This is a genomic window from Mycobacterium sp. NTMscope_MAC_12, assembly GCF_976985675.1.
The window spans coordinates 1205318-1262988 of record NZ_CDRJYY010000001.1 but is presented as its reverse complement, the minus strand read 5'-3'; the positions used below and the strand labels follow the sequence as shown (position 1 = coordinate 1262988).

At 67.7% G+C, this 57671-nt stretch carries 41 protein-coding genes (2 of these 41 running past the window's edge); 14 read left to right on the top strand and 27 right to left on the bottom strand.

Annotated elements, in window-relative coordinates; translation table 11 throughout:
• Positions 1 to 732, bottom strand: partial view of a ComEA family DNA-binding protein gene (locus AC0KS4_RS05920; protein ID WP_225327139.1) — the 5' portion only. 120 nt of this gene lie to the left of the window's left edge; 732 of the gene's 852 nt are visible here — the first part of the coding sequence; its start codon is at positions 730 to 732; its stop codon lies beyond the left edge, outside the window.
• Positions 733 to 933: 201 nt separating this feature from the next.
• Here AC0KS4_RS05920 and AC0KS4_RS05915 point away from each other — a divergent pair, with 201 nt between their 5' ends.
• From AC0KS4_RS05915 to AC0KS4_RS05905, 3 genes are read left to right on the top strand one after another with little or no spacing between them, the layout of a single operon-like run.
• Positions 934 to 2094 (top strand): acyl-CoA dehydrogenase family protein, encoded by a 1161-nt coding sequence (locus AC0KS4_RS05915; protein ID WP_225327138.1) that lies wholly within the window; start codon positions 934 to 936, stop codon positions 2092 to 2094.
• Positions 2095 to 2101: 7 nt separating this feature from the next.
• On the top strand, positions 2102 to 3208 hold the full coding sequence (locus AC0KS4_RS05910) for an acyl-CoA dehydrogenase family protein (protein WP_238957545.1): 1107 nt from the start codon (positions 2102 to 2104) through the stop codon (positions 3206 to 3208).
• 2 nt (positions 3209 to 3210) lie between these two features.
• Positions 3211 to 3633 carry a PPOX class F420-dependent oxidoreductase gene (locus tag AC0KS4_RS05905; RefSeq protein ID WP_225327136.1) on the top strand — a complete coding sequence of 141 codons (423 nt, stop codon included), beginning with the start codon at positions 3211 to 3213 and terminating at the stop codon, positions 3631 to 3633.
• A 91-nt stretch (positions 3634 to 3724) separates the two neighbouring features.
• Here the strand turns inward: AC0KS4_RS05905 and AC0KS4_RS05900 are convergent, their stop codons facing one another.
• Positions 3725 to 14749 carry a type I polyketide synthase gene (locus tag AC0KS4_RS05900; protein ID WP_238957544.1) on the bottom strand — a complete coding sequence of 3675 codons (11025 nt, stop codon included), beginning with the start codon at positions 14747 to 14749 and terminating at the stop codon, positions 3725 to 3727.
• 317 nt (positions 14750 to 15066) lie between these two features.
• Here AC0KS4_RS05900 and AC0KS4_RS05895 point away from each other — a divergent pair, with 317 nt between their 5' ends.
• The 7 genes from AC0KS4_RS05895 (at position 15067) to AC0KS4_RS05865 (ending at position 27209) form a co-directional block, all read left to right on the top strand.
• A complete protein-coding gene (locus AC0KS4_RS05895) occupies positions 15067 to 16488 on the top strand; it encodes a condensation domain-containing protein (RefSeq protein WP_238958007.1) in 1422 nt (473 codons plus the stop codon).
• Between the two features lie 97 nt (positions 16489 to 16585).
• Positions 16586 to 19594, top strand: a complete 3009-nt coding sequence (locus tag AC0KS4_RS05890; protein WP_238957543.1) for an MMPL/RND family transporter — start codon at positions 16586 to 16588, stop codon at positions 19592 to 19594.
• Positions 19595 to 19651: 57 nt separating this feature from the next.
• Complete coding sequence (pe, locus tag AC0KS4_RS05885; protein ID WP_225327133.1) at positions 19652 to 20779, top strand: acyltransferase PE; 1128 nt, start codon at positions 19652 to 19654, stop codon at positions 20777 to 20779.
• Positions 20780 to 20789: 10 nt separating this feature from the next.
• The gene (locus AC0KS4_RS05880) at positions 20790 to 22529 is read left to right on the top strand and encodes an AMP-binding protein (RefSeq protein ID WP_238957542.1); all 1740 of its coding nucleotides are present in this window, start codon (positions 20790 to 20792) and stop codon (positions 22527 to 22529) included.
• Positions 22530 to 22611: 82 nt separating this feature from the next.
• Positions 22612 to 23670 (top strand): NAD(P)H-dependent amine dehydrogenase family protein, encoded by a 1059-nt coding sequence (locus AC0KS4_RS05875; RefSeq protein WP_238957541.1) that lies wholly within the window; start codon positions 22612 to 22614, stop codon positions 23668 to 23670.
• Positions 23671 to 23835: 165 nt separating this feature from the next.
• Positions 23836 to 24300, top strand: coding sequence for an MmpS family transport accessory protein (locus AC0KS4_RS05870; RefSeq protein WP_225327130.1), 465 nt, complete (start codon positions 23836 to 23838; stop codon positions 24298 to 24300).
• Positions 24297 to 27209, top strand: a complete 2913-nt coding sequence (locus AC0KS4_RS05865) for an MMPL/RND family transporter (protein ID WP_225327129.1) — start codon at positions 24297 to 24299, stop codon at positions 27207 to 27209. Before AC0KS4_RS05870 ends, AC0KS4_RS05865 begins: the two co-directional genes overlap by 4 nt.
• Before the next feature lie 51 nt (positions 27210 to 27260).
• On the opposite strand, the gene AC0KS4_RS05860 is transcribed toward AC0KS4_RS05865, so the two are convergent.
• Genes AC0KS4_RS05860 through AC0KS4_RS05825 form a run of 8 tightly spaced genes read right to left on the bottom strand, consistent with a single transcriptional unit; the run spans position 27261 to position 34348 of the window.
• Positions 27261 to 28094 (bottom strand): DegV family protein, encoded by an 834-nt coding sequence (locus tag AC0KS4_RS05860; protein ID WP_238957539.1) that lies wholly within the window; start codon positions 28092 to 28094, stop codon positions 27261 to 27263.
• A gap of 5 nt (positions 28095 to 28099) precedes the next feature.
• Entirely contained in the window at positions 28100 to 28957 is an 858-nt protein-coding gene (gene octT, locus AC0KS4_RS05855; RefSeq protein ID WP_238957538.1) for a diglucosylglycerate octanoyltransferase, read from the bottom strand.
• Entirely contained in the window at positions 28947 to 29621 is a 675-nt protein-coding gene (gpgP, locus tag AC0KS4_RS05850) for a glucosyl-3-phosphoglycerate phosphatase (RefSeq protein ID WP_238957537.1), read from the bottom strand. Before gpgP ends, octT begins: the two co-directional genes overlap by 11 nt.
• Positions 29618 to 30013: a ribosome silencing factor gene (gene rsfS, locus AC0KS4_RS05845; RefSeq protein ID WP_238957536.1), complete on the bottom strand. Its 396-nt coding sequence runs from the start codon at positions 30011 to 30013 to the stop codon at positions 29618 to 29620. The genes gpgP and rsfS overlap by 4 nt, the downstream gene beginning before the upstream one ends.
• Complete coding sequence (nadD, locus tag AC0KS4_RS05840; protein WP_225327124.1) at positions 30010 to 30642, bottom strand: nicotinate-nucleotide adenylyltransferase; 633 nt, start codon at positions 30640 to 30642, stop codon at positions 30010 to 30012. The genes rsfS and nadD overlap by 4 nt, the downstream gene beginning before the upstream one ends.
• A 52-nt stretch (positions 30643 to 30694) precedes the next feature.
• The gene (locus tag AC0KS4_RS05835; protein WP_238957534.1) at positions 30695 to 32143 is read right to left on the bottom strand and encodes a vWA domain-containing protein; all 1449 of its coding nucleotides are present in this window, start codon (positions 32141 to 32143) and stop codon (positions 30695 to 30697) included.
• 10 nt (positions 32144 to 32153) lie between these two features.
• Entirely contained in the window at positions 32154 to 33029 is an 876-nt protein-coding gene (locus AC0KS4_RS05830) for an AAA family ATPase (protein WP_225327122.1), read from the bottom strand.
• A 35-nt stretch (positions 33030 to 33064) separates the two neighbouring features.
• Positions 33065 to 34348 (bottom strand): glutamate-5-semialdehyde dehydrogenase, encoded by a 1284-nt coding sequence (locus AC0KS4_RS05825; RefSeq protein WP_238957533.1) that lies wholly within the window; start codon positions 34346 to 34348, stop codon positions 33065 to 33067.
• A gap of 83 nt (positions 34349 to 34431) precedes the next feature.
• On the opposite strand from AC0KS4_RS05825, the gene AC0KS4_RS05820 reads away from it, so the two are divergent.
• On the top strand, positions 34432 to 35310 hold the full coding sequence (locus AC0KS4_RS05820) for a ribokinase (RefSeq protein ID WP_238957531.1): 879 nt from the start codon (positions 34432 to 34434) through the stop codon (positions 35308 to 35310).
• Positions 35311 to 35337: 27 nt separating this feature from the next.
• On the opposite strand, the gene AC0KS4_RS05815 is transcribed toward AC0KS4_RS05820, so the two are convergent.
• Positions 35338 to 37380: an NAD(+) synthase gene (locus AC0KS4_RS05815; RefSeq protein WP_225327112.1), complete on the bottom strand. Its 2043-nt coding sequence runs from the start codon at positions 37378 to 37380 to the stop codon at positions 35338 to 35340.
• A 59-nt stretch (positions 37381 to 37439) separates the two neighbouring features.
• Between AC0KS4_RS05815 and AC0KS4_RS05810 the strand changes: the two genes are divergently transcribed.
• Positions 37440 to 37985 carry a cysteine hydrolase family protein gene (locus AC0KS4_RS05810; RefSeq protein WP_225327111.1) on the top strand — a complete coding sequence of 182 codons (546 nt, stop codon included), beginning with the start codon at positions 37440 to 37442 and terminating at the stop codon, positions 37983 to 37985.
• A 16-nt stretch (positions 37986 to 38001) separates the two neighbouring features.
• Positions 38002 to 38850 carry an NAD-dependent protein deacetylase gene (locus AC0KS4_RS05805; protein ID WP_238957530.1) on the top strand — a complete coding sequence of 283 codons (849 nt, stop codon included), beginning with the start codon at positions 38002 to 38004 and terminating at the stop codon, positions 38848 to 38850.
• Here AC0KS4_RS05805 and AC0KS4_RS05800 read toward each other — a convergent pair.
• Positions 38847 to 40124, bottom strand: coding sequence for a cytochrome P450 (locus AC0KS4_RS05800; protein WP_238957529.1), 1278 nt, complete (start codon positions 40122 to 40124; stop codon positions 38847 to 38849). The two genes, AC0KS4_RS05805 and AC0KS4_RS05800, sit on opposite strands and share 4 nt — an antisense overlap.
• Positions 40125 to 40229: 105 nt before the next feature.
• Here AC0KS4_RS05800 and AC0KS4_RS05795 point away from each other — a divergent pair, with 105 nt between their 5' ends.
• A complete protein-coding gene (locus AC0KS4_RS05795) occupies positions 40230 to 40880 on the top strand; it encodes a TetR/AcrR family transcriptional regulator (protein WP_238957528.1) in 651 nt (216 codons plus the stop codon).
• 130 nt (positions 40881 to 41010) lie between these two features.
• Here the strand turns inward: AC0KS4_RS05795 and proB are convergent, their stop codons facing one another.
• From proB to AC0KS4_RS05720, 15 genes are all read right to left on the bottom strand, one after another.
• The gene (gene proB / locus AC0KS4_RS05790) at positions 41011 to 42114 is read right to left on the bottom strand and encodes a glutamate 5-kinase (RefSeq protein ID WP_238957527.1); all 1104 of its coding nucleotides are present in this window, start codon (positions 42112 to 42114) and stop codon (positions 41011 to 41013) included.
• Between the two features lie 146 nt (positions 42115 to 42260).
• Complete coding sequence (gene obgE / locus AC0KS4_RS05785; protein WP_238957526.1) at positions 42261 to 43736, bottom strand: GTPase ObgE; 1476 nt, start codon at positions 43734 to 43736, stop codon at positions 42261 to 42263.
• Between the two features lie 90 nt (positions 43737 to 43826).
• Positions 43827 to 44093 (bottom strand): 50S ribosomal protein L27, encoded by a 267-nt coding sequence (gene rpmA / locus AC0KS4_RS05780; RefSeq protein ID WP_225327105.1) that lies wholly within the window; start codon positions 44091 to 44093, stop codon positions 43827 to 43829.
• Between the two features lie 13 nt (positions 44094 to 44106).
• Positions 44107 to 44418 (bottom strand): 50S ribosomal protein L21, encoded by a 312-nt coding sequence (rplU, locus tag AC0KS4_RS05775; protein WP_225327104.1) that lies wholly within the window; start codon positions 44416 to 44418, stop codon positions 44107 to 44109.
• A 214-nt stretch (positions 44419 to 44632) separates the two neighbouring features.
• Positions 44633 to 47452 (bottom strand): ribonuclease E, encoded by a 2820-nt coding sequence (gene rne, locus AC0KS4_RS05770; RefSeq protein ID WP_238957525.1) that lies wholly within the window; start codon positions 47450 to 47452, stop codon positions 44633 to 44635.
• 344 nt (positions 47453 to 47796) lie between these two features.
• The gene (gene ndk / locus AC0KS4_RS05765) at positions 47797 to 48207 is read right to left on the bottom strand and encodes a nucleoside-diphosphate kinase (RefSeq protein ID WP_225327102.1); all 411 of its coding nucleotides are present in this window, start codon (positions 48205 to 48207) and stop codon (positions 47797 to 47799) included.
• A gap of 62 nt (positions 48208 to 48269) precedes the next feature.
• The gene (locus AC0KS4_RS05760; protein WP_225327171.1) at positions 48270 to 48572 is read right to left on the bottom strand and encodes a DUF4233 domain-containing protein; all 303 of its coding nucleotides are present in this window, start codon (positions 48570 to 48572) and stop codon (positions 48270 to 48272) included.
• Between the two features lie 80 nt (positions 48573 to 48652).
• The gene (folC, locus tag AC0KS4_RS05755) at positions 48653 to 50110 is read right to left on the bottom strand and encodes a bifunctional tetrahydrofolate synthase/dihydrofolate synthase (protein WP_238957524.1); all 1458 of its coding nucleotides are present in this window, start codon (positions 50108 to 50110) and stop codon (positions 48653 to 48655) included.
• Positions 50107 to 52755: a valine--tRNA ligase gene (locus AC0KS4_RS05750; protein ID WP_238957523.1), complete on the bottom strand. Its 2649-nt coding sequence runs from the start codon at positions 52753 to 52755 to the stop codon at positions 50107 to 50109. The genes folC and AC0KS4_RS05750 overlap by 4 nt, the downstream gene beginning before the upstream one ends.
• A gap of 91 nt (positions 52756 to 52846) precedes the next feature.
• On the bottom strand, positions 52847 to 53446 hold the full coding sequence (locus tag AC0KS4_RS05745) for a LysM peptidoglycan-binding domain-containing protein (RefSeq protein ID WP_238957522.1): 600 nt from the start codon (positions 53444 to 53446) through the stop codon (positions 52847 to 52849).
• Between the two features lie 162 nt (positions 53447 to 53608).
• The gene (locus tag AC0KS4_RS05740) at positions 53609 to 54187 is read right to left on the bottom strand and encodes a DUF937 domain-containing protein (RefSeq protein WP_238957521.1); all 579 of its coding nucleotides are present in this window, start codon (positions 54185 to 54187) and stop codon (positions 53609 to 53611) included.
• Between the two features lie 151 nt (positions 54188 to 54338).
• A complete protein-coding gene (locus tag AC0KS4_RS05735; protein ID WP_238957520.1) occupies positions 54339 to 55595 on the bottom strand; it encodes a saccharopine dehydrogenase family protein in 1257 nt (418 codons plus the stop codon).
• A 102-nt stretch (positions 55596 to 55697) separates the two neighbouring features.
• The gene (locus AC0KS4_RS05730; protein WP_238957519.1) at positions 55698 to 56237 is read right to left on the bottom strand and encodes a transglycosylase family protein; all 540 of its coding nucleotides are present in this window, start codon (positions 56235 to 56237) and stop codon (positions 55698 to 55700) included.
• A gap of 809 nt (positions 56238 to 57046) precedes the next feature.
• Complete coding sequence (mobA, locus tag AC0KS4_RS05725) at positions 57047 to 57655, bottom strand: molybdenum cofactor guanylyltransferase (protein ID WP_238957518.1); 609 nt, start codon at positions 57653 to 57655, stop codon at positions 57047 to 57049.
• 1 nt (position 57656) lies between these two features.
• A protein-coding gene (locus AC0KS4_RS05720) for a 2-oxoacid:ferredoxin oxidoreductase subunit beta (protein WP_014379675.1) crosses the window boundary here: on the bottom strand, positions 57657 to 57671 show its end. 1086 nt of this gene lie beyond the right edge of the window; the window shows 15 of its 1101 coding nt (coding positions 1087–1101); the start codon falls outside the window, past its right edge; the stop codon is at positions 57657 to 57659.

Below are 57671 nucleotides of genomic sequence, written 5' to 3'. Positions count from 1 at the left end.
GGCGGTGACCGGCCCGACCCCGGGCAACGCGTCGAGTTCCTGCACCGTCGCGGTGTTGAGGTTGACCGCCTCGCCCGGTTTCGGCTTGACCGTCCCCGACCGCGGTGGCGGCGCCTTCGACGTGGATGTCGATCCGGAGGCCACCGAACTGCCCAGGGCCGTCGGCTGTCCCGAGACGGGCGCGAGGCCGACCACGATCTGCTCACCGTCGCCGAGCGGTCGGGCCATGTTGAGTCCGATGGTGTCGGCGCCGTTGACCGCGCCGCCGGCGGCCTGCAGCGCGTCGGCGACGCGGGCGCCGGGTGCGAGCGTCACCAGGCCGGGCGTGTGTACCAGGCCGACCACGCTGACGACCACCGGCTGATCGGGTCCGGGCGTCGGGCTCGCCGAGGAGCGTGGGCTCGCCGTCGACACCTTCTCCACCGGCGGCAGCTTGGCCGACATCACCGGCGCCGGCCGGTCGCGCACCAACGTGAAAACCGTGACCAGCACCGCCAGCGCCGCCACGATCGCCAATCCGATGGCGCCCGCGCGTCCCGGGTCGGCGCGCACCTTCGCCACCCAGCCCCGGTCCTGGGACGAGTCGGGCAGCCACCGCGGCAGCAGCGAATTCTGGTCGTCGTTCGGGGCGTCCCCGTCCGGGTCCGCCCCGGAGTCCTCGCCGTGCGGGTCGGTATCCGGTTCGGCGCGCAGCCGTCGCTGCAGGCGCTCGGCCGGAAGTTCTGTTCGCATGGGCCGACCGTAAATCCGCCCACCGCCGCAACCGCCCCGGCGAAGGGCGCCTCCGACCCGTTCTGTGGATTAACCCGAGGCTGTGCACAGGCCCCGCACGGGATGAGCCAAGATGGAGGTTGAGCGAACGACCAGCATCGCCAGAAACCAGCTCTGGGCGATGGGCCGCCACGCTCACCGGAGCAACGACAGGAGGCTGCCATGCAACTGGCGCTCACACCCGAGGAAGCCGCGTTCCGCGACGAACTCCGCAGCGTCTACACGACCAAGATTCCCCAGGAGTTGCGCGACCGGGTGCGCCAGGGCTCGGCGGAAGTGAACCGCGACGACATCGTCACCAGCCACAAGATCTTGCACGAACACGGTTTGGCGGTACCGAACTGGCCGGTCGAGTGGGGCGGCAAGGACTGGACGCCGACCCAGCACCAGATCTGGGCCGACGAAATGCAGCTGGCGTGCGTCCCGGAGCCGCTGAACTTCAACACCAAGATGGTGGGCCCGGTGATCGCCGAATTCGGTTCGGAGGACGTCAAACAACGCTTCCTGCCCCCGACGGCCAGCCTCGACATCTGGTGGTGCCAGGGGTTCTCCGAGCCGGAGGCCGGGTCCGACCTGGCGTCGCTGCGCACCACCGCGGTCCGCGACGGCGACAGCTACGTCGTCAACGGGCAGAAGACCTGGACCACCCTCGGCCAATACGCGGACTGGATCTTCTGCCTGGTCCGCACCGACCCGCAGGCGCCCAAGCGTCAGGCCGGCATCTCGTTCCTGCTCTTCGACATGAACACGCCGGGCATCACGCTGCGGCCCATCAAGACGATCGACGGCGGCCACGAGATCAACGAGGTCTTTTTCGAAGACGTCCGCGTGCCGGCCAATCAGCTTGTGGGAGAAGAGAACAAGGGCTGGACGTACGCGAAATTCCTGTTGGGTAACGAGCGCACCGGCATCGCCGGCGTGGGCCGGACCAAGGTGCGCCTCGCCGAGGTGAAGAAGCACGCCGCGGCCACCGGGGTGCTCGAGGATCCGTTGTTCGCGGCGCGGCTGGCCGAGGCCGAAAACGAGCTGCTCGCACTGGAACTCACGCAGTCACGGGTGGTCACCGACTCCGCTAACGGACAGCCCAACCCGGCCTCGTCGGTGCTCAAGCTGCGCGGCAGCCAGTTGCAACAGATCGCCACCGAACTGCTCGTCGAGGTCGCCGGGCCGGATGCGTTGCCGGCCAACGGCGAAGACATCTCGTCGCCGTCCTGGGCGCAGCACAGCGCGCCGCACTACCTCAACTACCGCAAGACGTCGATCTACGGCGGCAGCAGCGAAGTGCAACGCAACATCATCGCGTCCACCATTCTGGGATTGTGAGGCAGCCATGGACTTTCAGTTGAGCGACGAGCAGTCCCTGCTCCGCGACACCACACGCGACCTGCTGGCGCGCACCTATGACCCGGAAAGCCGCAACAAGGTCATCGGCTCCGAACTGGGCTGGAGCCGCGAGGTCTGGAGCCAGCTCGCCGACACCGGGATCCTCGGGCTGGGATTCGAGCCCGACGAGTCCGGCCAGATCGAGATCGCGGTGGTGCTCACCGAGATCGGGCGGCGGCTGGCCCCGGAACCGGTCCTGCACGCCGCGCTGGGACCCGGTGCGCTGATCGCCGAGCTGGGCAGCCAGGAGCAGAGGCAGCTGCTCGACGAGGTCGCGTCAGGGCAACGGCTGTTGGCCTTCGCCGACCTCGAACCGGGCCAGCGCAAACCGTCGGCCGAGGTGACCACCAAGGCTGCGCGGCAAGGTGATTCGTGGACCGTGAGCGGCCGGAAGAACCCGGTGCTCGCCGGGGACTGCGCCGACACGTTGGTGGTCAGCGCCGCCCTGCCCGACGGCGGCACCGGCCTGTTCCTGGTCGACGCGGGCGCCGCCATTCGGCACCCGTACCGGACCTTCGATGGGCAACGCGGCGCCCAGGTCGATCTCGATTCCGCCCCCGCCGAACCCCTGGGTGAGGCGGCCGACGCGTCGGGCGCCATCCGCAACGCCGTCATCCGTATCCAGTCGGCGCTGTGCGCCGAAGCGCTCGGGGCGATGGAGGAATCGCTGCGCCTGACGACCGATTACCTCAAGACCCGCAAGCAGTTCGGTGTCACGCTGAACAAATTCCAGGCGCTGACACAGCGCGCCGCCGACATGTACGTGTCGCTGGAACTGGCCCGCAGCATGAGCCTGTACGCCGCGATGTCGATCGCCGACGGCAACCTCGACCCGGTGATCGCCTCGCGGGCCAAGCTGCAGATCGGACGCTCGGGCCGGCACATCGCGCAGGAGTCGATCCAGATGCACGGCGGCATCGGTGTGACCGCGGAGTACCCGATCAGCCACTACGCCGCCCGGCTCACCGCGATCGAACACACGCTGGGCACCTCGGGTGAGCACCTGCACAACCTGATCGACCACCTCGGCGACTACGACCTGGCCCGCCTCTAAGGATGGCCGAGCTCTCCGAAAGGGTCGTCTCATTCCTCTCAGCCGGCACCCGTACGGGGATGCTCGGGTACGTCGCCGCCGACGGCCGGCCGCTGGTCACCCCGGTGTGGTTCGTCGTCGATGAGGGTCAGCTGGCCTTCAACACCGGGCGTGACACGTCGAAAGGGCGTGCGATAGCGCGTGATTCGCGTGTCGTGATCTGCGTCGACGATCCCCATCCGCCGTATTCCTTTGTCCAAGTCCAAGGTCTGGCGACGGTCAGCGAGGACCCCGCGGACGTGCTCGACATCGCCACCCGCACCGGCGCCCGGTACATGGGCGCCGAACGCGCCGAGGAGTTCGGCCGCCGCAACGCCGTTCCCGGCGAGTTGGTGGTGCGGGTGCGACCGACCAAGATCAACGCGGGGTTCGACATCAGCGACTGAGCGCTTAACGGGTCGAGCGTCGACTTGTTGGGCCGACACCGGTTTTCCGCGCCACAAGTCCACGTTCGTGCGGGCGCGCACGCGCCGGACGTTACGACGCCTCCTCGACCGGTTCCGGTTCCGCGTCGGGCAGCTGGGCCACCAGATATTCGGCGAGCCCCCCAATGGTCGGATAGTCGAAGACCGCCGTCGCGTTGATCGTGAACTTGCCGCCGAACTGGCTGTGCAGCCGGTTGCGGAGCTCGATCGCCATCAGCGAGTCCGTACCCAGGTCCAAGAACCGACTGCTCGCGGCGGGCGGCGACGCGAGCCGCAGGAAGTTCTGCACCTCCCGCTGCAGGAATTCGGTCACGAAGCCGGCGCGCTGGGGCACCGGAACCTCCATCAGCTGCTTGAGCAACTCACTGTCGCCGGTCACCTCTCCTGCGGCACTGGGCAACACCAGATCGAGGATCGGCGGACGCGAACTGCCCAGCACCTTCGCGGCACGCTGCCAGTTGGCCTTGAGGACGGTGGCCTGCCCGGTTCCATTCGCGACGACCTCGGCGAGCGCGCCGAGCGCGGCCGACGGCTCCAGCGGAATCAGGCCCTGCGCACTGATATTGGCGGTCGCGGCGTCCGAAGAGGCCATGCCCCCTTGGGCCCAGGGGCCGAAGTTGACACCGGTGGCCGGCAGGCCTTGCGCCCTGCGCTGCGCGACCAGGCCGTCGAGCAGCGCGTTGGCGGTCGCGTAGTTGGACTGGCCGGGCGAACCGAACAAGCTCGACACCGACGACGACACGATGAAGAAGTCCAGCTCGTCGGCCTTCGTCAGCCTGTCCAAGTGGTAGGCGCCGATCGCCTTGGGCGCCACCGTCGTTCGGAATCGCTCCACGGTCTGCTGAGACAGGAGCGCATCGTCGAGCACGCCCGCCAGATGCACCACACCGGCCAGCGGCGGCAACTCGGTGCGGATGCGCTCCAGCAGCCCCGCCACCTCGGACTCGTCGCCGACATCGGCGGCGAAGACATGGATGCGGCACTTGTAGCGCTCGGTGATCTCCTCGATCAGCCGTTGCGCGTCCGCACCGGGCTCGCGCCGGCTGGTCAGCACGATGTCACCGGCACCGAGTTGGGCCAGATGCGACGCCGTGTGCAGTCCGATCGCGCCGAGCCCGCCGGTGATCAGGTAGCTCCGATCATCGCGCGGCTGCAGCGGATTCGGCATCTGGACCACGATCTTCCCGATGTGCCGCGCCTGTTGCATGCGGCGGAACGCGGCCCTCGCCTCGGTGAGCGGATAGATCTCGGCGGGCAGCGGCGTCCACTCACCACCGGCCAAACCTTGCGAAACCTCGGTGAGCAAGTCGCGAATGCGATCGGGTTCGGTGAACATCACCGTGTCCAATGCCACGATCTCGTAGGCGATATCGGGACGCGCCTCGGCCATCTGCTCGGGTGTCCAGATGTCGCGCTTGGCGATCTCGGCGAAGCGGCCGTTCTTGGCGGTGGCCTTCAGCGTCGCCTCGATGAACCCTTCGCTGGTCAGGGAGTTGAGGACCACGTCCACGCCGGCACCGTCGGTGTCCGCCAGGATCTGATCGGCGAAATCCGTTGTACGCGAGTCGTAGACGTGCTTCACACCCAGCTTGCGCAGCGTCGCGCGCTTGAAGGTGCTGGCCGTGGCGAACACTTCGGCACCGCACCGCTGGGCCATCTGGACCGCCGCCAGACCCACACCGCCGCTGGCGGCGTGGATGAGAACCTTGTCACCAGGCTTCAGCTGCGCCCAGTCGAAGGACAGCCGCACCGTCAGCGCCGCGGCGGGAATCGTGGCCGCCTCGACCGCGCTCACCCCGTCCGGGATCGGCGCCAGGAACTGGGCGGGCACGTTGAACCGGCTGGAGAACGCCCCCTGCATCGAGCCGTAGACGCGTTGCCCCACTTCGACTCCGGTGACGCCGTCGCCCAATTGGGTGACGACGCCGGCGAAGTCGCCGCCGATCGGTCCGGGATCGCCCGGGTAGAGGCCGAGGACGTTGAGCACGTCGCGGAAGTTGAGGCCTGCGGCCTCGACCCGGACCTGCACGTAACCCTCGTCCGGCGCGGGGACGTCCTTCTCGGTCAGCCGCAGGTTGTCGATCGCGCCGCGTTCGGTGGGCGCCAGGACGTAGTCGCGCCCGCGCGGCACCGTGAGATGACCGCTACGCGCCCACGGCAACAGCCGCGAGGCCAGCAGCTTTCCTTGCCGCACGGCCAGTTCCGGTTCGTCCACCGGGGTGGCGAGCAGTGCGGCCAAAGCGTGCACGGCTTCGGGTGAGCCGTCGCAATCGACGAGTTTGGCGCGCAGCGCCGGCTCCTCGTTGATCGTGGTGCGGCCAAAGCCCCACAGCGCTGCCTGCACCGGGTCGACCGGCTCGCCGGATTCGGTGGCCACCGCACGCTCGGTGACGATCCACAATCCGCCGGGCAACTTCACATCGCCGTTTTGTGAGCCGCGTTGCACGGTGTGCACGACGCTGAGCAGATTGGCGATTTCGGTCTCGAGGCGCGCGGTGACGTCCGCGCTCGACTCTTCCCCGCTCGGCGCCTTGCCGCGCCAGACGACACCGGAGAACGGCAGCCCGCGCTCGTGGGCTTGAGTCAGCACCTGCCCCAAGAGCTCCTGGTCCGCGTTCCGGTCGAACGGGATGCAGCCCGGCACCTTGGCGGCCAGTTCGTCGAAGCCGGCGATCAGCCATGTGCCGCTTGGGTTCTCGGCCTCATCACCGGATGCGGGCGGCGGTACCTCGTGCCAGCCGAGGGTGTAGAGCAGACGGGTGGCGTCCCCACCGAGGCCGCGCAGCAGGGCCTCGCGCGGTGCGCGCTTGACCGTGAACTCGCGAATCCCGCCCAGGTGACGGCCATCCCGATCGACGAAATCGAGGTCGAAGACCTGGGTTTCGCTGTTGAGTTCGCTGCTGTGCCACCTCGCGCGGCAGTAGAACCGCCGAGGCATCTTCTCGCGCAACGACACTTGCCCGTATCGGAGCGGCAGGAACAGGTCGTTGACGCCCTGTTCGGCCGCGAGAAGCGCCGGGAAGGCCGGGAAGGCGACGCCGGTGCACAGGTCCATCAGCACCGGATGCATCGGCTCGCTGCCGAGTTGTTCGGCGAGTTCTTCGCCGACGAGGATGTCGCCGATCGCCTCACCCTCGCCGAGCCAGAGTGATTTCAGCGAACCCGACCAGGTCGGCCCCCACGCCAGCTCCAGGTCGGCGAAGGTCTCAAACAACTCCTGCGGACGCATGCGGTTCAAGCGTTCGATCGCTTCGTCGACCGGGTCACCCTGGGATACCGGCTCGTCATCGGCGCCGGCGCTGACGGTCCCTTCGGCGTTCAACGACCATTCGGCGCCGCGTTCGCCGTACGGGCGGCTGTGCACTTGGAACGTGGACTCACCGCCGTCCTGCAACGGGTGCAAGGTCAGCTGCACCTCTCGAGAACTCTTCTCGGGCAAGATGATCGGCTCGTAGAAGAAGACGTCCTTCACTCGCGCCGGGGCGCCGACCGCGGCCAAGGCCATCGCCGCGTACGTCGCGCCGGGGACGACGACGGTCCCATAGATGACGTGATCGGACAGCCACGGCTGCGATTTGACGGACAACCTGCTGGTGTAGACCGAGTCGCCCGAGGCGAGGTCTTTCGCATTGCCGAGGATGCCCGAGGACGAACCGGCCCCTCCGTCGACGGCGATGCCGGACGTCTTGGGCCAGAAGCGGCGGCGCTGGAAGGGATAGGTGGGCAGCTCGAGCCTGCGACGCGGCTGACCCTGCAGCGCAGCGAAATCGGGGCGAAGCCCGCCGACGTAGGCCGCGGCCAGCGCGTCGGCGATCTGGCGCCGATCGCTCACGCCTTTGCGCAGCGAGACGATCGCCCGCGGCGCGGACAGGTGCTCCGGCCAGACCTGCACCGCGGCGCCGGACAGCACCGGTTGCGGCCCGATCTCCATCAACACCGAGCAGCCCAGCGCCGCCACGGTGCGCACACTTTCGGCGAACTGCACGGGCTGGCGGGAATGCCTCCGCCAGTACTGCGCGTCGAGCGGCGTCTGGGCCGTGAGCACAGCACCGGTGCGGTTGCAGACCAGCGGCATCGTCGGGGCGGCGAACCGGAATTGCGCTGCGTACGACTCGAATTCGTCGAGCACCGGATCCAGCAGTTCCGAGTGGAAGGCGTGGCTGGTCTGCAGCCACGTGCAACGGATCCCCTCGTCACCGCACTTGGCGACGATCTGCTCGAGATCCTCACCCGGCCCCGACAGCACAGTGTTGGGCCCGTTGTAGGCCCCGACCGACACTCGCGGGAATTCGCCGGCGGCCTGCTCGACGTGCTTGGCGTCGGCGAACACCGCCACCATGCGCCCACCTTCGGGCAGGCTGCCGAACATCCGGCCGCGCTCGGCCATCAGCCGGGCGCCGTCCTCGAGACTGAACACGCCTGCGACACATGCCGCCGCGTACTGGCCCACGCTGTGCCCCAGCACCACATCGGGTTGGATCCCCCACGACTGCCAAAGCCGGGCCAGGCCCATTTCGACGGCGAACAGCGCCGGCTGCGCAAACGACGTGTGCCGCAGCCTTTCCCCGGCTTCGCCACCGGTTTCGCGATCGGTGGCGAACAGCACCTCCAGCAAGGGGCGCGGCAATATGTCACTGACCGCGTCCGCACACCGCGTCACGGTTTCGGCGAAAACCGGCTCGCTGTCGAACAACTCACGCGCCATCCCCGGATACTGACTGCCCTGGCCGGTGAACAACCATGCCGTCGTCGGGTGATGTGTGTGCTCGCCGCGCACGACGCCGGGCCGCAGGCGGTTCTCCGCCAATTCGGCCAGCGCCTCGCGCGCACCCTCAACCGAGTCCACGACCAGTGCGGCGCGATGTTCGAAGTGCGAGCGGCCCGTTCCGGCGGTGAGGCACACCTCGGCGAGATCCACATCCGGGTGGGCGGTCAACCAGTCCTGGTAACGGCGGGTCAACGCCACCAGCGCCTCCGGAGACCGAGCGGACAGCGCCAGCACCCGCGCCTGTCCGGCCCGAGCCTCCGACGCCGACGCGTCGTCGTCGGCAACGCGCCGGTCGGTGGAGGCAGGCGCCTCCTCGACCAGAACGTGCGCGTTGGTGCCGGTGAACCCGAAGGAACTCACGCCGGCGCGGCGCGGTCTGCCGTTGGGCAGCCACGGCATCGCCGCGTCCACGACCCGCACCGGCAGCGAATCCCACGGGATGTGCGGCGACGGCTCCTCGAAGTGCAGGCTTTGCGGCAGGACCTCGTGCTGCAGCGACAACACGACCTTGATCAGACCTGCTGCGCCTGATGCCGATTCGGTGTGTCCGATGTTGGTCTTCACCGAGCCCATCAGCAGCGGCCGGTCCGCGTCGCGGGAGTCGCCGTAGGCGGCCGCGGCCGCCTGGACCTCGATCGGATCACCCAGCGGCGTGCCCGTCCCGTGCGCCTCGAGATAATCGACGTCCCCGCCCGTCAGTCCGGCGCGGGCCAGCGCCGAGCCGATAAGCCGTTGCTGTGCACCACCATTGGGCACCGTCAAACCGCTGGACGCCCCGTCCTGGTTCACCGCGCTGCTGGGGATGACCGCGCAGATCCGATCACCGTCGCGCTCCGCGTCGCTCAGCCTCTTGAGCACGAGAATTCCGCATCCTTCGCTGCGCACATAGCCGTCGGCGGAGGCGTCGAAGGTCTTGCATCGCCCGACGGGGGAAAGCATCCGCGCGCGGGAGGCCGCGACGACCGTCACCGGACTCAGCAGCACGTTCACGCCGCCGGCCAACGCCATGTCGCAATCACCGGAATGCAATGCCTGGCAGGCCTGATGGACGGCGACCAACGCCGAGCTGCACGCGGTGTCGATCGCCACCGCCGGTCCTTCGAACCCCAGCGCGAAGGCGACCCGGCCGGAGATGGCGTTGAGCGCGTTACCGGTGATGAAGTGGGGTTCGATCTTGTCGATCGACTCCGAGGACAGCAGGTGCGCATATTCGTTGGCCGCCACACCCACGAAAACTCCGGTTCGGCTGCCGCGCAGGGCGGCCGGGGCGTACCCCGCCCTTTCGAGGCCCTCCCATACCGTTTCGAGCATCAGCCGCTGCTGCGGCTCGATCCAGACGGCCTCGCGGGGTGAGATGCCGAAGAATTCGGGATCGAAGCCGTCGATCCCGTCGAGGAAGCCGCCGAACCGCGTGTACGTCTTGCCCGCAGCGTCCGGATCCGGGTCGTAGAACTCGTCGATGTCGAATCGGTCCTCGGGGACCTCTCGGATCGCATCGACACCCCCGGACAGCACCTCCCAGAACGCTTCCGGGTCGGGCGCGCCGGGGAAACGGCATGACACCGCGACGATCGCGATCGGTTCATCGGTGCGCGTCGTCGCGACCGATGCCGGCTGCGGCCTTGGTTTTGACGATGCCTGATCGCCGAGCTCGAGCACGTCGTTGAGCAGATAGTCGGCCACGTCGGACAGCCGCGGGTGATCCATCGCCAGGGTGGCCGGGATCTCCTTGCCTACCCCCTGTTCGATGCGGCGGCGCAACTCGACGGCCATCAACGAATCCATGCCGAGGTCGAAAAAGCCTGCGTCCTCGCGGATCTCCGCGGCATCGACGCGGGTCACCTCCGCCACCGCGTCGCGCAGGTAGTCGGTGAGAAGTTTCTTGCGCTGCTGCACCGGAGCGCCGGTGAGCCGCTCCACCAAAGCGGTCTTGCCCGAGGACGTTGCGGACGGCGTCGCGGCGGTCATCAGGCTGGGCACCTCGCGCTCGAGCTCCGCCAGGAACGACCGCCTACCCGCTTGCTGATAGAGCGGCAAGAAGCGGGCCCAGTCGATACGGGCCACGACACCCTGCGCCGGGCCCTGCGCCGAAGCGGCCGCCACGGCATCGGCCAGACCCGCGAGCGCATCGGCCGGAGACAACGTCTGGACACCGCGCCGATCCAGTCGCGCACGGGATTCCGCGTCGGCCATGCCCGCCGACCACGGCCCAAAGTTGACGCTGACCCCGAAGATGCCCTGCTCCCGCAGGCGCCACGCCAGCCCGTCGAGGAAAGCGTTCGCGGCGCCGTAGGCGGTCTGGCCGAATCCGCCCCACACCGAGGCGATCGAGGAAGTGCTGATGAAGAAGTCGAGTTTCAGGTCGACCGCCGCTTCGCTCAAATGCCAAGCGCCCCAGACCTTGCCGGCGAAGACGCGATCGACCTCGGCGTCCTGAAGCGCGCTCAGCGGGGTGGTGCCGATCTCGCCTGCGGCGTGCACGATGCCGGCCAACGGTGGCAGCTCGGCCTGCACGCTTGCCAGCAGGCGTGCGACGTCGTGCGCGTCGGCGACATCGCCGGCCACGGCCCGGATGGTGCAGCCGTGCTGTTCGCACAGTGCGTCGATGCGCTGTTGCGCGGCATCGCTGGGCGCGCGTCGGCTGGTCAGCACCAGATTCCGGGCGCCATTCGCGGCCAGGTATCCGGCGATCTCCAGTCCGATCGCTCCGAGTCCGCCGGTCACCAAATACGTTGCGTCGTCGCGCAGTTGCAGCGGTACACCGCTCGGCGGCGCAGAGCGCCGGGCCAACCGGGGCATGTAAACCGCCCGATCACGCAGCGCGAGCTGGTCGTCCCGAACAGCCGAGCCGTGCGACGCGGCGATCCGGTCGATGAGCGCAGACCATTCGTCGGCTGCGTTGTCGCCGCCTTCTGACAGGTCCGCGAGTCCGCCCCACACGTGCGGGAGCTCCAGCGAGGCGGCACGGCCGAATCCCCACAGGCAGCTCTGATGCGGCGCCACGGTGTCCGTGTCGGTGACGCGCTGCGCGCCACGGGTCACGATCCAGATGGGGCTGCGCAGTTCGGCGGCCACCGCCGCGCGGAAGAGCCGCCGCGTCCCGCCCAGGATCCGGTGTTGCATCCGCAACAGTGAGCGCATCGACGGTGCGGCCGCGGCCTCCAGCGCCGCGACATGCACGATGCGTAACGTCGAATCGTCGGTTGCCGCCGCGCGCAACGCGTCGGCGAGCGCTTCCTCGTCCGCGTCGGAGACCGGCAATCCGACGACCCGGTGCCGGTGGTTGCGCGCACTCAGCAGCTCGACCAACGGCCGGGCCGCGTCGGCATCGTCGGCGACGACGATCCAGCCGGAGCCCTCGTCCACCTCCGCGCGGGAGAGCGGGGAATTCGACTTGTCCCAGCGGATTTCGTAGCGGTCCTCACCGATGGAACGGCTCATGCGCTGTTGATTGTGTTGCGCCGCAAGCTTGGTGAGCATCTGCAGGGTTTGACGGTCGTCGCTCGCACCGCCGAGCAGGGCGGCGAGTTCCTCGATCCGGCCGTCCTCGAGGAGGCGGACGGTTTCGGTACGCGGTCCGCCGACGTCCTGGGGTCGGTCGGGGCGCTCGCGATCATCCCGGAACCAGTATTGGCGGCGCTCGAACGGATAGGTCGGCAGGTCGATCTTTCGCGCGGACGCTTGCCGGAAGGCGGCGAAGTCGGGCAGGTGGCCCAGCACGTACGCGTCGGCGACCGCTTCGGTGATCTGCCGGTGGTCGGCGGTGTTTCGGCGCAGCGACGTGATCACCCGTGGTGCGGTGGCCTGGTCGGGCCACGCGCCGAGGGCCGCGGCGGTGAGCACCGGTCGCGGGCCGATCTCGAGCAGCAATTTGCAGTTCAGCTCGGCAAGGGTGCGCACGCTCTTGGCGAATTCCACCGGCTGGCGGGCGTGCCGGCGCCAGTAGGCACCGTCGAGCTTCACACTGCGGCCGAGCGCGGCCCCGGTGCGGTTGTCGATCAAAATCCGTTGCGGCGTGGTGAAGTTGAATCGCCCCGCATACGATTCGAATTCGTCGAGGATCGGGTCCAGGAGCGCCGAGTGGAACGCGTGGCTGGTGTCCAGCCAGTCACATCGGACACCGTCGGCCGTCAATCCGGCCACTGCGTGCTCCAAATCGGCTGCCGGCCCAGACAATACGGTGTTGGCGCCGTTGTAGGCGGCGACAGACAGGCTGGGAGACTCGTCGGTCAACCGCTCGACCCGCTCGGCGGCGGTGAACACCGCGACCATCCGGCCCCCCGCGGGCAGACTGCCGAAGAGGCGACCGCGTTCGGCCATCAACAGCGCGCCGTCCTCGAGACTGAGCACGCCCGCGACGCAGGCCGCCGAGTACTGGCCGACGCTGTGCCCCAGCACCACGTCCGGCTCGAAGCCCCACGACTGCCACAGCCGCGCCAGGCCCAGTTCCACCGCGAACAAGGCGGGCTGTGCGTAAGAGGTCTGCTGCAGCGTCGCTTCGCTGTCCGGGCTGTCCACATCGAAAATGACGTCCAGCAACGGCTTTTCGAGGACGTCGGCGACCGCGGCCGCGCAGCGGTTCAGCGTCTCGGCGAACACCGGCTCGGTGCCGAACAGCTCCCGGGCCATGCCCGGGTACTGGCTGCCCTGACCGGTGAACAGCCACGCCGTCTTCGGTCGGTCATGGGATTCTCCGCGAAACAGACCCGGCGCCGGGCGCTCCTCGGCGAGCGCGCCAAGCAGCTCCATGGCGGAGTCCCGCGAATTGACCACCAGCGCGGCGCGCTGCTCCAAGTGCGCTCGCCCCGCCCCGGCGGTAAAGCACACGTCCGCCAGGGTGGCCTCCGGGTGGGCGCCCAGCCAGGCACGGTAGTCCTCGGCGAGCCGCATCAACGCGGCGGGCGTTCGCGCCGACAGCGGAAGGATGCTGAACCGCCGGTCGCCGGACGGCTCGACCGGGAGCGGGGCCGCGGGGGCCGGTTCCGCTTGCTCCGGCGCTTCCTCCAGGATGACGTGAGCGTTCGTCCCGGCGAATCCGAATGAGCTGACTCCCGCAATGCGCCGCTGCCCGTTGCGTTTCCAGGGCGTGGCCTCCTTGACGACCTCGACCGCCAGCCGTTCCCAGGGGATGTGGGGCGACGGGTTCTGAAAGTGGAGGTGCTGCGGCAGCAGCTCGTTCTCGAGGGACAGGATCACCTTGATCACGCCCGCGATACCCGCGGCCGCCTCGAGGTGCCCGATGTTGGTCTTCACCGAGCCCATCAGCAGCGGCTGGTCGGGTTCGCGCCCGGCCCCCAGCGCCGCACCCGCGGCCTGGGCCTCGATGGGGTCGCCCAGCGATGTCCCGGTGCCGTGCGCTTCCAGGTACCCGACATCGCGGGGCTCGAGGTCGGCACGCTTGAGCGCGTCAGCGATGACCCGTTGCTGGGCAACTCCGTTCGGGACCGTCAATCCGCCCGAAGCGCCGTCCTGGTTGATCGCGCTGCCGCGGATCACGGCCCGAATCCGGTCCCCGTCGCGCATCGCGTCCTCGAGACGCTTGATCACGATGACGCCGCACCCCTCGCCGCGCACGTAGCCGTCCGCGGCCGCATCGAAGGTCTTGCACCGACCGTCGGGCGCGAGCATGTGCGCGCTGGAGAACGTGATCATGGTGGCCGGGGTGAGCAGGACGTTCGCGCCGCCGGCCAGCGCGAGGTCGCATTCCCCCAAGCGCAGCGCTTGGCATGCCTGATGGATGGCCACCAGCGACGAGCTGCACGCCGTATCGACGGCTACCGCGGGACCCTGCAGCCCCAACCGGTAGCTGATCCGGCCCGCGGCGGCGGCGTTCGACGTCCCGATGGCCATGTAGGCCTCGATCTCGGGATAGGTCAGCTCGTCGGAGGCCATTCCCAGGTAGTCGTGCGTGGCCAATCCGACGAAGACACCGGTGTTGCTGTCAGCGAGATCCGTTGGCGCGTAGCCCGAATGCTCCACCGCGCGCCACGCCGTTTCCAGCAAGATCCGGTGCTGCGGGTCCATCAACCTGACCTCGCGCGTCGACAGACCGAAGAACGGGGCGTCGAACCCCGTCACGTCGTCGACGAAGCCCGCACGACGGGTGACGACCTTGCCCGGCGCACCCGGTTCCGGGTCGAAGAATTCGTCGGCGTCCCACCTGTCCTGCGGCACATCGGATATCGCATCCCGGCCGTCGCGCAAGACATCCCAGAACTCATCTGCATCGGCGGCTCCCGGAAACCGCGCCGCATAGCCGACGATCGCAAAACCCGATGCCGACTCCCCCAGACCTTCGACGGATGCCATGCGCTTGTCCTCTCTTGGCCGGTCAAGATCGATCCCGCGGGGGGCCAGCTGCGCTCGGAGCATCATTCCGGAGGCCAGCACCGCATGTGCAGCGCCGCACCGCGCAGCGGCAGCCAGCGTGGCCGCCACCCTGCGTCCCCGCCCGGCCGCTCGATCGACACAACTCGATCGCCGCAACTCGGTCGCCAAAGGCCGGTCGGATCCCTGAGCGAGTGTAGGCGGTGCCCGCGCACGGGTGCGACGGCGATCACGCGCAGGGTTATCTTGGTCTCGCCGCCAGCGTGGCGCAGCCGTTCAAACCGGGGAAGGACGAAGTTTTGCGCATCGGGAAGATTACGATCGGCTCACTCGATGATTGGACGCTGACACCAGGCTCGGTCACCTCTTGGCACCCGACCCCCGCGGCCACCGAAAAGGCCCGGCAGGCCCCGGTGAGTTCCGTGCCGGTCAGTTATATGCAGGGCCAACACCTTCGCAACTACCGGGAACGGACGGCCGCCGGGCTGAACTTCTCACGGCAGATCATCGCCACCTGTGAGGTGGCCGGGACGTGCGACGTTCCCGCCATGAACCACGCCGTCAACACGTACCTGCGTCGGCACGACACGTTCCGCAGTTGGTTCGAGGACACCGGTGACGGAGAGTTCATCAGGCGGACCATCAGCGATCCTGCCGATATTGAATTCGCACCGATAGAGCACGGCGAGATGACGGCCGACGAAATACACGCTCACGTGGTGGCCATACCGAATCCGCTGGAATGGGGCTGCTTCACCTTCGGAATTATCCAAAGCGAGAACCATTTCACCTTCTTTGCCGCGATGGATCATGTCCACGGGGACGCGACTTTGATCGGCACCACGATGATGGAGGCCAACGGCATGTACACGGCGTTGAGCGGGGGTGGTGAGGCCCTCACTCTTCCCGATGCCGGCAGCTTCGACGATTTCTGCGCCCGCGAACGCGAATACACGTCGACCTTGACCCTTGATTCGCCCGAGGTGCGCGCGTGGATTGACTTCGCCGAGAACAACAATGGGGGCTTTCCCGAATTTCCGCTGCCGCTGGGCAACCCGAAGGAATCCAGTAGCAGCACCATGACCTCCGAATTGCTGATGGACGTGGCGCAGACGGAGCGATTCGAATCGGCCTGCGCGGCGGCCGGCGCCCGCTTTGTCGGGGGCCTGTTCGCCTGCCTCGCCCTGGTGGAGCACGAATTTACGGGCGCCCTCACCTATTACGGCCTCACTCCCCGGGATTCACGCAAAGCCACCGACAATTTCATGACGCAGGGTTGGTTTACCGGGTTGATTCCGATCACCGTGCCGATAGCAGCGGCCTCGTTCGGCGATGCCGCGTGGGCGGCGCAGGCGTCTTTCGATAACAGCCTGGACATGGCGAAGGTGCCCTACTACCGCGTGTTGGAAATGGCGCCGTGGCTGCGCTGGCCGCAATCGAACTTTCCGGTGTCGAACTTCTTTCATGGTGGCGCCGCCCCCCTCAACGCCATTCTTGCCGCCGCCGACCTGGGGCTTGCGAACAATATCGGGATCTACCCCGACGGCCGGTATTCACATCAGCTGACCATTTATATATTCCGGTACGGGGAAGGCACGGTCATGGCGATCATGCATCCGGACAACCCGGTCGCCCGGAAGTCTGTCGTCCGCTACATGGAAGCGATGAAGTCGGTCTGCGTGCGGGTCGCCGGCAGCGGGAGTTGGGGACGCGTCGCGTAGCGTGGAGCACTTCGATGGCGCGTGATGCGAAATCGCGCGGTTTGACCGGGCCCGGTCGAGTGCGGCCGAGTTGCCGCCGGCCGGGGGTGAGGGCGGTATGCGACGGCTAGCCGATTTTGTGGTGCGGTGGCCCTGGGCAGTGATAGGCATCTGGGTCGCGATTGCGGTCGCGCTGCCGCTGACGTTCCCGTCGCTGGGCGAGATGGCCGAGAAGCATCCGCTCGCCATCCTGCCCAGCGATGCGCCATCGAGCGTCACCGCGCGAAAGATGACCGAGGCGTTTCACGAATCGGGCTCCGAAAACCTCCTGCTGGTGGTCCTGACCAACGACAAGGGCCTGGGCCCCGCCGACGAAGCCACCTACCGAACACTGGTGGACACGCTGCGCCAGGACACGCGAGATGTCGTGATGCTGCAGGATTTCGTCAGCACACCGGCCCTGCGGTCGGTGGTGACCAGCAAAGACCACAAAGCCTGGGTGCTGCCGGTCGGCGTTGCGGGCGAATTGGGCACCCCCCACTCGTACGCCGCGTTCAACCGGATCGACGACGTCGTCAACCGCGTCGTCACCGGCACGCCGCTGACGGTGAACCTGACCGGCCCCGCGGCGACCGTCGCCGACCTCACGGTCGCGGGCGCCCGGGATCGAATGCCCATCGAGCTGGCGATCGCGGTTCTGGTGCTCATCGTCCTGCTGGTGATCTACCGCAGCGCGGTCACCATGCTGCTGCCGTTGCTGACGATCGGCACATCCCTGGTTATCGCGCAGGCGGTGGTAGCGGGCTACTCCCAACTGACCGGCTCGGGCGTCTCAAACCAGTCCGTCGTCTTCCTGAGCGCCATAATGGCCGGCGCCGGAACGGATTACGCGGTCTTTCTCATCAGCCGGTATCACGACTATTTGCGGGCGGGCGCGACTTCCGACCAGGCCGTCAAACGCGCGATGTTCTCGATCGGCAAAGTGATCGCCGCATCCGCCGCCACCGTCGGGATCACGTTTCTGCTCATCAGCTTCGCCCGGATGGGGGTGTTCAAAACGGTCGGGGCGTCGGCGGCGATCGGGATCGGTGTGGCGTTCCTCGCCGCGGTGACGTTGCTGCCGGCCGTTCTGGTGCTTGCGGGGCGGCGCGGCTGGGTCAAACCCCGGCGCGAGCTGACCGCGCGCTTCTGGCGGCGTTCGGGCATCCGCATCGTGCGGCGGCCGAAGGTCAATCTGGTCGCCAGCGTGCTGGTGTTGATCATCCTGGCCAGCTGCGCGGGCCTGGTGCGCTACAACTACGACGATCGCAAGGCTTTGCGGCCTTCCGCGCCGAGCTCCATCGGGTACGCCGCGCTGGATCGCCATTTCCCGGTGAACCAGTCCATTCCGCAGTACATCCTGGTCCAATCGCCGCACGACCTGCGCACGCCCAAGGCCCTCGCGGACCTGGAACAGCTGGCGGACCGCGTCAGCCAACTGCCGAACGTCGCTGCGGTCAGCGGCATCACCCGTCCCACCGGGAATGTGCCGGAACAATTCCGGGCGACCTATCAGGCGGGCGCCATCGGCACCCTGCTGGCGGACGGGTCCACCCTGATCAAAGACCACACAGGTGACCTCAACCGACTGGTCGCCGGCGCGGGCACGTTGGCCGACAACCTCGGCAACGTGCGAGGCCAGGTCGTCGAGCTCGCCGCGAGCGTGCAGCAACTGGAGAGCGCCTTCTCGTCGGCGAAGAACCAATACAGCGGCGACGCGCTGGTGAGACAGGTCGACCTCACGGCCCAGCTCGTCGACCATGTCAACGCGATCAGCAATTCCATGGGTTGGAACTTCTCGGCGGCCAAGAACGTGTTCGCCTGGATAGGCCCGGTGCTGGCGGCGCTGCAGGGCAACCCGCGATGCGATGCCGATCCGTCGTGCAGCGACACCCGCGGGGCCTTCGAGCAGCTGGTCGGCCCGCAAAATCAGGCGGACCTCGACGCAATCAACGAGTTGGCCCATCGACTGCAGGAGTCCCCGGACAAGCGGACGCTGAAAGCGTCGACCGAGCGTGTGCGTGCCTCGCTGGCAAAGCTCACCAAGGTGTTGCACTCCATGGGGTTGGACAAACCCGGTGGCATGCAAACGAATCTGAACACTGTGCAAGACGGTGCCAACCGATTGGCCGGCGGCAGCCGCCAAGTGGCCGACGCCGTGGCTCAACTCGTCGACCAACTCAAGCAGCTCGGTAGCGGGCTCAATGAGTCAGCGGCGTTTCTGTTGTCGCTGAAACGCGACGCCGCGCATCCGGCGATGGCCGGTTTCAATATCCCACCCCAACTGCTGCAATTAGAGCAGTTCCAAAAGGCGGCCAAGGTATTCATTTCGCCGGACGGCCACTCGGTGCGGTATTTGGTTCAAACCAAACTGAATCCGTTCAGCACCGAAGCCATGGATCAGGTCAACGCGATCACCGCGGCCGCCCGGGGGGCCCAGCCGAATACCGCTTTGGCGGACGCCACGGTGTCGATGGCGGGATATACCGTCGCCCTGAAGGACACCCGTGACTACTACCAACACGATATCCGGTTCATCATCGCGGTGACGCTTATCGTCGTGCTATTCACCTTGATCGCGCTGCTGCGCGCGATTGTCGCGCCGCTGTATCTGGTTGCTTCCGTGGTCATTTCGTATTTGTCGGCGGTGGGTATCGGCGTGCTCGTGTTTCAATACCTGCTGGGTCAGCAATTGCATTGGAGTGTGCCCCCGCTGGCATTCGTGGTGTTGGTCGCGGTGGGGGCCGACTACAACATGCTGCTCGTCTCGCGAATGCGCGAGGAGTCTGGACACAGCATGCGATACGGCATCATTCGAACGCTGGGCTCGACAGGCGGTGTGATCACCGCGGCGGGTCTGATCTTCGCTGCCTCGATGTGCGGTCTCTTGTTCTCCAGCATCAACACCGTGGTCCAGGGCGGTTTCGTGATCGGGGTGGGAATTTTGCTGGACACCTTCTTGGTGCGCACCATCACGGTTCCCGCCATCGCCGCGCTGGTAGGACGGGCGAACTGGTGGCCTTCACACGGGCGCGTACGGGCCGCAACGCGGTCACCGGACGGACGCGCCGAGCCGCAGCCCGGTTAGCACCCACACGTGATGTATGTGAGACTACGAGGCGAATCCGAGCGGTCAGGAGTAGGGATGAAGAAACTACTCGCGGGAGTGACGGCGCTGGTAACCGTCGGTGCCACAGGGTGTTTCGGCGTCAATACCGCGACGGCTGACGAGTCACCCATCGGCGGTCCGCCGACCCCGGGGGCCCCAGGCGACCAGACGGCGTTCGCCCTCGGCGGCGCTCACGTTCTGGGCATCCCCTACGACGAGTACATCCGTCAGGAGGGCGCCCAGTGGTTCCCCGGTCAGAAGCGCGAAATCGTCCGTTACCCGGCGGGGCAGGTTCAGGGGCACGTGCTGGAGCGGCTCTTCCCGGGCATCGGCAAGCTCGATGAGCAGTTCCCGGGTCTGGGTGCGGACGGCCCCAGCGTCGGCGAGTCGGTCGACGTCGGAATAGACAACCTCGATGCGGCGATCCGCACCGGCCGCCCGGGTACCGCGATCGGCTTGTCCGAGGGCGCGTTCGTGGTCGATGGCGTGCAGGCGCGGCTGGCGAATGACCCCACTGCTCCCCCGCCGGACACGCTGAATTTCGCCACGTTCGGCGACCCGATCGGGCGTCACGCCTTCGGTCAGAGCTTCCTGACCGCGATGTTCCCGGTCGGCAGCGTCGTTCCCGCACTCGACTACACGATGCCGCCGCCCTATGAGAGCCAGTACGACACAAACAGGTTCGTGGCCGCCTACGACTCGATCGCGGACTTCCCCGACCGGCCGGACAACATGTTCGCGCTCGCCAACACGCTGCTCGGCCTCGCCACCGGTCACACGGCGGTGGCCTTCACGAACCCGAGCATGGTGCCGCCGCAGAACATCAGGACGACGATCAACTCGAGGGGCGCGAAAGACACCACGATCATGGTTCCGGAAAAGCACCTTCCGCTCGTCATGCCGCTGAAATACGTTGGGATTGACGAAGGCACGCTGAACAAGCTCGACGCCATCCTGCTGCCCCGGGTGAACGCGGGCTATTCGCGAAACGACGACCCGTCGACCGCCCCGGTTCAGGTGGACCCGGTGCACGGCTTCGACCCGGCGGAGGTGACTGCGCCGGCCAACCAGGCGACCTTCGGCGGCGACGCCGACCCCCTCTCGCAGATCCTCGCCGGTGCCACGTCCGTGTTGTCGCACGGCGCAAGCGAAGTTACCGACTGAGCACGCGCCTATGTCTCAGTCATCGATCCTGTCCATGTTGCACGGACGTGCCAGCCTTCGGCCCCACGATGTGGCGTACACCTTCACCGATTACCAGCGCGACTGGGCGGGTGTGCGCGAGACGCTGACGTGGTCGCAAGTATCGCGCCGAACGCTCAACGTGGCACGCGACCTCGGCCCGCACGGGTCGGTCGGAGACAGGGCGGTAATCCTGGCGCCCCAGGGCCTCGAGTACATCGCGGCGTTCCTGGGATCCATGCAGGCCGGGCTCATCGCGGTTCCGCTGCCGCTGCCGCATCGCGGCTCGAGTCACGAGCGGGTGGCTGCGGTCCTCGCCGACACGTCGCCGTCGGTGGTTCTCACGACGTCCGACGTCGCGGAAGACGTCGCCGAATATGTCGATCAGGCACGCATGGACGACGTTCCCAAGATCGTCGAAATCGATTCGATGAACCTCGATGGCGAGGGCGAAACAAGCGTTTCGACGGATGATTTACCCAGCGTCGCGTATTTGCAGTACAGCTCGGGTTCGACCCGCACGCCGACCGGCGTGATGATCTCGCATCGGAATCTCGAGGTGAACTTCGCGCAGTTGATGCGCGGCTTCTTCGCGGACTCGCACGTCAAAGCCCCGCCGGACGCCACGATCGTGTCGTGGTTGCCCTTCTACCACGACATGGGTCTGGTGCTGGGAGTCTGCGCACCCATCCTGAGCGGCTATCGCGGCGAGCTGACGACCCCGGTCTCGTTCTTGGAGCGGCCGGCCAGATGGATGCGATCTCTGGCCGAAAATCCCCATGCCTGGTCGGCGGCGCCCAACTTCGCCTTCGACCTGGCCGCCCGCAAAACAACCGACGGCGACCTGGCCGGGCTCGACCTCGGGCAGGTGCTGGGCATCATCAGCGGCGCCGAACGTGTCGAGCCGGCCACCTTGGAACGTTTCGTGGATCGGTTCGCGCACTTCAACTTTCGCGACCACATGGTGCGTCCGTCATATGGCTTGGCGGAGGCCACCGTGTTCGTGGCGGCCGGCACCTGGAGTGAATCAGCCGAGGCGGTTCACTTCGATGTCGCGGAATTGTCCGCCGGCCGCGCTCAACGGTGTTCGGCCGGGGCCGGCACCGAGCTGGTCAAATACAAAGTGCCGCAATCACCCACGTTGCGGATCGTCGATTCCGACACCAACCGCGAATGCCCTCAGGGCGTAGTCGGTGAAATCTGGGTGCACGGCGGCAACGTCGCCGACGGCTACTGGCGCCGACCGCCGGAGGAGCAGCGATGCTTCGGCTCAACACTGGTCGAACCGTCGCCGGGGACGCCCGACGGACCCTGGCTGAGAACCGGCGACCTCGGATTCATCCACTCCGACGAACTATTCATCGTCGGCCGCATGAAGGATCTGCTGATCATCCGGGGGCGCAACCACTATCCGGAGGACATCGAGGCGACGGTCCAAGAGATCACGGGTGGTCGGGTCGCGGCGATATCGGTCCCGGTGAACAGCACCGAGAAGCTGGTCACCGTCATCGAGCTCAAGAAGCGAGGTGACTCCAACGAGGACGCGATGCACTGGTTCACCTCGGTCAAGACCGACGTCACCTCCGCGATTTCCAACGCGCACGGCGTGAATGTCGGGGACCTCGTCCTGGTACCGCCCGGGTCCATTCCCACCACGACCAGTGGCAAGATCCGGCGCGCCGCCTGTGTGGAGCAGTACAGCCGGCACGAATTCGCCCGCTTGGACGCCTGAGCCCGGGCGGTGGACGCGCGCGCGCCGACGGGTAGCGCGCTTCGCATAATGGTTCCACCCCCGCAGCGGCAAAGGAGCCACGATGAGCACAACCAGCACTGACCGTCCCCTACGCGTCATCCAGTGGACCACCGGGAACATCGGGCGGCGGTCGCTGCATGCCGTCATCGGGCGGCCCGACATGGAACTGGTCGGGGTGTACGCGCACGGCGAGGACAAGGTCGGGGTGGACGCCGCCGAACTGGCGGGCTGGCCGCAGCCGACCGGGGTGAAGGCCACCAACGACATCGATGCGCTGATCGCCCTGGGCGCCGACGCGTGTTGCTACAACCCGTTGTGGCCCAACATCGATGAGCTGGTGCGGCTGCTGGAATCGGGAGTCAACGTGTGCACGAGCGCGGCCTGGATCACCGGCGGCAAGCAGACGCCGGAGGACCGTCGACGCATCGAGGACGCCTGCCAGAAGGGCGATTCGACGATCTTCGGCAGCGGCGCGCACCCGGGCATGACCAACATGGTCGGCATGGCGCTGTCCGCCTCGTGCGAGCGCGTCGACGAGATCCGGATCACCGAGTCGGTGGACTGCTCGACCTACGAATCGGCGGAAACCCAAACCGCGATGGGGTTCTCGCAAGACCCCGACACCCCGGGGCTGGCCGAAAGCGTACGACGGGAGAGCGAGGTCTTCGCCGAGTCGGCCGCGATGATGGCCGACGCGATCGGGGCGAAGCTGGACAAGATGACCTTCGACGTCACGTTCACGGCGGCGACCGGCGACTCGGATCTAGGGTTCATGAAAATTCCGGCCGGGACCGTCGGCAGCGTCTACGGCTACCACCGGGGCTGGGTCGGCGACCGTAACGTCGTCAGCGTCGGGTTCAACTGGACCATGGGCAGCCATGTCGTCCCGCCCAAACCGCTCGAGCACGGGCACGTCATTCAGGTGTTCGGGCTGCCCAACATGCGCACGGTGCTGCACTGCCTGCCGCCCAAGGATTGGACGGAGCCCGGGTTCATGGGATTGGGAATGATCTACACCGCCATGCCTGTGACCAATGCCGTCCCGGCGGTGGTGGCGGCCCGGCCCGGCATCGTGACGCTGGCGGATTTGCCGCCGGTGACCGGCCGTCTCGCCCAGTAACGGCTATGCCGTTCGCCACACCCGGCGGCCCCGAGGAGGAACGCTTGCGTGCACTATGGTTAGGATGCCTAGCTGAGCAAATTTTCCGTTGACATCCGTGTCGTCGGCGATGGTTGGTGAGCTTTGCGGCAAGGCCCGAAGCGGTGGGCGAAAGGCGGTCAGGTGATGGCTGATCCGAAAACAAGTCCTCGCCCCGGCATCGCGACCCGCGTGCTGAAAAATGGGTGGATACCGCTGCTGCTGGTCGTCGTTCTGGCTTTGTCTGCACTCGTGGTGTCGCGGCTGCACAAGCTCTTCGGCTCGGAAGATCTCAACGCGAACGCCGGCAAGGGGATCGAAATCGTGCAGTTCAACCCGAAGGTCGTCGTCTACGAGATTTCCGGCGCCCCGGGCACCACGGCGAACATCAACTACTGGGACGAGAACGCCAACACGCATCAGGTCAACAACGCCCCGCTGCCCTGGTCGACGACGATCTCGACCACGCTGCCCTCGGTGAGCGCCAACATCATGGCGCAAAGCGACGGCCCGACGATCAATTGCAAGATCACCGTGGACGGCGTCGTCCGCGACAACCAGAACTCCGACGGCCATAACGCCCAGACCTTCTGCCTGGTGAAGTCCGCATGAGCAATGTGAACAACGAGACCGATTCCGGCGCCAGAAGCGCCGAAGACGACGCAGCCACCGGCCCGATCAGCACTCGCGGCCTGTCGAAGGCCGAGCGCGGCCACCGCCCCTACCTCCCCCACGCGATCCGCATCTTTGCGATCCCGATCATCCTGGGCTGGGTAGCGATCACCGTCTTGGTGAACGTCCTGGTCCCCTCCCTGGAAGTGGTCGGCGAGGCGCATTCGGCGCCGATGACTCCGCTGGACGCGCCGTCGATGAAGGCGATGATGCGCCTGGGCAGTAACTTCCACGAATTCAACTCGAACAGCACCGTGATGATCGTCCTGGAGGGTCAGCAGCCGCTGGGCCCGGACGCCCACAAGTACTACGACAAGCTGATCCGAGACCTGCGCAAGGATCCCGCGCACATCCAGCACATCCAGGACTTCTGGGGCGACCGCCTGACCGCTGCGGGAGCGCAGAGCGCCGACGCCAAGGGCGCGTACGTGCAGGTGAACCTCGCCGGTAATCAGGGCACCACACAGGCCAACGACTCCGTGGACGCCGTCCGCAAGGTGATCGAGGAGAACAAGGCGCCACCCGGCGTGAAGGCCTATGTCACCGGCCCCGCGGCGCTGTCCGACGACATGCACATCATCGGTAACGCCAGCCTGGCCAAGATCACGCTGTTCACCCTGGGCGCGATCGCGATCATGCTGCTGCTGGTCTACCGGTCGATCGTCACGACGCTGATCCAGCTTTTCATGACCTTCGTGGCGCTGGCGTGTGCGCGGGGCGTCGTCGCGGTTCTGGCCTATAACAACGCATTCGGGCTCACCACGTTCGCCGCCAACATCCTCACCATGCTGGCGATTGCCGCGGGAACTGACTACGGCATCTTCCTCGTCGGGCGATATCAAGAAGCCTTGGCCGCCGGTGAGGACCGAGAAACGGCTTACTACACCACATTCAAGGGCGTCGCCCCGGTCGTCCTGGGCTCCGGACTGACGATCGCGGGAGCGACCTACTGCCTGAGTTTTACCCGGCTGCCCTGGTTCAACACCATGGGCGCGCCGGTGGCGATCGGCATGCTGGTCGTGGTGCTCGCCGGGCTTTCCCTCGGCCCCGCGGTCGTCTTCATCGGCAGTCGCTTCCACTTCTTCGAAAGGCAGGCGAAGCGAGGGCGACTGTGGCGCCGGGTGGGCACCGCGGTAGTGCGTTGGCCCGCACCGATTTTGGCCGTCAGCGCCGCCATCGTCCTGGTCGGCATGGTGGCACTGCCGGGCTTCAAGCCCAGCTACAACGACCGTCACTACCTGCCGTTGTCAGCCCCCGCCAATCAAGGGCAAGAAGCCGCGAATCGGCACTTCTCCGAAGCGCGAATGAACCCCGACTTGTTGATGGTCGAATCCAACCATGACATGCGAAACCCGGCCGACATGCTGGTGTTGGACAGGGTGGCGAAAAACGAGATGCGCACGCTCGGCATCGCCATGGTTCAGGACATCACCAGGCCGCTGGGCATCCCGATTCAGCACAGCTCGATTCCGTTCCAGAACAGCGTCCAGAGCCAGACGACGATGCAGAACATGGGCTTTCTCAAGGAGCGCATGAACGACATCCTCAAAATGGCCGATGACTTGCAGACCCAAATCGACACCACGCAGCGCCAATACGAGGTGTCGCTCGATTTGGCCAACGCGGCCGACGACAGCGCCAAGACCACGCAGGTGACGTCGCAGATCACCGACAGCCTGCGCGACCACATCGCCGATTTCGACGACACGTTCCGGCCGGTCCGCACGTACTTCTACTGGGAGAAGCACTGCTACGACATTCCCGTGTGCATCGGGCTGCGATCTTTGTTCGACACGTTCGACGGGTTCGACCAATTGGCCGAGCAGTTCCACTATTTGACGACCGACATCACGCACACCGCCAAAGCGTCACGCGACCTGACCGAGCTGTTTCCCACGCTGATCGCCACTTTGAAAACGACCAGGGGCATCACGCTGACGCTCTACCAGACGTTCAAGGCGATGATCGACCAGATGGAGGCGATGAGCAACACCGGGATCGTCATGGGGCAGAGCTTTGATCAGTCGAAGAACGACGACTTCTTCTACCTGCCACCAGAAGCCTTTGATAACCCCGACTTCCAGACGGGTCTGCGCATGTTCTTGTCGCCGGACGGTAAGTCGGCGCGATTCTTCATCACCCACCAGGACGATCCGATGACGCCGGAGGGAATTGAACGGGTGGCGGCCGAACGCACCGCCGCGCAGGAGGCGCTGAAGCAATCCTCGCTGGCCGACGCCAAGGTGTACCTCGGCGGAACCGCCGCGACGTTCAAGGACATGGCTGACGGTGAGAAGTACGACCTGATGATCGCCGTCATCGCGTCACTGACGCTGATCTTCATGATCATGCTGCTGCTGACACGAAGCGTGGTGGCCGCACTGGTCATCGTCGGCACCGCTGCCAGCTCGATCGCGGCGTCTTTCGGTCTGTCCGTGCTGATTTGGCAGGATTTGTTCGGCATCAATATCCACTGGATCGTGATGGCGCTGGCGGTCATCATCCTGCTGGCGGTCGGATCCGACTACAACCTGCTGCTGGTGTCCCGGTTCAGGGAAGAGATCCATCACGGCCTCAAGACCGGGATCATCCGGTCGATGGCCGGGACCGGTGGGGTGGTGACGGCCGCGGGTCTGGTGTTCGCGTTCACCATGGCGTCCATGCTGGGGAGCGATCTGCGCGTGCTCGGGCAGTTCGGGTCGACGGTCTGCATCGGTCTGCTGCTCGACACGCTGATCGTGCGCACGCTGCTGATGCCGTCGATCGCCACCCTGCTCGGGCGGTGGTTCTGGTGGCCGCAGGTCGTGCACCCGCGCGGGGACAACGCGCGACGGCCGGTGAGCGCCTAGGCCGTTGGTGGCGACCCGCAGTGCCCGGCTACGCCGCGCTTGCGATCGCCACTAAGCTTCGGCGAGCGCCACGCTCACCGCGACCGCGCCCGCGCCGACGTGCAGCGCCAGCACCGGCCCCAGCTCGGTGACGATCGCCGGCTCACACGCCGGTAACCGCTTGCCCAGCGCCGTCGCCACCTCGGTGGCGCCGTCCGGGTTGTTGACGTGGTGCACCGCCAGGGCGGCCATGCCGTCGCCGACGACCTGGCAGACCCGCTCGATCATCGCCTCGGTCGCATGACTGACGGTGCGCACCCGTTGGGCCAGAACGAGTTTCCCGTCGTCGATACGCAGCAACGGTTTCAGTGCGAGCGCGGTGCCCAGCCACGCCTTGGCGCCCCCGATGCGGCCGCTGCGGCGCAGGTTGTCCAGCCGGTGCACCACGATGAAGGCGTGCCCACGGTCCACGGCCGAGCGCGCGGCATCCGCGACGGTGTCCAGGTCACCGCCCGCGGCAGCCGCCCGTGCTGCGGCCACGGCGACGAATCCGGTGCCCATCGCGGCCGACTTGGAGTCGACGACGCGCACGTTGGGATCCAGGTCGGCCGCGGTACGTTCGGCGGCGCGGCACGTTCCCGACAGCGCCGACGAAAGGTGCACCGCCACAACGCCGTCGGCGCCGCTGTCGGCCAACGCCTGCTGGTAGGCGTCGGCGAGTTCGGCCGGGGTGGCCGCCGCGGTGGTCGCCGCCAGCTTGTGGATGTCACCCGGAATGTCGTCCACGCCGTCACGCAGATCGGCGCCGTCGAGCAGGATGTGCAGCGGAACGACGCGTATCCGCCACCTGTCGCGCAGGTCGGCCGGCAGACGCGCCGACGAATCGGTCACCACCACGACAGTCACGAGCGCTACCCGCGCGGCTTCTCGGTCGACACGCCGGCCTGCTTGCGCGGCTTCTCCTCATCGCGCTGCGCGCGCTGCATCGTCGCCACGCCGGCCTGATTGCGCGGCTTCTCCTCATCGCGCTGCGCGCGCTGCATCGTCGCCACGCCGGCCTGAGCGAGGGCCTTGAGCATCAGCTCCGCGACGGCCTGGTGGGCCTCGAAATTCCAATGGATTCCGTCGGGGTTTCCACGACCGCTCATCACCTGTTCGGCGACGGCGGCTTTGAGATCGACCAGCGGCACATCGTGGCTGTGCGCCCAGTCGGTGATCGCGGCCACGGTGCCCGCCCGGCCGTGGTGCGCCTTGCCATAGGTGTCGGCGATGTGCACCGACGGCAACGACGCCACGATCGGAATCCCGGGTCGGTTGAAATCGATTGCGCCCCGGGTCTGTTCGAGATACTCGGCACTCAGGTGCGGCGGCAGCGCGGGCCTGGCCACCGGGGAGAGCCTGGGCTGCAGCCACCCGTAGCTGTCGCGGACCCACCGCCGCAGCCAGGGCGGTCTCACATAGCGGATCAGCTCACGCAGCGCGGTGGGCAGCACCGACGGCAGCGAATCCATGCCGCCGGTGGCGAAGATGACGGCGCCCGCCCGCGGCAGCGCCGCCCACGCCCGCGGGTCCTGGGTCGCCGCCCACCAGACGTCCCGACATGTCCAGCCGATGCGGCCGATCAGCTCCACATCCCAATCCAATTGGGCGGCAACGATGTTCGGCCAGATTCGGGGATCGTCGGCGGGCAGCCCCCCGGTTGGGCCGTAGTAGGCCAGCGAGTCGGCGAAAATCAGCAGGGTGGGCCGGTGCCGCTGTTCAGAGGACATCGTTGGACACCTGTGCCGAGGCGTTCCACACATCCAGTCGCCAGCGGATGCTCTCGAATTCGTCGTCCTCGTCGCCGGAATGGCCGGACAGCTGAACCCAGCTGGCGTTGCCCATGCCACCCAGAATCGGCCAGTTGCCGACGGGAAGCTTCAGCAAGGCGGCCGAGAGCGCGGCGATCAGTCCGCCGTGGGCCACCAGCACCACCGGGCGGTCCGGGCCGTCGGGATCGCCCCATTCCGGTTCTGCGGAGGCCAGTTCGGCGACCAACGGCACGCTGCGCGCCGCGACGTCCACCCGGCTTTCGCCGCCATGCGGGGCCCAGGTGGCGTCTTCGCGCCAGGCCAGCCGGGCGCCGGGGGCCTGCGCGTCGACCTCGGTATGGGTCAATCCCTGCCAGTCGCCGAGATGCGTCTCCCGCAGCCGCTGATCCACCCGGATCGCCAAGCCGGTCCGCTCCCCCAGCCTGACCGCCGTGTCGTAGGCGCGATGCAGATCCGACGACACGATCAGCAGCGGCTGTAGCTTGCCCAGCACCTCGGCGGCCGCCATGGCCTGCGCCCGCCCGAGTTCGCTGAGTTCGGAATCGAGCTGGCCCTGCATCCGGCTGCCGGCGTTGAACTCAGTTTGCCCGTGCCGCAACATGATCAGCCGACGAATCTTCATTGCGCGCTCGAGTCTTCGGAGTCCCCGTCGGGCCCGTCCAGCTTCACCGGCACCACCGGGCAGTCGCTCCACAGCCGGTCCAGGGCATAGAAGTCACGGTCGTCCTGGTGCTGGATGTGTACGACGATGTCGCGATAGTCGAGCAGCGTCCAGCGGCCTTCGCGGGTGCCCTCGCGGCGCGCGGGTTTGTAGCCTGCCTTGCGCATCTTCTCCTCGACCTCGTCGACGATGGCGTTGACCTGTCGCTCGTTGGATGCCGAGGCGATCACGAAGCAGTCGGTGATGGCGAGCTGGGCGGAGACGTCGATGACGACGACGTCGTCGGCGAGCTTCGAGGCCGCGGCGCCGGCGGCGACCGTCGCCATGTCGATGGCTTCCTGGGTGGCGCTCACGTTGGCTCCTCGCCGCCCGGCTTGCGGTAAAGCCGCCGCTTGGAGACGTACTGCACGACGCCGTCGGGCATCAGGTACCACAGCGGGCGGTGGTCCTCGGCGCGGCGGCGGCAGTCGGTCGACGAAATCGCCAGCGCCGGAATCTCGACGAGCGTCAACGCGTCGTCGGCGAGTTCGCCCAGAACGCCGGTGATGTGGTCGTGGCTCAACTCATAGCCGGGGCGGCTGACGCCGACAAAGCGAGCCAGGTCGAACAGTTCCTCCCAGCCCTGCCAGGACAGGATGGATTCCAGCGCATCGGCGCCGGTGATGAAGAACAGCTGGGAATCCGGGTTCAGCGCGCGCAAGTCGCGCAGCGTGTCCTTGGTGTAGGTAGGCCCGGCGCGGTCGATGTCGACGCGGCTGACCGAGAACCGGGGATTGGACGCGGTGGCGATGACCGTCATCAGATACCGGTCCTCGGCGGCGGAGACGTGCCGATCCTTCTGCCAGGGCTGACCGCTGGGCACGAACACGACTTGGTCGAGGTCGAACAGGTCGGCGACCTCACTGGCGGCAACCAGGTGGCCGTAATGGATGGGGTCGAACGTCCCACCCATCACTCCTAACCTGCGAAGCTGCTTTTGCACGATGTGCCAGCTTACTTGAGGCGGTGAGCAGGGCCGTGGTGCGGCGAGGTCCTCACACGGGCAGCAGCTGGTCGATCACCGCGGCCAACTGCTTGGCGGACCGGCATTCGTGCATCGCGATGACCTCTTGATAGCGCGGCACCGCCGAGTCGCCGCTTCCCCACAGATGCTTGGGCTCGGGATTCAGCCAGTGCGCGTGCCGGCTGGCGGTCACCATGTGGGACAGCAGCTCGATCTCCGGGTTGCGGTAGTTGGTGCGGCCATCTCCGAGCACCAACAGCGAGGTGCGCGGGGAGAGCACGTTGGGGAACGCCTGCACGAACGACGCAAACGCGTTGCCGTAGTCGGAGTGGCCGTCGCGGCTGTAGACGCCCGACTCCCGGGTGATCCGCTGGATGGCCACGGCCAGGTCGGCTTCGGGCCCGAACATGTGGGTCACTTCGTCGGTGGTGTCGATGAAGGCGAACACGCGAACGCGTGAGAACTGTTGGCGCAGAGCATGTACCAGAAGAAGGGTGAAATGACTGAACCCGGCGACCGAGCCGGAGACATCGCACAGCACCACCAGTTCCGGCCGCGCCGGGCGCGGCTTGGCCAGCACCACGTCGATCGGCACCCCGCCGGTGGACATCGACTTGCGCAGCGTCTTACGGAGATCGATCGACCCGGCCCGGCTGCGCCGGCGGCGCGCCGCCAGCCGGGTCGCCAGGGTCCGCGCCAAGGGCGCCACCACCCGACGCATCTGGCGCAGCTGCTCGCCGGAGGCGCGCAGGAATTCCACGTTCTCGGAAAGCTGGGGAATGCCGTACATCTGGACGTGATCGCGTCCCAGTTGCTCGGCCGTGCGCCGTTTGGTCTCGGCGTCGACCATCTTGCGCAACTGGGTGATCCGCTGGGCCGCAAGGGCTTTGGCGATCTCCTCCTGGGAGGGTGTGGGTTCGTCGCCATAGGAGGCGAGCAGCCCCGCCAGCAGCTTGCCCTCGAGTTCGTCCAAGGCCATCGCCTTGAGCGCCTGATAGGACGAGAAGGACGGGCCCCGGCTGGAACTGTATTTTCCGTAGGCCTCGACGATCCTGGCGATCATCGCCACGAGGCGCTCGTCCATGTCGGCGAGATCGGGGTTTTCGGCCAGCAGATCCAGCAGCATCTGGCGCATCGCCTCGACGTCGTCGGGCGGCAACGTGTTGTCGTCCGGGGTGTCGCCGGCCTCATCCTCGGTGACCACCGCGCGGGCGCCCAGCGCCGCCGGGAACCACAGGTCGAACATGGCGTCATAGGTTTCCCGATGATCCGACCGGCGCAGCACGGCGCACGCGATGCCCTCGCGCAGCACCTCGCGGTTGCCCAGCCCGAGGGTGGCCATCACCCGGCCGGCATCCACCGTCTCTGACGGGCCGACCGAAATCCCCGCTCCCCGAAGCGCTTCCACGAAGCCGACCAGGTGCCCGGGCAGCCCGTGCGGGGCGAGCGGCCGGGAGGGTCGGATGCGGCGGGCGGCCATGGCGGTCTTCCTAGTTCAGCCGCAGCTCGCCGGTCGCGCGCTGCTGGTCGGATTGATGTTTGAGGACCACGCCCAGCGTGGCGGCGACGACCGCGTCGTCGATGGTGTCCAGTCCCAGCGCAAGCAGCGTGCGGCCCCAGTCGATGGTCTCGGCGATGGACGGGACCTTCTTGAGTTGCATCCCGCGCAGCACGCCGATGATGCGCACGAGCTCCTCGGCCAGATGGGCGGGCAGCTCGGGAACCCGGGACAACAGGATGCGGCGTTCCAGGTCGGGGCTGGGAAAGTCGATGTGCAGGAACAGGCAGCGCCGCTTGAGCGCCTCGGACAGTTCGCGGGTCGCGTTGGAGGTCAGCACCACCAGCGGCGTGCGCTCGGCGCTGATCGTGCCCAGTTCGGGGACGGTCACGGCGAAGTCGGACAACACCTCCAGCAGCAGGCCCTCGATCTCGATGTCGGCCTTGTCGGTCTCGTCGATGAGCAGGACTGTGGGCTCGGTGCGCCGGATGGCGGTCAGCAGCGGACGCTGCAGCAGGAATTCCTCGCTGAACACGTCATCCTTGGTCTGGTCCCAGTCGCCGGAGCCGGCCTGAATGCGCAGGATCTGCTTGGCGTGGTTCCACTCGTAGAGCGCGCGGGCTTCGTCGACCCCCTCATAGCACTGCAGGCGGACCAGGCCCGACCCGGTGGCCTGGGCCACGGCGCGGGCCAATTCGGTCTTGCCCACGCCGGCCGGGCCCTCCACCAACAACGGCTTGCCGAGCCGGTCGGCCAGGAACACGGCCGTCGCGGTGGCGGTGTCGGGCAGGTAGCCGGTCTCGGCCAACCGCCGCGAGACGTCGTCGATGTCCTCGAACAGCGGCTTTGACCGGGCGGGCACACTCACAATCGGTTCTCCTAAAACACTTTCTCCACGGGGTATCAGGCCGGACGAGTCTGTCCGTCCCCCCACGCGATCCATTTGGTCGACGTCAATTCGGGCAGTCCCATGGGGCCGCGGGCATGCAATTTCTGGGTGGAGATGCCGATTTCGGCTCCGAAACCGAACTGGTCCCCGTCGGTGAAGGCCGTGGACGCGTTCACCATCACGGCCGCGGCGTCGACGGCATCGGTAAACCGTTGCGCCGCAGCCATATTCGTCGTCACAATGGCCTCGGTGTGGCCGGTGCCGTATTCGTTGATGTGTGCGATCGCGGCGTCGATACCGTCGACCACCGCCACCGCGATGTCCATCGACAAGTACTCGCGTCGCAGATCGTCCTCGTGCGCGTCCTGAGAAAAGCCACCGTGCACGGTCACACCGGCGTCTTGCAGGGCGGTCACCAGCCGCGGCAGCGCCTCCTCGGCGATCGTGGCGTCGACGAGCAGCGTCTCGGCGGCGTTGCAGACGCTCGGCCGACGCGTCTTGGAATTCAGCAGGATCCGCTCCGCCACGTCCAAATCGGCACCGTCGTGCACGTAGACGTGACAGTTGCCGACCCCGGTTTCGATGGTGGGCACCTGCGCGTCGCGGACCACCGCGTTGATCAGGTTCGCTCCGCCGCGCGGGATCACCACGTCGACCAGGCCGCGGGCCTGGATCAGATGCGTCACCGTGGCGCGGTCGTCGGACGAAAGCAGCTGCACCGCATCGGCCGGCAGGTCCTCGCTGACCAGCGACGCCCGCAACACCTGCACCAACGCCTTGTTGGACCGGGTCGCCGATGAGCTGCCACGCAACAGCACGGCGTTGCCCGACTTCAACGCCAAACCGAACGCGTCAACCGTCACGTTGGGCCGGCCCTCGTAGATCATCCCCACGACGCCGAGCGGGACCCGCTGCTGGCGCAGCTGCAGCCCGTTCGGCAAGGTGTAGCCGCGCAGCACCTCCCCGACGGGATCGGGGAGCCCGGCGACCTGACGCAGGCCCGCGGCGATGCCCTCAACGCGCTTGGTATCCAAGGCCAGTCGATCGAGCATCGCGGTCGGGGTGCCGGCGGCGCGGGCGGCCTCGACGTCTTCGGCGTTGGCGGACAGGATCAATTCGGCGTGGGCGTCAATGGCCTCGGCCGCCGAACGCAGCGCCTGGTCTTTGGCGACGGTCGGCAACAACGCCAGGACACGGGAGGCGACGCGGGCGCGGCGGGCGGCGTCGTGCACCTCCCGGCGCAAGTCAGGCTCCCCCCGTTGGGCCGCTCCGCTGCGGAATGGTGCCTGCAGACTCATTGAACCAGGGTATCCGGCCGCAAAAGCCCGGGTAACGCGGCCCGTTCTAGCCCGCCATCCCGACACGACTAACGTCGGGCCCCATGGCAGGCGTATGTGTAGTCGGCAGCGTGAACATCGATCTGTCGCTGGGCGTCGACGCCCTTCCGCGGCCCGGCGAAACGGTGTTGGCGTCGTCCTTGACACAGGCCCCCGGCGGCAAGGGCGGCAATCAGGCGGTGGCGGCGGCGCGCGCGGGCGCGCGGGTGCAGTTCGTCGGTGCGGTCGGCGACGATGCGGCCGCCGAACAGTTGCGTGCCCACCTGCGGGCCAACGGCGTCGGGCTCGACGGGGCAGTCGAAATCCCCGGGCCGAGCGGCACCGCCATCGTCGTCGTCGACGCCAACGCGGAGAACACCATCGTGGTCGCGCCGGGCGCCAACGGGCGTTTCACGCTGACCGACGACCGCGCGCGCAGCGTGGTCGCCAACTGCGATGTGATGCTGACCCAGCTGGAGATTCCGGTCGACACGGCGGTCGCGGCGGCGCAACACGCTCGTTCGGCCGGTGCGGTCGTCGTCGTGAACGCCTCACCGGCCGGCCAGGATCCCGCCTCGCTGGGCGAGTTGGCGGCCACCGCCGACGTGGTGATCACCAACGAAGAGGAAGCCAACGAATGGCCTTGGCGCCCAACGCACCTGGTGGTCACCCTGGGTTCGCGCGGCGCCCGCTACTCCGGCGCCGACGGCGAGTACTCGGTGCCCTCCCCCGCGGTGGACGCGGTGGACACCACCGGCGCCGGCGACGTGTTCGCCGGTGTGCTGGCCGCGAACTGGCCGCCCAATCCCGGCTCACCCGATGAGCGGCGGCTCGCGCTGCAGCGCGCCTGCGCGGCAGGCGCGCTGGCCACGCTGGTTCCCGGCGCCGGGGATTGCGCGCCGGACGCCGACGCGATCGACAAGGCACTTCAGAACGCGTCTTAGCCGTTCTGCCCCGCCGCGGCGCGCCCGCTAGTCTTCGGGGACTTCGCGGTCGATCTCGTCGAGCCAGATGCGCGCCGACATGTCGGACGGCGCGCGCCAGTCCCCCCGCGGCGACAGCGAACCACCGTGCGACACCTTGGGCCCATTGGGCAGCGCCGAACGCTTGAACTGGCTGAACGAGTAGAACCGCTGCACGAAGACCTGCAGCCAGTGCCGAATTTCCTTGAGCGAGTAGGACGGTCGCTTGTCTTCCGGGAAGCCGGGCGGCCAGATGCCGTGCTCGGGATCGCTCCACGCATGCCAGGCCAAAAACGCGATCTTCGACGGCCGGAATCCGAAGCGCAGCACGTGGAACAGCGAAAAGTCTTGCAGCGCAAACGGGCCGACTTTCGCCTCGCTGCTCTGCAGCTCTTCCTCTTCGCCGCTGGGAACCAGCTCCGGCGTGATCTCGGTGTCGAGCACCGACTGCAGCACCTCGCAGACCTCCGGCTCGAACTGCTCCGAGGAAATCACCCAGCGGATCAGGTGCTGAACCAGGGTCTTGGGTACGCCGCCGTTGACGTTGTAGTGCGACATCTGGTCGCCGACACCGTAGGTCGACCAGCCCAGGCCCAGTTCGGACAGGTCGCCGGTGCCCAGCACGATGCCGCCGCGCTGGTTGGCCAACCGGAACAGGTAGTCGGTGCGCAAGCCGGCCTGGACGTTCTCGAAGGTGACGTCGTAGACCTTCTCGCCGCGCGCGAACGGGTGGTCCATCTCCTTGAGCATCAGCTGCGCCGTCTCGCGGATGTCGATCTCGGAGAACGTCACCCCCAGGGCGCGGCACAGCTCGATCGCATTGCGCTTGGTGCGGTCCCCGGTGGCGAAGCCGGGCAGCGTGAACGCCAGAATGTCGCTGCGGGGCCGCTGTTCGCGGTCCATTGCGCGCGCCGCGACGATCAGCGCGTGCGTCGAATCCAGCCCACCGGAAATCCCGATGACGACCTTCGGGAAATCCAGGGCACGCAAACGCTGTTCGAGACCGGCGACCTGAATGTTGTAGCCCTCGAAGCAATCCTGTTCCAGCCGTTGCGGGTCGGCGGGCACGAAGGGGAACCGTTCGATCTCCCGCAGCAGCCCGATGTCGCCGCCCGGCGGGTCCAGCCGGAACTCGATGCGCCGGAACGACTCCGCCGTCGTCCGGTGGTGGCGCCGGTTGTCGTCGAACGTGCCCATCCGGAGCCGTTCCGCGCGAAGCAATTCGAGGTCGACGTCGGCGACGCTGCGGCGCTCCCCTTGAGGGAAACGCTCGGACATGGCGAGCAGCACACCGTTTTCGAACACCATGGTCTGACCGTCCCAGGCCAGATCGGTCGTCGACTCGCCCGCGCCGGCAGCCGAATACACGTAGGCGGCCAGGCAACGCGACGAGGCCGAACGGGCCAGCAGGCAGCGGTCCTCGGCGCGGCCGATGGTGATCGGGCTGCCGGACAGGTTGGCCAGCACCGTCGCACCCGCGAGCGCGGCCTCCGCGCTGGGTGGAATCGGCACGAACATGTCCTCGCAGATTTCCACGTGCAGCACGAAACCGGGCAGGTCGGAGGCGGCGAACAGCAGATCGGGACCGAACGGCGCCTCGACCCCCGCGAGCCGGATGGTGCCGCGCTCGTCGTCTCCGGGCGCGATCTGGCGGCGTTCGTAGAACTCCCGATAGGTGGGCAGGTACGACTTGGGCGTCACGCCGAGCACCGCGCCGCGGTGGATGACCACGGCGCCGTTGTAGATGCGGTGCCGGTGACGGACCGGGGCGCCGACCACCAGGACCGGCAACAACTCGGCCGAGGCCGCGACGATGTCGGCGATGGCCTTTTCGACGTCGTCGAGCAGCAGGTCTTGCAGGACGATGTCTTCGATCGAATAGCCGGACAGTGTCAGTTCCGGGAAAACGGCTAGCGCTACGCCGTCGTCGTGGCACTCCCGGGCCATCCGTAGGACCGAGTCGGCGTTCGCGGCGGGGTCACCGATGACGGTGTGGTGCGTGCACGCGGCAACGCGGGCGAAGCCCTGGCTGTAAACGTTGTAAAAGTCCATCGCCCTTCCATTGTCGCCTCGGGGGTGTCAACTCCTCGCCGCCGGGTATCCCGAACGGCATGAGCGACACTGCGGTCCTCGTGGTCGACATGATGAATACCTATCAACATCCCGACGCTGAAGATCTAATACCCAATGTCGAGAAGATCATCGAGCCTTTGACCGATTTGGTCCGGAGGGCACGCGCATCCGGCGACGTCGACCTGATCTACGTCAACGACAACTACGGCGATTTCACCGCCGAGTTCTCCGGAATCGTCCGCTCGGCGCTCGACGGCGCGCGGCCCGATCTGGTCAAGCCGATCGCGCCCGCAGAGGGCAGCCGCCTGATGACCAAGGTCCGCCACAGTGCGTTCTATTCGACGGCGCTGGCGTACCTGCTCGGCCGGCTGGACACCCAGCGGTTGATCATCACCGGCCAGGTCACCGAGCAATGCATCCTCTACACGGCCCTGGACGCCTACGTGCGGCACTTTCCCGTCGTGATCCCGACCGACGCGGTCGCCCACATCGACCCTGACCTGGGCGCGGCGGCGTGCAAGATGATGGAGCAGAACATGTCCGCCGAGCTCACGACCGCCGCGGACTGCCTCGGCCCGGCGTGATCCGTACCCTGGCCAGGTGACCGTCATCCCCGCAGAATCCCCGGAGCTGGTCTCGCTGCTGGCCGGGCGCCGGGTCGCGGTGCTGACGGGCGCCGGCATCTCCACCGATTCCGGGATCCCCGACTACCGCGGACCCGATTCACCGCCGAGCAATCCCATGACCATCCAACAGTTCATCGGCGACGCCGCGTTTCGGCAGCGGTACTGGGCGCGCAACCATGTCGGCTGGCGCCACATGGACGACACGCTGCCCAACGCGGGCCATCGGGCGTTGGCCGCGCTCGAGGCAGCGTCGGTGGTCACCGGCGTCATCACCCAGAACGTCGACCTGCTGCACACCAAGGCGGGCAGCCGCAACGTCATCGACCTGCACGGCACCTACGCGCGGGTGATCTGCCTGAGCTGCGGCCACACCATGAGCCGTGCCGCGCTGGCCGAACAGCTGGAAGCGCTCAACCCCGGATTCATCGAGCGCGCCGAGGCGATCGGCGGGCTGGCCGTGGCTCCCGATGCCGACGCCGTCGTCGCCGATACCGCGTCGTTCCGCTATCTCGACTGTGTGCGCTGCGGCGGCATGCTCAAACCGGACATCGTCTATTTCGGTGACAGCGTTCCGAAAGACGTTGTGGCCGAAGCCTATAAGATGGTCGACCAGGCCGATGCGCTGCTGGTCGTCGGGTCGTCGCTGACGGTGTTCTCCGGCTATCGATTCGTGCGGCACGCGGCCGCGCTGGGCAACCCGATCGCCATCGTCAACCGCGGCAGCACCCGCGGCGACGACCTGGCCACGGTCAAGGTCGACGGCGGATGCTCCGAGCTGCTCGCGCTGCTCGCCGACGAATTATCGCCCCTGGCAACGCATTAGAAGGTGCACGGCATGCTGCGCACGGCGTGCACGAAATTGCCCGCCAAATACGTCGGCTCGCCCGCCTGGATGCCGGGTAGCTGACGAAACAGCTCGCCGAAGACGGCGCGCAGCTGCGCCCGGGCGACGTGCGCGCCGAGGCAGAAGTGCAGGCCGCCACCGCCGAAACCGACGTGCGGATTGGGGTCGCGGCTCAGGTTCAGGCGTTCGGGGTGATCGAACGCGTCGGTGTCCCAGTTGCCGGACGGATAGAACATGACCACCTTCTCCCCCGCCAGAATGGTCTGGCCGCCCAGCTCGATATCCGTTGCCGCCGTGCGGCGGAAGGTCATGACCGGGGTGGCCCAGCGGATGAACTCCTCGATGGCGGTGCCGATCCGGTTGTCGAAATCGTCGAGCAGCCAGGCCTTCTCGTCGGGAAAGTCGGTGAGCGCCTTCAGCGTGTGGCTGATGGTCTGGCGGGTGGTGTCGTTTCCTGCCACCGAGAGCAGCACGAAGAACGCCGCCACCTCCGCGTCTTCCAGGCGGTCCCCGTCCACCTCGGCGGTCACCAGGCTGCTGATCAGGTCGTCACCTGGCCGCTCGCGGCGTTCGGTGGCCAGGGCGCCGACGACCTGATGGAGATACAGCTGGTTTTCGACCAGGACTTCCAGCGCCGGGCGTCCGTTGAGGAACTCCGGGTCGGCCCAGGAGACCAGGGCGTCGGTGGCGTGTGCCATGCGCTCGCGCTCGGATTCCGGGATTCCCATCATGTCCGAGAGGGTGCGGATGGGCAGCTCCTTAGCGCAGTGGTCGACGAAATCCGCACCGCTGCCGATGGCCCGCAGTTCTCCGACGATGGTCTTGGCGTTGGCCTTGATCGAGTCTTCGATGCGGCGCACCTGCCGGGGGCTCAGCGCGGCGTGGGCGAGCTTGCGCAACTTGGTGTGCCGCGGCGGGTCCATCGCCAGGAACGACTGCGACGCCTCGAGCAGTTCGACGGGAATGCTCTCGAACATCACCCCCTGGCCGGACAGGAAGACGTCGTTGTTGCGGCTGACCGCGACGATGTCGGCGCGACGAGTGACCGCCCAGAAGCCGGGATCGGCGGGATCGGGCATCAGCGAATCTTCGACCGGCGGATGCCAGCTGACCGGGCGCTCGGCGCGCAGCACGGCGAACGAACGTTCCCGATCCGCCGCCGTCGTGGACCAAAACGCCCGCGAGGACAGGTCGATCTCGTCGTAGGCGCGGCCGGACTTCTCGGCCCCGGGCGTACCCGTCATCACGGCCATGGTGGCTGATCCTCCCTTGTATGACGCCGGTCACAAACTTTGCCTGACGATATGCCTAGACAGTATGTCTAGGCAAGATGTCGAAAGGTCGGCTATGCTCGGCGCATGCCGTCGCTCACCCGCAAGCCGCAGGGCCACCGAAGCGTGGGGCGCGAGCAGCGGCGCGAGGAGATGGAGCGCCGGCTGCTGGACGCCACCGAGCGGCTGATGCGCGACGGCGCGAGCTTCACCGAACTCAGCGTGGATCGGCTCTCCGGTGAGGCGGGCATCTCCCGCGCCAGCTTCTACATCTACTTCGAGGACAAAGGCCATCTGCTTCGCCGGCTCGCGGGCCAGGTGTTCGGCGACCTGACCGACGGCGCGCGACGGTGGTGGACGGTGGCCGGGCGCCGCGACCCCGCCGACGTGCACACGGCGATGAGCAACATCATCGCCACCTATCGACGGCATCAGGCGGTGCTGGTGGCCCTCAACGAGATGGCCGCCTACGACCCGCCGACGGGCGAAACGTACCGCGAACTGCTGACCGGCATCTCCGAACAGCTCACCCGGGTCATCGAAGCGGGCCAGGCCGACGGCTCGATCCGCCCCGAACTGGCGGCGCTGACCACCGCCAGCGCGCTGACCTGGATGGTCGAGCGCGCCTGCCAACAGAACCTACCGGCGCAGTCGCCCGACTACGACGCGGAGCTGGCCGCTACCCTGGCCGAAATTGTTTGGGGCGCACTGTATCTCAGGCCCACCTCGGCGAGCTGACCCGCGCGACGCCCCGGTGATCAGACCATGAGGTGATTCTCAAACGTGCTAGCGCATCAGCTAGCGGCTTTGCGAGAGTCCTCATGGTTCGGAGGTCGACGCCACCCGCGCCGCAAGCCGGGACCGCCTCTTACACGGCCACCAGGTCGTCGGCGTGCACGGCGGGCCTGCGCAGTTCGCCGGGCAGCTCGCTGGTCGATCGGCCGATCATGGTGACGAGTTCCGTTGCGTCGTAGGCGACCACGCCGCGGGCCACCATCGCCGCGTCCGGGCCCCGCAGTTCGACCACGTCACCGCCGAAGAACCGGCCGGACAGCGCGGTGATCCCCGCGGGCAGCAGCGAGCGGCGCTGCCCGACCACGGCGCGCACCGCCCCTTCGTCGAGGGTCAGCGCGCCGGCCGCCTCGGCGGCGTAACGCACCCAGAACCGCCGCGCCGACATCCGGGCGGGTCGCGCGGCGAACACCGTGCCGACGGACGCGTCGGTGAGCGCCGTCGAGGCGTCGGCCGCGGCGGCCAGCAGCACCGGCACACCGGCGTCGGCGGCCAGCAGCGCCGATGACATCTTCGAGGTCATGCCGCCGGTACCCAGATCGCTGCCCGGCCCGGCGATCACGCCGACCAGATCCGCCGAGCTTGATACCTCCGGGATGAACTGCGCGCCTTCGGTTTTGCGCGGATCGGAGTCGTACAGCCCGTCGATGTCGGACAACAACACCAGCGCCTCGGCCCCGACCAGGTGTGCCACCAGCGCCGAAAGCCGGTCGTTGTCGCCGAACCGGATCTCGTTGGTGGCCACCGTGTCGTTTTCGTTGACGATCGCCACCGCATGCAGGGCGCGCAGCCGATCCAGCGTGCGCTGGGCGTTGGTGTGCTGGGCGCGCATCGAGATGTCGTGGGCGCTCAGCAGCACCTGCCCGACCGTGCGGCCGTAGCGGGCGAACGCCGCGCTCCACGAATTCACCAGCGCCACCTGACCGACGCTGGCCGCGGCCTGCTTGGTCGCCAAATCCCTGGGGCGACGGGCCAATCCCAGCGGTTCGATGCCCGCGGCGATGGCTCCCGAGGACACGATGACGACGTCGGTGCCCGCCTTCATCCGCGCCTCGATCGCGTCGGCGAGGCCGGCCAGCCGGCCGGCATCGAACACCCCGGCCGGTGTGGTCAACGCGTTGGTGCCCACCTTGACCACCAGGCTGCGAGCGTTCCGGATGGCGTCGCGTTGAGCGCTCACGGCCCCACACCGCTGCGCTCTGCATCGTCGGCGACCTTAGTCACGGGCGCCGCTCCTCCGCATCGCTGCGCTCTGCATCGTCGCCGACCTCAGTCACGGGCGCCGCTCCTCCGCATCGCTGCGCTCTGCATCGTCGCCGACCTTAGTCACGGGCGCCGCTCCTCCGCATCGCTGCGCTCTGCATCGTCGCCGACGCGGCGCTGTCGGCGGGCCGCCTTGCGCTCCGCGGCGCCGACGCGATCGCTGCGCTCCAGTCGCACGTCGGTGCCCCGCCCGGATAGCGCAACCTGTTGTCCCGCAGGAGTTTGCGGCTCCCAATCGAACGTCATGTCGCCGATGGTCACCTCGCATCCCGGACGTGCACCCAGCCGCAGCAGCTCCTCCTCGACCCCGAGGCGCGCCAGGCGGTCGCCGAGATACCCCACGGCCTCGTCGTTGTCGAAGTTGGTCTGACGCACCCAGCGTTCGGGCCGTGCTCCGCTGACCACGAAGGCGCCTGGCTGCTGGGGGTCCGGCTCAACGCGAAAGCCGCTGTCGTCGACGGGGACCGGGCGAATCACCGGGCGTCGCGGCACGATCTCCGGTTGGGCGGCCTTGTATTCTGAGATCATCGTCCAGAGCCCAAAGATCAATGGCTGCAAACCTTCTCGCGCGACCGCCGACACCAAAAACACCGGCCAGCCGCGCTCGGCGATCTCGTCAAGGACGAATTCGGCGAGCTCGCGCGCCTCGGGGATGTCGATCTTGTTGAGCACCACCGCGCGGGGCCGCTCGGCGAGATCGCCTAACGTCGCGTCCCCTTGCAGGGTGGGCGTATACGCGGCGAGCTCGGCCTCCAGCGCGTCGATATCGGAGATCGGGTCGCGGCCCGGCTCCGCGGTGGCGCAGTCGACGACGTGCACCAGCACGGCGCACCGCTCGATGTGCCGGAGGAAGTCCAGGCCCAGACCGCGGCCCTGCGAGGCCCCGGGGATCAGGCCGGGAACGTCGGCCACGGTGAAGGTGTGCTCGCCGGCCGACACCACACCGAGGTTGGGCACCAGCGTGGTGAACGGGTAGTCGGCGATCTTGGGTTTGGCCGCCGAGATGGTGGACACCAGCGAGGACTTGCCAGCCGACGGGAACCCGATCAGGCCGGCGTCGGCGACGGTCTTGAGTTCCAGTGTCAGGTCGCGGGTCTCGCCCTGCTCCCCCAGCAGCGCAAACCCGGGAGCCTTGCGCGCGCGCGACGCGAGCGCGGCGTTGCCCAAACCGCCGCGACCGCCCGCGGCGGCTTCGAAGCGGGTGCCCGCGCCGACCAGGTCGGCCAGCAGGCGGCCGTTGTCGTCGAGGACGACGGTGCCGTCGGGGACTTTGACTTCCAGGTCGGCGCCGGCGGCGCCGTCGCGATTGTTGCCCATCCCCTGCTTGCCCGACGGCGCGGTGACGTGGGGATGGAAATGGAAGTCGAGCAGGGTATGGACCTGCGGATCGACGACGAAGACGATGCTGCCGCCGCGGCCGCCGTTGCCGCCGTCGGGGCCGCCCAGCGGCTTGAATTTCTCGCGATGGACCGAGGCGCAGCCGTTACCTCCGGAACCGGCGCGCGCATGGATGACGACGCGGTCGACGAACCGAGGCATCGTGGGTCCTCTCACCCGTCTCGCTCGCCGAGCGTGCGGCTACTGCGAGAATTGCCTCGAATTATCGCAGTGGGTGCACGCTCGCGGCGCTCAGTCGGTGGTTTGACCGGCCGTGACGATGTTGACGGTCTTGCGGCCGCGCTTGATTCCGAATTCGACGGCGCCGGCTTCCTTGGCGAACAGCGTGTCGTCGCCGCCGCGCCCGACACCGACGCCCGGGTGGAACTTGGTGCCGCGCTGACGAACGATGATCTCGCCGGCCTTGACGACCTGGCCGCCGAATCGCTTCACACCCAGCCGCTGTGCGGCGGAATCGCGACCGTTGCGCGAGCTGGAAGCGCCCTTCTTGTGTGCCATGTCTTCGCCTTTGCTACTTGATGCCGGTGACCTTCAGGACCGTCAGCCGCTGACGGTGTCCCTGACGCTTGTGGTAACCGGTCTTGTTCCGGAACTTGTGGATACGGATCTTGGGGCCCTTGGTGTGCTCGAGCACCTCGCCGGTGACCGCGACCTTCGCCAGTGCGGCCGCGTCAGTGGTCACCTTGGCGCCGTCCACCACCAGTGCGACCGGCAGCGACACGTTCGAACCCGGCTCAGAGTCGAGCTTCTCGACCTTGACCACGTCCCCGACGGCGACCTTGTACTGCTTGCCGCCCGTCTTGACGATTGCGTAGGTCGCCATCGTTGCTCTGCTCCTTCTTCTAACCGCTGCTCGGCGCGTCGCGCGCGAACCAGCCGCGGTGCACGTGGTGGGTCTGGGTTGCGGGCCTGCGCCGATTCCCCGGGAGTCCCGCTGCCGCCGGCCAAAGCTTAGTCGCCCGGCCTGACGACAACTGTCCAAGGGTACGTGACCAGCGGCTACAGGGTCAAACCGGACACGACCTGGCTTTGGGCGTTCAGTCCGCGTGGATCGGCGGTCCGGCGGGCCTGCCCGCCGCGCGTCGGCGCCGGGGCCGACCGGGTGCCGAGCCGCCCTGGTCCGCCGCAGCGGAACCCTGGCCGCCGTCGGAGTCGTCGTCGTCGGAGTCCTCGGTGTCCAGGTCGTCGTCGTCTAGCTCGAGATCCTCGTCGTCGTCGCCCAGATCTTCCTCGTCATCGAGGTCGTCGTCATCCGAGTCGTCGTCCGAGTCCTCGTCATCCGAATCGTCGTCATCCGAGTCGTCGTCGGTGTCGTCGAAGTCCTCCTCGTCGGTGTCGGTGTCGGCGACGTCCTCGTCGCGCGTCGCCCGCTTCCGGTCGAACTCGTCGGTGGCGTCCTCGGTGGCCTCGTCGGATTCGTCGTCGTCGGATGCCGCCTGCGTGGACGAGCCGGCCGCCATCGCCTTGAACATCGGGTGCTCGCCGGGAGAGTGGGCGGGCACCTTGGCCACGACCGGCTCCTCGGCCTTGTTCTTCTTGCGCCGCCCGCGGCGGCCGCCGGACTCGGACTTGCGGCCGTTCGACGGGGCCGAATCCACCGGGTCGGTGTGCAGCAGGATGCCGCGGCCGCCACAGTTCGGGCACGACGTCGAGAAGGCCTCCACCAGCCCGGTGCCCAGCCGCTTGCGGGTCAGCTGCACCAAACCGAGCGACGTCACCTCGGACACCTGATGGCGGGTGCGGTCACGGGCCAGCGCCTCGGTGAGCCGGCGTAGCACCAAATCGCGATTGGATTCCAGCACCATGTCGATGAAGTCGATGACGACGATGCCGCCGATGTCGCGCAGCCGCAGTTGGCGCACGATCTCCTCGGCCGCCTCGAGGTTGTTCTTGGTGACCGTCTGCTCGAGGTTGCCCCCCGAGCCGGTGAACTTGCCCGTATTGACGTCGACCACGGTCATCGCCTCGGTCCGGTCGATCACCAGGGTGCCGCCCGAGGGCAGCCAGACCTTCCGGTCCATCGCCTTGGCCAGCTGCTCGTCGATCCGGTGCACCGCGAACACGTCCGGTCCGCCCGATCCGTCCGGCCCGGCGGGCGGTTCGTATTTGCTCAGCTTCGAAACCAAGTCGGGCGCAACCGAATTCACGTATTCGTTGATGGTGTTCCAGGCCTCGTCACCGGAGACCACCAGGCCGGCGAAGTCTTCGTTGAACAAGTCGCGGATGACCTTGACCAGCACGTCGGGCTCTTCGTAGAGGGCCACCGCGGCGCCGGCGGCCTTCTCCTTGACCTCGATGGCCTTGGCCTCGATTTGTTTCCAGCGCTCCTGCAGGCGGGTGACATCGCTGCGGATGTCGTCTTCTTTGACGCCCTCGGACGCGGTCCGGATGATCACCCCCGCGTCGGACGGCACCACCTCGCGCAGGATCTCCTTGAGCCGCTGGCGCTCGGTGTCGGGCAGCTTGCGGCTGATCCCGGTCGACGACGCGCCCGGCACGTACACCAGGTAGCGGCCCGCCAGCGACACCTGCGTGGTCAGCCGGGCGCCCTTGTGCCCGACCGGGTCCTTGCTGACCTGGACGACGACATAGTCGCCGGGTTTGAGCGCTTGTTCGATCTTGCGGTCAGATCCGCCCAGCCCGGCGGCTTCCCAGTTGACCTCGCCGGCGTACAGCACGCCGTTGCGGCCGCGGCCGATGTCGACGAAGGCCGCCTCCATCGAGGGCAGCACGTTCTGCACGATGCCGAGGTAGATGTTGCCCACCAGGGACGCCGACGCGGCCGAGGTGACGAAATGCTCGACGACGATGCCGTCCTCGAGCACCGCGATCTGGGTGTACCGCGAACCCTGGTGCGGCGGCTCGCTGCGGACCCGGTCGCGGACGACCATGACGCGTTCGACGGCCTCGCGGCGGGCCAGGAATTCGGCCTCGGTCAACACCGGGGGGCGGCGCCGCCCGGCGTCGCGGCCGTCTCGGCGCCGTTGCCGCTTGGCCTCCAGCCGAGTCGAGCCGTCGATGCCCTTGATCTCGTTGCTCGAGCTGCCGCCGTCGCCGCCGCCGTTCTTGCCGCTGCGGGGCGGCCGCTCGTGCACGACCGTGTTGGGCGGGTCGTCGGGCGCGACGCCCTCGTCGTTGTCGTCGCCCGATCCGGATTTGCGGCGCCGGCGCCTGCGGCGGCGACGGTTGCCGCCATCCGATGAACCGTCGTCACCGCCGTCGGAATCGTCGGCGTCGTCGGAATCGTCGTCGTCGGTGTCGTCGGAGTCGCCGGAGTCGGACTGGGCGGCCTTCTTGGCCCGGCCCTGCGGCTCGTCGTCGTCACCGCTGTCGTTCTGGCCCTCGGGCCCGCCCTGCTCGCCGCGTCCGCGGCCGCGACCACGGCGGCCGCGGCGGCGCCGGCGGTTCGACGGCCGATCGGCCTGCTCGTCGTCGTCACTGTCGGAATCGTCGGAGTCGGCGTCCTCGTCGGTGCCGCTGTCGTCGTCGGTGTCGTCGCTGTCCAGCGGCTGCGGCGCGACGAAGAGCGGCATGTAATGCGGCCGGTCTGCGGCGTTGTCGGGGGTTTCCAGCATCAGCCGGGATTCGGGTTCGCCGGAGTCGGCGTCCGCCTCGGCGTTCTCCGGCGTTTCCTGGGGCTGGGTGGCCAGCAGGTCACGCACCCGCACCGCGTCGGCGCGGTCCACGGTGGAATGTGCGCTGCGTATCCGCCCGTCCAGCTCGCTGAGCGCGTCCAGGACCCGTTTGCTGGTTGTTCCCAGCGTTCGGGCCAGCGAATGGACCCTCAACCGGTCGGGCAGCTCCGCAGGCCGGGTCGATTCTTCTGATGGGTCTGCAGTCGGTGCACCGTCTACCACGTATTCTCCTCAAGCCCCCGGGCGCGTCGTTTCGACGCGGCCACGCGAGGGCTTCGCTATGGGCCCGGGTCACTTCTCCCGGGCTTGTGATGGTCTCGCCCCGAGCGGCTCAGGTTAGAACCCACTCGGCGCCGTGCTGAATGACGGCCTGACATGCTGCAAACCAAGGCGACGGGGCTATTGGTCGCGCTTGTCCAAGTCTTCATTCGGGTGTCTGACGCCGGTCCGGCGACGTTCACCCGAGATCAGTATCCCACATCACGTGGCGGGCCAACCCACACCTGAGGAACCTCGGTATGGCCGAACCCGGTCACGACGGCGCCGCGGGACCGATCGTCGCAGCTCTAGGCGCCGGGGAACCAGAGCCCGATTTCTCGCTTGGCCGACTCGATCGAATCCGAGCCGTGCACCAGGTTGAACTGCGTCTCCAGCCCGAAGTCACCGCGGATCGTGCCCGGGATCGCCTTCTCGACCGGGTCGGTACCGCCCGCGAGCTGCCGAAACGCCGCGATCGCCCGCGGTCCCTCCACGATGGCCGCGACCACCGGCCCCGACGTGATGAATTCCAGCAACGGCTCGAAGAACGGCTTGCCCTCGTGTTCCGCGTAATGCTGGGCGGCGAGATCCTGGCTGACGTGCCGGAGTTCCAGCGCGGCGATCGTGAGGCCTTTTCGCTCGATCCGGCCGATGATCTCCCCCACCAGCTGTCGCTGGACGCCGTCCGGCTTGATCAGTACCAATGTCCGTTCGGTCACGGCGGACAGCGTACATAACCAGGTGCCGCCGCGGCGGGTCAGCGCTTGTCACTGCCGGCGGGCTACCCCTGTCTGCGCCGGACCTCGGCCCGGAAGTAGGCGATCAAGCCCCACAGGCCGGTGAACAGCACGCCGATGAATCCCACCCCCGGATACACGGCGAAGCCCGCGAGCAGGATCACCTGCACGCCGAGGTTGGCCCAGATGGCCCAGGGTTTGCGCTGCAGCCCGGCCATCAGGATCAGCAGCACGGCCAGGCCGATCAGGTAGACCAGCGACGCCGTCGTCAGGCCTCCGCCCACCGCTCCCACCACCGGGATCGCCAGCAGCACCACGATCGCTTCCAGAAACAGCGTCAGGGCCATCACCGCGCCGAAGCTGCGCCACGGGTCGGCCGCCGGCGTCGGGGCCGGCCCCTCGGGGTTCTCGGGTGAGTCCGGTTGGGTCACTGCGGATCACGCCCGAACAGGGTGCGCGCCGCGCCGGCGGTGACGACCGAGCCGGTGATGACGATCCCGGTGCCGGAGAAGTCTTCGGCGTGCCCGTCCAGCGCGGCATCATCGACCAGTGCGGTCGCGACGTCGACGGCGTCACGCAGGTTCTCGGCGGTGCTCACCCGGTCGGGCCCGAACGTCTCGCGCGCCGCCAGGGCCAGCGATTCGACGTCGAGCGCCCGCGGCGACCCGTTGTGGGTCACCACGACGGCGTCGAACACCGGCTGCAGGGCGGCGAGGATGCCGCCGACATCCTTGTCGGCGAGCACGCTGAGCACTCCGACCAGATAGCGGAAGTCGAATTCGCCCGCCAACGTCTGCGCCAGCGCGGCCGCACCGGCCGGATTGTGCGCGGCGTCGATGAACACCGTGGGCGCGCTGCGCATCCGCTCCAGCCGGCCCGGGCTGGCAACGGCGGCGAAACCCGCGCGCACCGCCTCGACGTCGAGCTGACGCTGCGCGCCGGCGCCGAAGAAGGCCTCGACGGCGGCCAAAGCCAGCACGGCGTTGTGCGCCTGATGTTCTCCGTGCAGCGGCAGATAGACGTCGGAATACACCCCGCCAAGGCCCTGCAGCTGCAGCACCTGCCCGCCGATGGCGACCTGGCGCCCCAGCACGGCGAACTCCGAATCTTCGCGGGCCACCGCGGCATCGGCTTGCACGGTTCGGTCCAACAACACCTCCATCGCCTCGGGCGCCTGGCGCGCGATGACCGCGACGGTGTCGGGCGCGCCCTCGGGCGCGCGGGTGATGATGCCGGCCTTCTCTCCGGCGATGCCGGCGAGGTCGTCGCCCAGGTAGTCGACGTGGTCGATGGCGATCGGGGTGATGACCGCGACCGGCGCGTTGATCACGTTGGTGGCATCCCAGCGTCCGCCCATCCCCACCTCGACTACGGCGACGTCGACGGGGGCGTCGGCGAACGCGGCGAAGGCCATCGCGGTCAGCACCTCGAACTTGCTCATGGCGGGCCCGCCGGCGGCCTGCGATTGCGCGTCGACCATCTGCACGAACGGCTCGATCTCGCGGTAGGTCGCCACGTACTGCGCCGGGCTGATCGGCTTGGCATCGATCGAAATGCGCTCGACCGCCGATTGCAGATGGGGGCTGGTGGTCCGCCCGGTGCGCCGATGTAGCGCCGTGATCAGCGCGTCGATCATGCGGGCCACTGAGGTCTTGCCGTTGGTGCCCGCGACGTGGATCGACGGGTAGGCCCGCTGCGGTGAGCCCAACAGGTCCATCAGCGCGCTGATCCGGGTCAGGCTCGGCTCGATCTTGGTCTCGGGCCAGCGCTGGTCCAGCAGGTGCTCGACCTGCAACAAGGAAGCGATCTCGTCCGGGGTCGGGACCGGCGCGGGAACCACGTCGGGAAGTTCGGGGTCCTCAGCCCACTCGGGCGGCTCCGTCATGCCAGCCCGGCTAGCCGCGCGTTGATCCGCTCGGTTTCCTCCTGGGCCAGACGCTGACGGTCCCGGATCTTGTCGACGACGTTTTGCGGGGCCTTGCCCAGGAAGTCCTCGTTGGCCAATTTGGCGGTGGTCGACGCCAGCTCCTTGTGCGCCGCGGCCAGATCCTTTTCCAGCCGGCGACGCTCGGCCGCGACGTCGATGGTGCCCGAGGTGTCCAGTTCGACGACGACGGTGCCGCCGCTGAGCCTGACTTCCACGGACGCCGACGGGCGAAATTCCGGCCCCGCGGCCGTCAGCCAGGCCAGGGACGTCACCGGGCTCACCTGGGTGGCCAGATCGGATTCGTCGACCCCGGCCATGCGGGCGGGCACCTTCTGGCGGTCCGCCAGCCCCTGATCGCTGCGGAACCGGCGAACCTCGGTCACCAGCTTCTGCATGTCGGTAACCCGTTGTGCGGCAACCGGATCCAGGCTCATCCCGGACGGTTGCGGCCAGTCGGCGATCACCAGCGACTCGTTATCGGTCAAGGCCTGCCAGAGGGCCTCGGTGATGAAGGGGATCACCGGGTGCAGCAGCCGCAGCAGGGTGTCCAGCGTCGCCGCCAGCACGGCCGTGGTGTGCGCGACCCCCTCGGCCAGTTGTGTCTTGGCCAATTCGACGTACCAGTCGCAGAATTCGTCCCAGGCGAAGTGGTACAGCGCCTCGCACGCACGGCTGAACTCGTAGTTGTCGAATGCCGCATCGACTTCAGCGCGAACCTCTTCCAGCCGCCCGAGGATCCACCGGTCGGCATCGGTGAGCTCGGCCGGCGGGGGCACGGGCGCCAGCTGCGCCCCGTTGAGCAGCGCGTAACGCGTGGCGTTGAACAGCTTGGTGCAGAAGTTGCGCGACGCCCGGACGTGGTCCTCACCGATCGCCAGGTCACCGCCGGGGCTGGCGCCGCGCGCCAGCGTGAACCGCAGGGCGTCGGCGCCGAAGATCTCGACCCAGTCCAGCGGGTCGATGACGTTGCCCTTGGACTTGCTCATCTTGCGGCCGGACTCGTCGCGGATCAGCCCGTGCAGGAAGACATCGGTGAAGGGCACCTGCGGGCCGCGGCGCCCGTCCAGGGTGATGGCGTCGTCGTCGCCGACGAAGGTGCCGAACATCATCATCCTGGCCACCCAGAAGAACAGGATGTCGTAGCCGGTGACCAGAACGCTTGTCGGGTAGAACTTTTCGAGCTCGGGGGTTTTCTCCGGCCAGCCCAGGGTGGAAAACGGCCACAGCGCCGAGGAGAACCACGTGTCCAGCACGTCGGGGTCCTGTTCCCAGCCCTCCGGCGGCGTCTCGTCGGGACCCACGCACACCTGTTCCCCGGTGGGCCCGTACCAGATCGGGATGCGGTGGCCCCACCACAGCTGCCGCGAGATCGTCCAATCGCGCATGTCGTCGACCCAGGCGAACCACCGCGGCTCCAGGCTGGCCGGGTGAATCACGGTGTCGCCGTTGCGCACCGCGTCGCCGGCCGCCTTGGCCAGGGACTCGACGCGGACAAACCACTGCAGCGACAGCCGCGGCTCGATCGGTTCGCCGCTGCGCTCGGAGTGCCCGACGCTGTGTAGGTAGGGTCGCTTCTCCTCGACGATGCGGCCTTCGGCGGCCAGGGCCTCGCGCACCGCGACGCGGGCCTCGAAGCGGTCCATCCCGTCGAATTGCGTTCCGGTGTCGACGATTCGGCCCTTGGTGTCCAGGATCGAGATCATCGGCAACCCGTGCCGCAGCCCGATCTCGAAGTCGTTGGGGTCATGAGCGGGCGTGACTTTGACTGCGCCGGTACCGAATTCGGGGTCCACGTGCTCGTCGGCGACCACCGCGAGCTGACGGTCCACGAACGGGTGCGGCAGGCTGGTGCCGACCAGGTGGCGGTAGCGGTCGTCGTCGGGATGCACCGCGATGGCGGTGTCGCCGAGCATCGTCTCGACCCGGGTGGTCGCGACCACGATGTGCGGCTGCGAGTCGTCGAGCGAGCCGTAGCGGAAGGACACCAGCTCGCCCTCGACATCGAGGTAGTCGACCTCGATGTCCGATATCGCGGTCTGGAGCACCGGCGACCAGTTGACCAGCCGCTCGGCCCGATAGATCAGCCCGGCGTCGTAGAGCCGCTTGAAGATGGTGCGGACCGCCCGTGACAGGCCCTCGTCCATGGTGAACCGGTCGCGGCTCCAGTCGACCCCGTCGCCGAGCCGGCGCATCTGGCCGCCGATGGCGCCGCCGGACTCGCGCTTCCAGTCCCAGACCTTGTCGACGAACAGCTCCCGGCCGAAGTCCTCCTTGGTCTTGCCGTCGACCGCGAGCTGCTTTTCCACCACGCTCTGCGTGGCGATTCCGGCGTGGTCCATGCCCGGCTGCCACAACACCTCGTACCCCTGCATCCGCTTGCGGCGGGTCAGGGCGTCCATCATGGTGTGTTCCAGCGCATGGCCCATGTGCAGGCTGCCGGTCACGTTCGGCGGCGGCAGCACGATCGAGTAGCCGGGCTTGGCGCTGGCCGGGTCCGCGGCGAAGTATCCGGCGTCGATCCACTTCTGGTAGATCGCGCTCTCGGCCGCAGCCGGATCCCACGACTTGGGCAGGTCGGTGGCGGGGCTGCGGCTGGCGGTCACCCGTCAATTCTAGGGAGCGCGGTTTACCCTCGTGTAAGTGCCCGAACCCGCAGCTCACAGGGATCCGGGGCGCTGACGCCGTTCCCGGCGATCAGGGAATCGTGAGCACCTGACCGGGCTGGATCAGGTCAGGGTTCGGGATTCCGCTCGCATCGGCGATCGCCTGGTACTTACTGCCGTCGCCGTAGAAGCGCTCCGCGATCGCCCACAGGCTGTCACCGGATTCGACGGTGTACGTCCGAACGGCCGGCTCTGGCTCTGGCTCGGGAGGCGCTTGCGCGGCGGGCTCCTCGACCGGCGCGGCGGGCTCCTCTGCGGCGGCCTGCGTAGCCGCCTCGGGCGCCGGCGGCGGCGGCGCGTCCGTCTCGGTCTTGGTCGACCAGGCCGCCTCATTTCCGGCGTAGAGCACCAGGTTGCGGTCGTCCTGCAGCACGAGCTTGACGTCCTTTTTGCCGGCTGTGTTGCTGTGCCACACGGGTTTGTCGGCCGTGTAGACGACGAAATTGCCGTCGGGTTGCACTTCGGCGCGCACCACATTCTGACCGTCGGTACCGGCGGACCAGATCGCTTGGCCGCGGGACGCCAGCACCAGGTTGCCGTCGTCCTGCAAGGTCAGCGTGTAGGCGCCGTTGTTCGAGGTGAGCGATTCGCCCCGCACCAGCTTTTGTCCTTGGGTCAGCGTGTCCGCCATGGCATTTCCCTCTCGTCTACCGCCCGGCCGATTGGTCGGACGTTATTTCCTATGTCCGATGAGGACGAACCTACTCATCTTGGATTGCCTTGGGCAGCCCTGGATTCGACGCGATCGAAACCCTAGGGGAACTACCAGAGAACAATGCGGTTCGGCGCTGGACTACTTCTTGCCCCCGAGTAGGCCGCCGAGGATGTCGCCGATTGCACCTCCCTTGCCGCCCAACACATTTCCGACGATGCCGCCAAGGGACTTGTTGCCGGAGCCACCGAGGATGCTGCCCAGAACCTCGCCGAGACCGCCACCGCCGGCTGCCTCCGTTCTCTGCGACGCGCCGGCCCCGCTGCCGGAACCGAGCTGTTTTCCGATGTACGCCAACACAATTGGCAGAACCATCGGCAGCAGTTGCTTGAGCAGGTCAGGGTTACCTGCACCGCGATCGGCCAGGGCCGATGCGACCTGGTCGGCGTCGATGCCGCCGAACAGGGCCGCGACGGCCTGGTGCCCGTCGCTCTCGCCCGGGGCGCCACCAACGTCGAGTAGGCCCCGCGCGGCATGGCTGGTTGCCATGGACTCGATCGTGCTGGCGTGTGCGGGATCTTGCGAATTCTGGTGCAGGCCGCCGAGCAGCTCCGGCACCAGCGTGTGAACGGCGTTTTGCACGTCGGCTTCGTCGGCGCCGAGCTTGTTTGCGATTTCAGACGTGGGAATCTGGCTGTACAGATCATCGAGACCGGCCATCGGTGCGTCCACCTTCGTTCCTGATATCGGAGCCAAGTCAATTACGACACTAGACGCATGCGGCTTCGGCCAACACCCTTCGGGCAGGAACGATTTGGTGTTCAGTAACTGGTAACCTGCCGGAACTGCGCCGATCCGGATCGATGCCCCGTCAGTTCAGCCGTTGGGTCTGCAGCGACACACCCGCCGCGGGGAAGCGGTCCAGCAGCGCGTCGCCCATCGCGGCCGCGGGCGTGAGGACGCCGTGTAGGTCCGGGAGCTTGTCACGGTCGAATGCCAGCGCCAGGCCGCACTCCCCCAACAACACCGAAGTCGCCTTGTAGCCCGGGTCGCCGCGCTGCTCCATGCGCGCCACGTAGCGGGCGCCGGTGCTCGTGGTGGTGTAGGTCTCGATGCGGTAGTAGCCGCGTTCCCGCGCGGCCGGACTGGGGCCGGTTCCGGGTTTGGGCACGATGCGCTCCACCAGCCGGCGCGGCAGCAGCCGGAAGAAACGGCTGCCCAGGCCGAACGTCGCGGCGGCGGCCCCGCCCACAACAGCGGAGGCCACCGGCGCGATCGGCGACGACCCCAGGCTCATGCTTTCGCTGTAGCGCAACCCGCGTCCGTAGGCCCAGTCCAGCAGGGCGTTGCTGCGCCGCACGATCCGGGTGTTGTAGGGCGCCATGACGAAGCCCGCGGTCCACACGCCGCTCAGTTCCGGCGCGATCCGGCCACCGCGACGCCACGGCAGATCGGGCTGCGGGCCGATGTCGGGTTCGGCGCCGCGGTCGCTGCTGAGCGTGTACGGGTCGGCGAGTTGGCGGCGGGCCTCGGGATCGCGGGAGGCGGTGTCCAGCACCTCCAACATCGACGCGACGGTGCCGCCGGACACCCCGCCGGAGAAGGACCGGACCACGAGGTCGGTGTCGACGAGTTCGCCGGCGCCGTCGTCGCGCGCGGCGCGGTACAGCGCATACACGCTGAGGTCCGAAGGAACGGAGTCGAATCCGCACGCATGCACGATGCGGGCGCCGGTATCCGCGGCCTGCTTGTGGAATTGGTCGATGCTGTCGCGGACGAACATCGCCTCGCCGGTCAGGTCGGCGTAGTCGGTGCCCGCCGCGGCGCAGGCGGCCACCAGCGGCAACCCGTAGCGCGTGTAGGGGCCGACCGTGGTGATGACGACCTGCGCGCGCGCCGCCATCTCGTTCAGCGTCGACGGCGCCGAGGCATCCGCGTTCAGAACGGGCCACGACCGCGCGGTTTCGCCCAGCGTGTCGCGTATGGCACGCAGCCGGCCGGGCGACCGGCCGGCCAGCGCGATCCGTTTGTCCGGCGCCGAGCGGGCCAGGTATTTGGCGGTGAGCTTCCCGACGAAGCCGGTCGCCCCGTACAGCACAATGTCGAATTCGCGCGGCGTTGCGGTCACGGGCCCGACGCTACCCGACGACGGGGGTGGCGACCGCTGGAGACAAGGAGTGCCGGGCACGGGGCCCGGCACTCCTTATATGTATGTCAGCGAAGCCGTCGATCAGCCGCGGCGTCCGCACACCGGCCACGCGCCGATGCCCTGCGAGTGCAGCACATTCTCGGCGACGCGGATCTGCTCCTCGCGGCTCGCGCCGGACGGGGAACCACTGCCGCCGTTGGAGCGCCAGGTGCTCGGCGTGAACTGCAGGCCACCGGAGAAACCGTTACCGGTGCTGATGCCCCAGTTACCGCCCGACTCGCACTGCGCGATGGCGTCCCAGTTGACGCTGTACGCCCGGTGGGCGGGCGGCGGCGGGACGTCGGGGCCAGGAGGCGGCGGGACGTTCGGGTCGAAACCGACGGGCGCCGGAGCGTCCGGGGCCGGAGGCGCATCGGGCGCCGGAGCGTCCGGGGCCGGAGGCGCATCGGGGGCCGGAGCGTCCGGGGCCGGAGGTGCATCGGGCGCCGGAGCGTCCGGGGCCGCTGCCGGCAGGTTCGGGTCGAAAGCCACCGCTTCGTCGGCGTGGGCGGTGGCCGACGGGATGGACACAAGTGTGCCCGTGACCGCGGCAAGAATGAGCGTCTTGCGGACGTTCTTCAATATCTTTCCTTTCGCTGCGCGCGCGCCAAAACAAGCCCACGCAGGTGGGCTGAAGGTCGTTGGCTGAATGCCTGTTTTGGAACGTGCCGTCTGGGTCAGGCACGACAGCGGCGGGCCAGGTCTGCCCGGCGGGTTGTCACCCACCGTCCACGGTCGGGCTTTCGCCGTCCGTGGCGCCGCTCACACGCGGGTCCGTGGATTCAATTTTGTTGATTACTTTCCGTAACCCGTTGCGGGCTAACAGGGACCGTAGAGAACGCCGAGGCGTTCGTCATCTTCGGAAATCGCATATCTCGTTTGGGTAACGACCCGATCACGCCGCGATAGCAAGGCCATTAATGCAGGTCACAGGCGAGTTTTCGGACCGGGAACCGCAACGGCATCCGCAAACAAATGGTGAGCCTAATCACGCGTAATTTGTGAGCTGGCGCACGTTCATTCGCGGCGCTGCCGCCGATTAGAAGCAGTCACAACGGATTTCTGCCGTCTTGTCGGCGGGCCGCGCAGCGTACCGCATGCCCGCCCCATTCCTCACATCCCCACGCGGGATAGGCAGGAAAAAGGCGACCTCTGCCGAATTGACTTGCCCCACATAGCTATTCGTCAACCGCATCGCAGCGAAGCACGGCATTCGACGCGGATGGCGCGTATTGTGCTTTCCAACAATGACTTTCGCTAAACACTCACGGCGACAAGGCTTTTCAGGAACGGACGGCTACTTCGTCACACGCCGCGATTTCCTCGTGCACTCCGCAAAGGCCTCAAATGCCCGCTGACCCAAAGGATCACGACGCCCGGAGCGGTTGGCGTCAGGCTTGGAGCTGCGCCAGAGCGCGCAGGTCGCTCTCCGAGTTGACGTTGGCCAAGAAACGCGATTCCGGCAGCACGATCTGTTGGGCATCGGAGGCATCGATCAAGGCACGCATCGAGCGGGCGCCGCCGGCGACCAGGCCGTCAATCCGCTCGGCCAAATCGGTGCGGTACACCGCGGCGAGGTAGTGGCTGCGACCGTCCCACGGCAGCACGATTTCGGCGTTGGTCTCGGTGGCCAGCCCCATCAGGTCGTCGATCAAACCCGCTGACAGAAGCGGCATGTCGACGGCGCAGACGAAGGCGAACCGGGCGCCGGTTTCCGCCGCGGCGCGCAGGCCGCCTCCGGTCGCCGGCAGTGGCCCCTGACCGCGCACCTCGTCGCGAAGCACGCGCGCCTGCACCTCGGGCAGCGGTTGCCCCGGCGCGGCCATCACGAAGACCGGGTCGCAGCGCTGGGAGACGACCCCGACCACGTGCTCGAGCAGCGTGGGGGCCCCGCCGGGACCCGGCAAGGTCGCCTTGTCGCGGCCCATCCGCCGCGATTCGCCACCGGCCAGCACTATTCCGGCCAGGGACACTGTGGTGTCGGGTACCTGCTCGGCCACGTCAGTCGACGGTCCA

Bases quoted from the DNA above. Each gene is read 5' to 3' on its own strand.
- AC0KS4_RS05915 (WP_225327138.1), top strand. From the start codon at position 934: ATGCAACTGGCGCTCACACCCGAGGAAGCCGCGTTCCGCGACGAACTC.
- AC0KS4_RS05910 (WP_238957545.1), top strand. From the start codon at position 2,102: ATGGACTTTCAGTTGAGCGACGAGCAGTCCCTGCTCCGCGACACCACA.
- AC0KS4_RS05905 (WP_225327136.1), top strand. From the start codon at position 3,211: ATGGCCGAGCTCTCCGAAAGGGTCGTCTCATTCCTCTCAGCCGGCACC.
- AC0KS4_RS05900 (WP_238957544.1), bottom strand. From the start codon at position 14,749: ATGGCATCCGTCGAAGGTCTGGGGGAGTCGGCATCGGGTTTTGCGATC.
- AC0KS4_RS05890 (WP_238957543.1), top strand. From the start codon at position 16,586: ATGCGACGGCTAGCCGATTTTGTGGTGCGGTGGCCCTGGGCAGTGATA.
- pe (WP_225327133.1), top strand. From the start codon at position 19,652: ATGAAGAAACTACTCGCGGGAGTGACGGCGCTGGTAACCGTCGGTGCC.
- AC0KS4_RS05880 (WP_238957542.1), top strand. From the start codon at position 20,790: ATGTCTCAGTCATCGATCCTGTCCATGTTGCACGGACGTGCCAGCCTT.
- AC0KS4_RS05875 (WP_238957541.1), top strand. From the start codon at position 22,612: ATGAGCACAACCAGCACTGACCGTCCCCTACGCGTCATCCAGTGGACC.
- AC0KS4_RS05870 (WP_225327130.1), top strand. From the start codon at position 23,836: ATGGCTGATCCGAAAACAAGTCCTCGCCCCGGCATCGCGACCCGCGTG.
- AC0KS4_RS05865 (WP_225327129.1), top strand. From the start codon at position 24,297: ATGAGCAATGTGAACAACGAGACCGATTCCGGCGCCAGAAGCGCCGAA.
- octT (WP_238957538.1), bottom strand. From the start codon at position 28,957: ATGTCCTCTGAACAGCGGCACCGGCCCACCCTGCTGATTTTCGCCGAC.
- gpgP (WP_238957537.1), bottom strand. From the start codon at position 29,621: ATGAAGATTCGTCGGCTGATCATGTTGCGGCACGGGCAAACTGAGTTC.
- AC0KS4_RS05835 (WP_238957534.1), bottom strand. From the start codon at position 32,143: ATGGCCGCCCGCCGCATCCGACCCTCCCGGCCGCTCGCCCCGCACGGG.
- AC0KS4_RS05825 (WP_238957533.1), bottom strand. From the start codon at position 34,348: ATGAGTCTGCAGGCACCATTCCGCAGCGGAGCGGCCCAACGGGGGGAG.
- AC0KS4_RS05820 (WP_238957531.1), top strand. From the start codon at position 34,432: ATGGCAGGCGTATGTGTAGTCGGCAGCGTGAACATCGATCTGTCGCTG.
- AC0KS4_RS05815 (WP_225327112.1), bottom strand. From the start codon at position 37,380: ATGGACTTTTACAACGTTTACAGCCAGGGCTTCGCCCGCGTTGCCGCG.
- AC0KS4_RS05810 (WP_225327111.1), top strand. From the start codon at position 37,440: ATGAGCGACACTGCGGTCCTCGTGGTCGACATGATGAATACCTATCAA.
- AC0KS4_RS05800 (WP_238957529.1), bottom strand. From the start codon at position 40,124: ATGGCCGTGATGACGGGTACGCCCGGGGCCGAGAAGTCCGGCCGCGCC.
- AC0KS4_RS05795 (WP_238957528.1), top strand. From the start codon at position 40,230: ATGCCGTCGCTCACCCGCAAGCCGCAGGGCCACCGAAGCGTGGGGCGC.
- obgE (WP_238957526.1), bottom strand. From the start codon at position 43,736: ATGCCTCGGTTCGTCGACCGCGTCGTCATCCATGCGCGCGCCGGTTCC.
- rpmA (WP_225327105.1), bottom strand. From the start codon at position 44,093: ATGGCACACAAGAAGGGCGCTTCCAGCTCGCGCAACGGTCGCGATTCC.
- rplU (WP_225327104.1), bottom strand. From the start codon at position 44,418: ATGGCGACCTACGCAATCGTCAAGACGGGCGGCAAGCAGTACAAGGTC.
- AC0KS4_RS05760 (WP_225327171.1), bottom strand. From the start codon at position 48,572: ATGGCCCTGACGCTGTTTCTGGAAGCGATCGTGGTGCTGCTGGCGATC.
- folC (WP_238957524.1), bottom strand. From the start codon at position 50,110: ATGACGGAGCCGCCCGAGTGGGCTGAGGACCCCGAACTTCCCGACGTG.
- AC0KS4_RS05745 (WP_238957522.1), bottom strand. From the start codon at position 53,446: ATGGCGGACACGCTGACCCAAGGACAAAAGCTGGTGCGGGGCGAATCG.
- AC0KS4_RS05740 (WP_238957521.1), bottom strand. From the start codon at position 54,187: ATGGCCGGTCTCGATGATCTGTACAGCCAGATTCCCACGTCTGAAATC.